At 70.9% G+C, this 52218-nt stretch carries 48 protein-coding genes and 1 pseudogene (1 of these 49 running past the window's edge); 30 read left to right on the forward strand and 19 right to left on the reverse strand.

What is annotated here, in order from left to right:
- Window positions 1-980: the 5' portion of an MFS transporter gene (locus tag A4R44_RS18310; RefSeq protein WP_067581720.1), read on the reverse strand. The gene continues 355 nt to the left of window position 1, outside the view; only the first 980 of its 1335 coding nucleotides appear in the window; the start codon lies at window positions 978-980; its stop codon lies off the left edge, out of view.
- Between the two features lie 16 nt (window positions 981-996).
- Window positions 997-2262 carry a hydroxyacid-oxoacid transhydrogenase gene (locus A4R44_RS18315; protein ID WP_067582330.1) on the reverse strand — a complete coding sequence of 422 codons (1266 nt, stop codon included), beginning with the start codon at window positions 2260-2262 and terminating at the stop codon, window positions 997-999.
- Window positions 2263-2391: 129 nt separating this feature from the next.
- Here A4R44_RS18315 and A4R44_RS18320 point away from each other — a divergent pair, with 129 nt between their 5' ends.
- Complete coding sequence (locus tag A4R44_RS18320; RefSeq protein ID WP_067581723.1) at window positions 2392-5256, forward strand: FAD-binding and (Fe-S)-binding domain-containing protein; 2865 nt, start codon at window positions 2392-2394, stop codon at window positions 5254-5256.
- Window positions 5257-5265: 9 nt separating this feature from the next.
- Here A4R44_RS18320 and A4R44_RS18325 read toward each other — a convergent pair whose 3' ends face one another.
- From A4R44_RS18325 to A4R44_RS18340, 4 genes are all read right to left on the reverse strand, one after another.
- Entirely contained in the window at window positions 5266-6057 is a 792-nt protein-coding gene (locus tag A4R44_RS18325) for an IclR family transcriptional regulator (RefSeq protein ID WP_095213425.1), read from the reverse strand.
- Between the two features lie 188 nt (window positions 6058-6245).
- On the reverse strand, window positions 6246-6752 hold the full coding sequence (locus A4R44_RS18330) for a GNAT family N-acetyltransferase (protein WP_067581726.1): 507 nt from the start codon (window positions 6750-6752) through the stop codon (window positions 6246-6248).
- The gene (locus A4R44_RS18335; RefSeq protein ID WP_369805906.1) at window positions 6749-7249 is read right to left on the reverse strand and encodes a DUF5994 family protein; all 501 of its coding nucleotides are present in this window, start codon (window positions 7247-7249) and stop codon (window positions 6749-6751) included. Before A4R44_RS18335 ends, A4R44_RS18330 begins: the two co-directional genes overlap by 4 nt.
- Before the next feature lie 715 nt (window positions 7250-7964).
- On the reverse strand, window positions 7965-9116 hold the full coding sequence (locus tag A4R44_RS18340; protein WP_067581732.1) for a N(5)-(carboxyethyl)ornithine synthase: 1152 nt from the start codon (window positions 9114-9116) through the stop codon (window positions 7965-7967).
- Between the two features lie 309 nt (window positions 9117-9425).
- On the opposite strand from A4R44_RS18340, the gene A4R44_RS48015 reads away from it, so the two are divergent.
- Entirely contained in the window at window positions 9426-9944 is a 519-nt protein-coding gene (locus tag A4R44_RS48015) for a MarR family winged helix-turn-helix transcriptional regulator (protein ID WP_067581735.1), read from the forward strand.
- Here A4R44_RS48015 and A4R44_RS18350 read toward each other — a convergent pair.
- Both A4R44_RS18350 and A4R44_RS18355 read right to left on the reverse strand, forming a co-directional pair.
- Window positions 9893-10718, reverse strand: a pseudogene (locus A4R44_RS18350) (SDR family oxidoreductase). The gene A4R44_RS48015 and the pseudogene A4R44_RS18350 sit on opposite strands and share 52 nt — an antisense overlap.
- Before the next feature lie 777 nt (window positions 10719-11495).
- Entirely contained in the window at window positions 11496-12251 is a 756-nt protein-coding gene (locus A4R44_RS18355; protein WP_067581738.1) for an SDR family NAD(P)-dependent oxidoreductase, read from the reverse strand.
- Window positions 12252-12426: 175 nt separating this feature from the next.
- On the opposite strand from A4R44_RS18355, the gene A4R44_RS18360 reads away from it, so the two are divergent.
- Entirely contained in the window at window positions 12427-13167 is a 741-nt protein-coding gene (locus tag A4R44_RS18360) for an SDR family NAD(P)-dependent oxidoreductase (protein ID WP_067581741.1), read from the forward strand.
- A 35-nt stretch (window positions 13168-13202) separates the two neighbouring features.
- Here A4R44_RS18360 and A4R44_RS18365 read toward each other — a convergent pair whose 3' ends face one another.
- The 4 genes from A4R44_RS18365 to A4R44_RS18380 form a co-directional block, all read right to left on the reverse strand.
- Window positions 13203-14033, reverse strand: a complete 831-nt coding sequence (locus A4R44_RS18365; protein ID WP_067581744.1) for an IclR family transcriptional regulator — start codon at window positions 14031-14033, stop codon at window positions 13203-13205.
- A gap of 154 nt (window positions 14034-14187) precedes the next feature.
- Window positions 14188-14451 (reverse strand): ferredoxin, encoded by a 264-nt coding sequence (locus tag A4R44_RS18370; protein WP_198545340.1) that lies wholly within the window; start codon window positions 14449-14451, stop codon window positions 14188-14190.
- Window positions 14448-15593: a Rieske 2Fe-2S domain-containing protein gene (locus A4R44_RS18375; RefSeq protein WP_067581748.1), complete on the reverse strand. Its 1146-nt coding sequence runs from the start codon at window positions 15591-15593 to the stop codon at window positions 14448-14450. Before A4R44_RS18375 ends, A4R44_RS18370 begins: the two co-directional genes overlap by 4 nt.
- Window positions 15594-15682: 89 nt before the next feature.
- Window positions 15683-16069 carry a nuclear transport factor 2 family protein gene (locus A4R44_RS18380; protein ID WP_067581751.1) on the reverse strand — a complete coding sequence of 129 codons (387 nt, stop codon included), beginning with the start codon at window positions 16067-16069 and terminating at the stop codon, window positions 15683-15685.
- A gap of 150 nt (window positions 16070-16219) precedes the next feature.
- Here A4R44_RS18380 and A4R44_RS18385 point away from each other — a divergent pair, with 150 nt between their 5' ends.
- The 8 genes from A4R44_RS18385 (at window position 16220) to A4R44_RS18420 (ending at window position 26640) form a co-directional block, all read left to right on the forward strand.
- Window positions 16220-17260 (forward strand): ferredoxin--NADP reductase, encoded by a 1041-nt coding sequence (locus A4R44_RS18385; RefSeq protein ID WP_067581754.1) that lies wholly within the window; start codon window positions 16220-16222, stop codon window positions 17258-17260.
- Between the two features lie 88 nt (window positions 17261-17348).
- The gene (locus A4R44_RS18390; RefSeq protein WP_067581757.1) at window positions 17349-18533 is read left to right on the forward strand and encodes an acyl-CoA dehydrogenase family protein; all 1185 of its coding nucleotides are present in this window, start codon (window positions 17349-17351) and stop codon (window positions 18531-18533) included.
- Window positions 18534-18547: 14 nt separating this feature from the next.
- Entirely contained in the window at window positions 18548-19483 is a 936-nt protein-coding gene (locus A4R44_RS18395) for a VOC family protein (protein ID WP_067582340.1), read from the forward strand.
- Window positions 19476-21989 carry an alpha/beta hydrolase fold domain-containing protein gene (locus A4R44_RS52430; RefSeq protein ID WP_067581760.1) on the forward strand — a complete coding sequence of 838 codons (2514 nt, stop codon included), beginning with the start codon at window positions 19476-19478 and terminating at the stop codon, window positions 21987-21989. The genes A4R44_RS18395 and A4R44_RS52430 overlap by 8 nt, the downstream gene beginning before the upstream one ends.
- A 13-nt stretch (window positions 21990-22002) precedes the next feature.
- Window positions 22003-23475: an FAD-dependent oxidoreductase gene (locus A4R44_RS18405; protein ID WP_067581763.1), complete on the forward strand. Its 1473-nt coding sequence runs from the start codon at window positions 22003-22005 to the stop codon at window positions 23473-23475.
- A complete protein-coding gene (locus tag A4R44_RS18410; protein ID WP_067581766.1) occupies window positions 23472-23966 on the forward strand; it encodes a flavin reductase family protein in 495 nt (164 codons plus the stop codon). The genes A4R44_RS18405 and A4R44_RS18410 overlap by 4 nt, the downstream gene beginning before the upstream one ends.
- A 48-nt stretch (window positions 23967-24014) precedes the next feature.
- A complete protein-coding gene (locus A4R44_RS18415) occupies window positions 24015-24854 on the forward strand; it encodes an alpha/beta fold hydrolase (protein WP_067581769.1) in 840 nt (279 codons plus the stop codon).
- 94 nt (window positions 24855-24948) lie between these two features.
- A complete protein-coding gene (locus A4R44_RS18420; RefSeq protein ID WP_067581772.1) occupies window positions 24949-26640 on the forward strand; it encodes a 3-ketosteroid-delta-1-dehydrogenase in 1692 nt (563 codons plus the stop codon).
- Between the two features lie 80 nt (window positions 26641-26720).
- Here A4R44_RS18420 and A4R44_RS18425 read toward each other — a convergent pair whose 3' ends face one another.
- The gene (locus A4R44_RS18425) at window positions 26721-27344 is read right to left on the reverse strand and encodes a TetR/AcrR family transcriptional regulator (protein WP_067581775.1); all 624 of its coding nucleotides are present in this window, start codon (window positions 27342-27344) and stop codon (window positions 26721-26723) included.
- Window positions 27345-27625: 281 nt separating this feature from the next.
- On the opposite strand from A4R44_RS18425, the gene A4R44_RS50455 reads away from it, so the two are divergent.
- From A4R44_RS50455 to A4R44_RS18435, 3 genes are all read left to right on the forward strand, one after another.
- Complete coding sequence (locus tag A4R44_RS50455; protein WP_232791654.1) at window positions 27626-27874, forward strand: hypothetical protein; 249 nt, start codon at window positions 27626-27628, stop codon at window positions 27872-27874.
- A gap of 707 nt (window positions 27875-28581) precedes the next feature.
- Window positions 28582-29049, forward strand: coding sequence for an STAS domain-containing protein (locus tag A4R44_RS18430; RefSeq protein WP_067581779.1), 468 nt, complete (start codon window positions 28582-28584; stop codon window positions 29047-29049).
- 75 nt (window positions 29050-29124) lie between these two features.
- Window positions 29125-29940, forward strand: a complete 816-nt coding sequence (locus A4R44_RS18435) for a DUF1206 domain-containing protein (protein ID WP_067581782.1) — start codon at window positions 29125-29127, stop codon at window positions 29938-29940.
- 4 nt (window positions 29941-29944) lie between these two features.
- On the opposite strand, the gene A4R44_RS18440 is transcribed toward A4R44_RS18435, so the two are convergent.
- Window positions 29945-31024, reverse strand: coding sequence for a glutamate--cysteine ligase (locus A4R44_RS18440; protein ID WP_067581786.1), 1080 nt, complete (start codon window positions 31022-31024; stop codon window positions 29945-29947).
- Between the two features lie 366 nt (window positions 31025-31390).
- On the opposite strand from A4R44_RS18440, the gene A4R44_RS18445 reads away from it, so the two are divergent.
- From A4R44_RS18445 to A4R44_RS18470, 6 genes are read left to right on the forward strand one after another with little or no spacing between them, the layout of a single operon-like run.
- Window positions 31391-32566, forward strand: a complete 1176-nt coding sequence (locus A4R44_RS18445; RefSeq protein WP_067581789.1) for a radical SAM protein — start codon at window positions 31391-31393, stop codon at window positions 32564-32566.
- 5 nt (window positions 32567-32571) lie between these two features.
- On the forward strand, window positions 32572-32823 hold the full coding sequence (locus A4R44_RS18450; protein ID WP_095213446.1) for an acyl carrier protein: 252 nt from the start codon (window positions 32572-32574) through the stop codon (window positions 32821-32823).
- Window positions 32820-34037 carry a hypothetical protein gene (locus A4R44_RS18455; RefSeq protein ID WP_067581797.1) on the forward strand — a complete coding sequence of 406 codons (1218 nt, stop codon included), beginning with the start codon at window positions 32820-32822 and terminating at the stop codon, window positions 34035-34037. The genes A4R44_RS18450 and A4R44_RS18455 overlap by 4 nt, the downstream gene beginning before the upstream one ends.
- Entirely contained in the window at window positions 34034-34948 is a 915-nt protein-coding gene (locus A4R44_RS18460; protein WP_095213427.1) for a phosphotransferase family protein, read from the forward strand. Before A4R44_RS18455 ends, A4R44_RS18460 begins: the two co-directional genes overlap by 4 nt.
- Entirely contained in the window at window positions 34945-35985 is a 1041-nt protein-coding gene (locus A4R44_RS18465; RefSeq protein ID WP_067581800.1) for a hypothetical protein, read from the forward strand. Before A4R44_RS18460 ends, A4R44_RS18465 begins: the two co-directional genes overlap by 4 nt.
- On the forward strand, window positions 35982-37181 hold the full coding sequence (locus A4R44_RS18470) for a condensation domain-containing protein (protein WP_067581803.1): 1200 nt from the start codon (window positions 35982-35984) through the stop codon (window positions 37179-37181). The genes A4R44_RS18465 and A4R44_RS18470 overlap by 4 nt, the downstream gene beginning before the upstream one ends.
- Here A4R44_RS18470 and A4R44_RS18475 read toward each other — a convergent pair.
- Window positions 37174-38043 carry a serine hydrolase gene (locus A4R44_RS18475; RefSeq protein WP_067581806.1) on the reverse strand — a complete coding sequence of 290 codons (870 nt, stop codon included), beginning with the start codon at window positions 38041-38043 and terminating at the stop codon, window positions 37174-37176. The genes A4R44_RS18470 and A4R44_RS18475 overlap by 8 nt on opposite strands.
- A gap of 311 nt (window positions 38044-38354) precedes the next feature.
- Window positions 38355-38528 (reverse strand): hypothetical protein, encoded by a 174-nt coding sequence (locus tag A4R44_RS48020; RefSeq protein WP_157904914.1) that lies wholly within the window; start codon window positions 38526-38528, stop codon window positions 38355-38357.
- A gap of 752 nt (window positions 38529-39280) precedes the next feature.
- Here A4R44_RS48020 and A4R44_RS18480 point away from each other — a divergent pair.
- Entirely contained in the window at window positions 39281-39943 is a 663-nt protein-coding gene (locus A4R44_RS18480) for a hypothetical protein (protein WP_067581809.1), read from the forward strand.
- On the opposite strand, the gene A4R44_RS18485 is transcribed toward A4R44_RS18480, so the two are convergent.
- Window positions 39937-40929, reverse strand: a complete 993-nt coding sequence (locus A4R44_RS18485; RefSeq protein WP_067581812.1) for an ester cyclase — start codon at window positions 40927-40929, stop codon at window positions 39937-39939. The genes A4R44_RS18480 and A4R44_RS18485 overlap by 7 nt on opposite strands.
- Window positions 40930-41151: 222 nt before the next feature.
- Here A4R44_RS18485 and A4R44_RS18490 point away from each other — a divergent pair, with 222 nt between their 5' ends.
- Window positions 41152-42489, forward strand: a complete 1338-nt coding sequence (locus tag A4R44_RS18490) for an MFS transporter (protein ID WP_067581815.1) — start codon at window positions 41152-41154, stop codon at window positions 42487-42489.
- Between the two features lie 12 nt (window positions 42490-42501).
- Here the strand turns inward: A4R44_RS18490 and A4R44_RS18495 are convergent, their stop codons facing one another.
- Window positions 42502-43452, reverse strand: coding sequence for a LysR family transcriptional regulator (locus A4R44_RS18495; RefSeq protein ID WP_067581819.1), 951 nt, complete (start codon window positions 43450-43452; stop codon window positions 42502-42504).
- A 72-nt stretch (window positions 43453-43524) separates the two neighbouring features.
- Here A4R44_RS18495 and hisD (A4R44_RS18500) point away from each other — a divergent pair, with 72 nt between their 5' ends.
- A complete protein-coding gene (gene hisD / locus A4R44_RS18500; RefSeq protein WP_067581823.1) occupies window positions 43525-44853 on the forward strand; it encodes a histidinol dehydrogenase in 1329 nt (442 codons plus the stop codon).
- Window positions 44854-44855: 2 nt separating this feature from the next.
- On the forward strand, window positions 44856-45755 hold the full coding sequence (locus A4R44_RS18505; RefSeq protein WP_067581826.1) for a carbon-nitrogen hydrolase family protein: 900 nt from the start codon (window positions 44856-44858) through the stop codon (window positions 45753-45755).
- Here the strand turns inward: A4R44_RS18505 and A4R44_RS18510 are convergent.
- Window positions 45712-46710 (reverse strand): LacI family DNA-binding transcriptional regulator, encoded by a 999-nt coding sequence (locus A4R44_RS18510; RefSeq protein ID WP_067581830.1) that lies wholly within the window; start codon window positions 46708-46710, stop codon window positions 45712-45714. The two genes, A4R44_RS18505 and A4R44_RS18510, sit on opposite strands and share 44 nt — an antisense overlap.
- Window positions 46711-46874: 164 nt before the next feature.
- Between A4R44_RS18510 and A4R44_RS18515 the strand changes: the two genes are divergently transcribed.
- From A4R44_RS18515 to A4R44_RS49085, 6 genes are all read left to right on the forward strand, one after another.
- Window positions 46875-48017 carry a cupin domain-containing protein gene (locus A4R44_RS18515; protein WP_067581835.1) on the forward strand — a complete coding sequence of 381 codons (1143 nt, stop codon included), beginning with the start codon at window positions 46875-46877 and terminating at the stop codon, window positions 48015-48017.
- 11 nt (window positions 48018-48028) lie between these two features.
- The gene (locus A4R44_RS18520; RefSeq protein ID WP_198545341.1) at window positions 48029-48715 is read left to right on the forward strand and encodes an alpha/beta fold hydrolase; all 687 of its coding nucleotides are present in this window, start codon (window positions 48029-48031) and stop codon (window positions 48713-48715) included.
- Window positions 48716-50017: a histidinol dehydrogenase gene (hisD, locus tag A4R44_RS18525; protein WP_067581839.1), complete on the forward strand. Its 1302-nt coding sequence runs from the start codon at window positions 48716-48718 to the stop codon at window positions 50015-50017.
- Window positions 50002-50778 (forward strand): SDR family NAD(P)-dependent oxidoreductase, encoded by a 777-nt coding sequence (locus A4R44_RS18530; RefSeq protein WP_067581841.1) that lies wholly within the window; start codon window positions 50002-50004, stop codon window positions 50776-50778. Before hisD (A4R44_RS18525) ends, A4R44_RS18530 begins: the two co-directional genes overlap by 16 nt.
- On the forward strand, window positions 50775-51524 hold the full coding sequence (locus A4R44_RS18535) for an HpcH/HpaI aldolase/citrate lyase family protein (RefSeq protein WP_067581844.1): 750 nt from the start codon (window positions 50775-50777) through the stop codon (window positions 51522-51524). The genes A4R44_RS18530 and A4R44_RS18535 overlap by 4 nt, the downstream gene beginning before the upstream one ends.
- A 356-nt stretch (window positions 51525-51880) precedes the next feature.
- On the forward strand, window positions 51881-52218 hold a 338-nt coding region (locus tag A4R44_RS49085), incomplete at its 3' end, for a 3-hydroxyacyl-CoA dehydrogenase family protein (protein WP_232791655.1).

A 52218-nucleotide genomic window follows, 5' to 3' on the forward strand; every position in this document is an offset into this window, starting at 1 on the left:
GCCGCCAGCGCCGGGATCGCCAGCACCAGGGTTGTCACGGCTCCGGTCGTGAAGGTCCGCCGCCGGCCCAGCCGGTCGGACACTCTGCCGAACACCGGGATGAACACCACCATCACCGCGGCCGCGATCATCACGCCGACCAGCAGCGGCTGCCGGTCCAGTTTCAGCGTTCCGCTGCCGTAGGAGATCACGAAGACCGCCCACGCGTTGAAGGCCACGCCCTCGGTGAACCGGCTGCCCATGCCGAGCAGCAGGTGCCGCCGGGAGAGCCGGTCGCGGACCAGTTCGACGGCGGGGACGGTCGCGGTGCCCTCCTCGGCCGCCATGGTGCGGAAGGCCGGGGTTTCCATCACCTTGACCCGGATCAGCAGGCCCGCCACCACCAGCACGGCCGAGAGCAGGAAGCCGATCCGCCAGCCCCACAACAGGAACGCCTCGTCGCTGGTGACCGCGTTCAGCAGCGCCAGCACGCCGGTGCCCAGCGTGAGCCCGATGGCCAGCCCGATCTGCGGGAAACTGCCGTAGAGACCGCGTTTCCCGGCCGGGGCGTATTCGGTGGCCATCAGCACCGCGCCGCCCCATTCGCCGCCGACGGCGACGCCTTGGGCCAGGCGGAGGACGACGAGGATGATCGGGGCGGCCGGGCCGATCATCCGGTAGTCGGGCAGCAGCCCGATGAGACAGGTCGCGGTGCCCATGATGAGCATGGTCGCCACGAGGATCTTCTTGCGCCCGACCCGGTCGCCGAGGTGGCCGAAGACGAACCCGCCGATCGGGCGGGCGAGGAAGCCGAGCGCGAAGGTCGCGAAGGCCAGCACGGTGCCGACCAGGGGATCGGAGCCGGGGAAATACAGTTTGTTGAACACGAGTCCCGCGGCGGTGCCGTAGAGGAAGAAGTCGTACCACTCGACGGTCGTGCCGAACACGCTCGACGCGACCACCAGACGGACGTCGGTGCTCTTTTCCGGAGTTGTCGCCATTGATAACTCCTGGTGGTCAAAGCGATCGGCGGAAGATGTCTTCGAGCGCGGTCCGGGTGACCGGACGGGGCACGACAGCCAGCTGACGGGTCTGCTTGAGGGTGCCCTCGACCAGGGTGTCGATGTCTTCGTCGCGGTAACCGAACGCGTGCAGTCCCTTCGGCATCTGGATGTCGGCCATCAGCTCGGTGAGCACGTGCGGGAGCGCGTCGGCGCCGTCCGCGGCGGTGAAGGTCTGCCCGCCGGACAGCAGGTGCGCGGCGTGCAGATGCCGTTCGGGCGCCGAGGGATAGGTCCAGCGGAACACCTCGGCGGCGGTCGCGGACACGGCCTGGCCGTGCGGGACCATCGGCATTTCCGGGTAGCCCTCGGCGCGGTACTGCTTCACCGCACCGGCGATCGGGTACGCGTTCGCGTGCGGCAGGTGGGTGCCGGCGTTGCCGAAACCGGTTCCGGCGTAGGTCGACGCGAGCGCCATCTGGGTGCGCGCGGTCAGGTCGCGGCCATTGAGGACAGCGGCGCGCAAATGCTTGCCCACCAACGTCAGCGCCATCTCGCACCAGACGTCGCTGATCGGGTTGGAGCCGCAGAACGCCGGTCGTTTCATCGGGTCTTCCGGCGCGGGCTTCGCGTCGAACGCGACGCTGGTGTAGCTCTCCAGCGCGTGTGACAGGACGTCCATGCCGCTGGCCGCGGTGACCGCCGAGGGCAGGCTGACCGTCGTGCGCGGGTCGACGACCGCCAGCGCCGGGCGCAGCGACGGGTGGCTCACCCCGGCCTTGAGATGCAGGCCGAGCAGGTCGACGACGCAGATCGTGGTCGATTCGGATCCGGTGCCCGCGGTGGTCGGGACGGCGATCAGCGGCTTCAGCGGCAGCCACGGCGCCTTGCCGGCGCCGATCGGCGGGGTCACGAAGTCGAGCAGCTCGCCGGGGTGGGTGGTCAGCAGGTTGACGGCCTTGGCGGTGTCGATCGCCGAGCCGCCGCCGATCGCGACGAAACAGTCCCATTCCTGCTGGCGGGCGTAGGCGACGGCCTCGTCGATGCTGGCGTCGGTCGGTTCGACGCCGACGCCGTCGAAGATCTCGCTTTTCACCCCGGCCGCGCGGATCGAGTCGAGCGCCCGGTCCGGGATGCCGGTGCCGCGGACACCGGGGTCGGTGAGGATCAGGCAGGACCTGGCCTGCCGGGCGGCCACCTCGGCGCCCAGCTCGTCGAGCGCGCCGGCACCGAACTTCAGCGGGGGCGCCGCCCAGGTGAAGACGCTTTCGTTGCGGGGCATGTCGGTCAAGGAGACCACTCCTCACGGCGAAGTTGACAACATGTGGAAGCTATATCCACTATGTGGCGAGCCTTCACGGTAGCCCGGCGACCGCGGCGCTGTGAACCCCCGATTTCCCAGGAGACGCCCATGCCGGCCCGAGCCCGTTCGCATTCGGCACTGCAGGAAGCACTCGCGCGGGCGGTGTCCGGCGAAGTCGCCGGCGACCCGGCCACGCTCGCCACCCACTCCACCGACGCGTCGAACTACCGGCACATCCCGCTGCTCGTGGTGCGGCCGCGCAGCGCCGACGACGTGGTGGCGGCGCTGCGGGTGTGCGCGGAACACGGCGCGCCCGTCCTCCCGCGCGGCGCGGCGACCAGCATCGGCGGGCAGGCCGCGAACCGCGCGGTGATCCTGGACTTCACCCGCCAGCTGAACCGCGTGCTGGACCTCGACCCCGCCGCCCGCACCGCGCGCGTCGAACCCGGTCTGGTGCTGGACCGGCTGCGCGAACGGGCCGCCGGGCACGGGCTCACCTTCGGCCCGGACCCGTCGACGCACAGCCGGTGCACGATCGGCGGCATGATCGGCAACAACGCCTGCGGTTCGCATTCGGTGGCCTGGGGCAAGACGGTCGACAACGTCCGCGCGCTGGAAATCGCCCTCCTCGACGGAACCCGGCTCGAGGTCGGCCCGACCTCCCCGGCGGAGCTGGAGGAATTCTGCGCCCGCGAGGATCCGGTCGGCGCGCTCTACCGCCGCCTGCGGGACCTGCGCGACGAATACCTGGCCGACATCCGGCTCGGCTACCCGAAACTGCCGCGGCGAGTCTCCGGGTACAACCTCGAATACCTGTTGCCGGAGAACGGTTTCGACGTCGCCAAGGCCCTCGTCGGCTCCGAGGGCACCTGCGCGACCATGCTGAGCGCGGTCCTCGACCTGGCCCCGGTCCCGGCGACGCGCGCGCTCGCCGTGCTGGGCTTCGAGAACAGCATCGCCGCCGCCGACGCCGTCCCGTCGCTGCTCGACCTCCCGGTGCTGACCATGGAAGGCATCGAGGCCGGTTTGGTCGCCGCTCTCGACGCCCGGAAACCCGGCGACCGCAGCACCCTGCCGGACGGAACGGCGTGGCTGTACCTGGAAACCGGCGGCGGCGACGCGGCGGAGGCGTTGGCCGTGGCCCACCAGGTCGCCGCCCGCGCGCCGCAGGTCGGCGCTTCCTCGCTCGTCGTGCAGGATCCCGTCGCCCAGCGGAAACTTTGGCGGATCCGGGAAGAAGGCGCAGGTCTCGCGACCCGGCTGGCCGACGGATCCGAGGCGTGGTCGGGCTGGGAAGACTCCGCGGTCCCGCCGGACCGGCTCGGCGCGTACCTGCGCGAATTCGACCTGCTGCTGGACAAGCACGGCCGGAAAGGCGTGGTCTACGGCCACTTCGGCGACGGCTGTCTCCACGTGCGGATCGATTTCCCGATGGCCGCACCGGAAGCGAAGGAAGCGTACCGCTCGTTCATGGTCGAGGCCGCGGAACTCGTCGTGTCCCACGGCGGCTCGCTGTCCGGTGAACACGGCGACGGCCAAGCGCGAGCCGAACTCCTGCCGCTGATGTTCTCGCCCCGGCTGATGCGGGCCTTCGCCGGCTTCAAGGCCGCCTTCGACCCAGCGAACGGCATGAACCCCGGCCGGGTCGTCGATCCCGCGCCGCTGGACGCCGATCTGCGCACGGTCATCGCCCCGCCGGTCCTGCCGACCCGGGCCCGGCTCGCCCTGCACGCCGACGACGGCGACCTGGCCGCGGCGTCCCGGCGCTGCGTGGGCGTGGGCAAATGCGTCTCCGCGTCCGGCGGGATGATGTGCCCGAGCTACCGCGCGACCGGCAAGGAGGAACACTCGACCCGCGGCCGCGCGCGCCTGCTGTTCGAAATGCTGGCCGGGGATGTCATCGAGGACGGCTGGCGCTCGCCGGAGGTCCGCGACGCGCTCGACCTGTGCCTCGGTTGCAAGGCGTGCAAATCCGACTGCCCGGTCGGCGTCGACATGGCCTCCTACCGGACCGAATTCCTCAGCCGCCATTACGAGCGGCGGATTCGCCCGATGTCGCACTACACGATGGGCGCGCTGCCGCGATGGCTCCGGCTGGGCGCCCCGTTCGCCCGCGCGGTCAACGCCGTGGCCGGGGGCCCGCTCCGGCCGGTGCTGAACCGCATGGGCGGGATCGCCGCCGAGCGCGAGTTGCCGCAGCTCGCGGCGCCGACCTTCGCCTCGTGGTTCCGCCGCCGGGAACGGGTGGCTTCCTCGTCGAAGGTCGTGCTGTGGCCGGACACTTTCACGAACTTCTTCGACCCCCGGGTCGGCCGGGACGCGGTCGCGGTGCTGGAAGCCCTCGGCCACGAGGTGGTCATCCCGGAGCGGACCGTCTGTTGTGGACTGACCTGGCACAGCACCGGTCAGCTGGGCACGGCGCGCCGGGTCCTGCGCCGGTCGCTGGACGCGCTGGACCCGTGGCTGCGGAAGGGAATTCCGGTGATCGGCCTGGAGCCGAGCTGCACCGCGACCCTGCGCGAGGACGGATCGGAGCTGCTGCCCGAGGATGCGCGGACGGCCTTGCTGAAGCGCGGCGTCCGGACGTTCGCGGAGCATGTCGGGGAGAGCGAGCTTCCCGCGTTGGCGAAGTCCTCGGCTCCGGTGCTCACTCAGGTGCATTGTCACCAGCACGCGGACCTCGGCTACGACGCGGACTCGCGGCTGCTCGGCCGGTTGTCCGAGCACTCGCAGGTGCTGCGCGAGGGCTGCTGCGGATTGGCGGGGAACTTCGGGTTCCAGCGAGGGCATTACGACGTTTCGGTCGCCGTCGCGGAGCACCAGCTGATGCCTGCCCTGCGCGCGGCGCCGGAGGGGACGGTGGTGCACGCGGACGGGTTCAGCTGCCGGACGCAGATTCGGCAGCTGTCCGAGCATCGGCCCGAGCATCTCGCCTCACTGACCGCGCGCGCCTTGGGAGTCAGCAGCGACTGAGGCGTACCGTCAGTAGCGAGTGAGCCGGTCCGGCGGCAGGAACGGCGCGATCTCCTTGGCCGCATCGATCGCCAGAGCGCCCAGCTGGGGAATCCGGTCCTCGGGCAGCCGGACGGTCGGCACCTGGATGACCACCGCCGCCCGGGCCAGCCCCCGTTCGTCCAGAACGCCGGCGCCGACGCACCGCACACCGGCGACGTTTTCCTCGTTGTCGATGCTGTACCCGCGATCGCGCGTCTCGGCCAGCTCCGCGGCGAGGTCGTCGCGGGTGGCGAGGGTGTGCGGCGTCAGCGCGGGCAGCTGCTCCGGGAGGCCCGCGAGGTAGGACTCCGCGTCGAGGGAGCCGGCGAGCATCGCCTTGCCGGAAGCCGTGGCGTACAACGGGAAACGCGCGCCGGGATGCTGCTCGAACCGCAGCGGGAGCGTCGACTGCGCGCGCAGCAGCACCACGGACTCGTTGCCCTCGCGGATCGTGATGTTGACCGACTCGCCGGTGTCGGCGTTGATCCGCTGGATGACCGGCAGCGCGAGCTGAAGGCCGTGCACCCGCTGGGCGGCCTGGCCGAGCAGGATCGAGCCGGGGCCGAGGTGGTAGCTGTCGGTGCGGGGGTTGTGCGCGACGAGCCCGTCGGCGCTCAGCGCGCGCACGACGCGGTGCGTCGTGCCCGGCGTGAGGTCCAGTTTGCGGGCGATCGCGGACAGGGTGAGTTCCCCGTCCTCGTCCATGAGCAGCGCCAGGATGCCGAGCGCTCGGCGGATGGCCTGCGTTCCGGCTGGCGGCTGTGCTCCGGTCTGGTTCACCTGGGTTCCGTGGTTCTCGCGCGGTCGGTTCAGGCCAGGTTAACGTGTGCCGCGGCCCGCGCGGCGCGGCGCACCCGGATACGGGGAACCGGGGCGCCTCGGCCAGGCCGCCGCGGGACGAAGAAAGGAGCGGGCGGCGTGGATCAGCCGGCTCGGGACCGACGGTCTCGAACTCGGCGCGCCCGCGGTCACGGGCGCGCCGGAACAGTTCTCCGCCGAGGGGGTTCCCGCCGCGCCCGGAACGGGATGCCCAGAGCGGCGAACACGCCGAGCATCGCCGAGTCCTCCGCACCGGTGTCGGCGACGAACGTCCGCACGCCCTCGTGCTCGGCGGAGGGGACGAGCTGCGCCAGCAGCAGTGCCGCGACGCCGAGCGCCGGGGTGCGGCGGTCGACGACGAGGGAGATCTCCGCCTCGGCCGGGTCGTCGGCGATCTCGTACCGTGCGACGCCGACCAGCCGGGCGCGCCGGAAACATCCGGCCGCGGCCGGTCCGGCTCCTGGGCGGGCCGAGAGCTGCCCGGCGAGCGGGGCCAGTCCCGCGCCGCCCAGTCCGAAGAACCGGCGGCGGTCGCGGCCGGACAGCCGGGCCCGCAGCGCGTCGAGTTCCGTGATGTCGCCGGAGTCCAGTTCGCGAACCCACACGGACTCGCCGTCGGCGAGGAGCGCTTTCACCGGCGGGGTGGTCGCGGTCATGGCCGGCAGCCGCCGATCGGCATGCCGGTTGCGCCCGCCGTCCTCCTCGGCGCTGGAGCCGCCAGGATGCCGCTGCAGCGGCCGGTGGCGCCGCGGCGGGACGCGAGTGTCAGCGCCGCGCGGTGCCCGGCGGTGTCCGACGCGTCCGGCGGCACGAAGAGGAGCGTGCCTCGGTGCGGTTCCGGGCCGGTGCGGGACCAGACCTGCCCGCCGAGGCCGGGCGGACCGTCGAGCCGGACGGGCTGCCCGCCGATCTCGGCCCGCCGTGGCGCGCTGTCCCGGCCGGACACCGGGTGCGCCGCCGTGGTCAGGCAGTCCAGGCGGGCTGTGCGCGCCTCGCCCGGTCCCGGCAGTTCGGCCGGCACCTCGCGGGGCCGCGGCCGCCTGCCGTCGTCGACGTGACCGGCGGATCCGGGTTCCGATCTCGGTGCGGGAGGCGCGCCGGGGCACGGCTGCGCGAGGGAGGTGCTGGTTCTGGGGTGCGGTTTCGGCATCATGCCGCCGTCCCGTCCCGATCGCGGGGACCGATGTGGGGGAGCCGAGGACGGCGCCTGCTCCGCTGCCGGCGCGCGAGATGCTCTCGGTGCCTTTCATGCTACGCCCGCGGCCGTCTTCGCCTGGGCTGGCGGCCGGACGTCCTGGTATTCGGGGACGCCCGGCCTGTCCGCACCAGCGGCGGTGGCCGCGCTGCCGCGGACGCTCCGGCGGGCCGCAGACGCGCCGGAGATCGGTGCGCGACAGCTTGCGGGTGGCCTCTTTCGCGGGGGAGGGAGGAAAGAGGCCACCCCTTCCGCGGGCCGGACGGGCAAGCCCTCCGGCGGGCCGCGGGTTTCGCCGGAATTGTCGCGGTGCGCGGGATCAGGCTGCTGCGCGAAGCAGGGTCTCGACCGCCCACGCCCGAGATGCTTTCGGATACCACCGACACTACACCTCGTCCGAGGGAGCCGTGCGGCGCGAAATCTCGCTGGTGGTGCAGAAGGTACTGAAGGAAAACGGCGCCGGCGGCGTGCCCGAAGCACGACAGAAAATCCGCGCTGGCACACCGGACCGGAATTTTCGGCGACCCTGCCGGACCGGCCGCGATTTCCGGAAGAATCCGGTGCCCTCAGCGGGGGAACGGTCCGGAAGAATCACCGGCCGCCCTCGGGAACCGGCGCCGGAAAGGACCCCGCTCACAGCCTTTTTTCGCGCCCGTCGCCGGACCGGCCGCGGTCAAGCCGTGCGGTGCGGGTAGTCCGCGGAGCGCCGCTGAAAAGCGAGAATCGCCGGGTTCGCGATGACGCCGTCGCGGATTTCGACGGCGCGCCCGACCACGTCCTCGGCGTCCCACGCGGAGGGTCCGCCGAGCACCGGCCGCAGCAGGGGGAGCAGCGCCTCGCTGATTTCCCAGGTGGCCGAACTCCACAGATAGGACGGGCTGTGGTCGACGGCGTAGTAGGTGATCCCGTCGCCGATCGGGAAGACCGGGTCGGCGAAGGTCGTGGGCCGGGCCCAGCTGAAACCCATGCCCTCGTCGCACGAGACGTCCACGATGAGGCTGCCGGGCGCGAAGGCGGCCAGGTCGGCTTCGACGAGGAAGGTCAGGGGTTCGGCGGGGTCCTGCAGCACGCAGTTGACGACGATGTCGTGCTCGGCGAGGAATCCGGCGAGGGGGACTCGTCCGCGGTCGGTGAGTGCGTGGCTGCGGCGGGGGTCGCCGGGGCTGTTCGCGTCGTGCTGGAAGTGGATCATCGTCGCGGAGTGGATCGGCGAGCCGACCGCGGTGACGCCGCGGCCGGTGAGGACGCGCACGTCGTGCACGCCGTGGGCGTTGAGCGCGGTGACCGCGCCGCGCGCGGTCGCCCCGAACCCGATCACCGCTGCCCGGAGGCGGCGTCCGTAGTCGCCGGTCGAACCGGTCAGCTGCAGGGCGTGCAGCACCGAGCAGTACCCGGCCAGCTCGTTGTTCTTGTGGAAGACGTGCAGCCCGAAGGAGCCGTCGCGGGTCCAGTGGTTCATCGCCTCGAACGCGATCAGCGTCAGCCTGCGGTCGACGGCCAGCTGGGTGAGTTCCCGGTCCTGGACGCAGTGCGGCCAGCCCCACAGCACCTGGTGCGGCCGCAGTTCGGCGAGGTCGGCCTGCAGCGGCTTGGCGAGCAGGACGACGTCGCATCCGGCGATGAGTTCTTCCCGGGTGCGCATCCCGGCGACCGCGCCCTTCAGCTGCTCGTCGGGCACGCCGAAGTCCTCGCCGTAGCCGTGTTCGAGATAAATGCGCTCGCGCAGGTCGGCGTCGATCCGCTCGACGTGGCCGGGATGGATGGGCAACCGGCGCTCGTCCGGTTTCCGCGAGCGCGCGACGACGCCGAGAGTCAGCTGATGCAACGGTTTCCTTTGCTGGAGGGCGTTCCGGCGAGCCGCGCGCCCATCGCGGCGACCGGCAACGGAATCCGGAGACGGGGACGTCAGAAGCCCGGCGTGCCGCGATCGTCGCCACGTGGCGCGCGAGAACCAGGCGGAATCCGGAGACGGCGCGGGCTCGATCGCCCGCGCGCGGGACGTTCCCGGACCCCTCGACACTACACGTGTCCGGGTCCCGGCAGGTCACGGTCGCGAGGCGAAACGAACGGGCGCCGTGCCCGGGCCAGTATCATCGGGAATCATACGGTCCGCTCACGATGGGCAGGGGAAACGATGTCAGGTCCGCTGGTGCCGGGCGGGATCGGGGAGCACACCAGCTGTCTCCTGGTCAAGCTCGGCCAGGTCGTGTTCCGGCTCGCCGAGGACCGGCTGCACGCGCTGGGCCTGCGGGTGCGGCACTACAGCGTCCTCCAGGCGCTGGCCGACAACGGCCCGATGTCGCAGCTGTCGCTGGGCGCGTACCTGCGCATCGACCCGGCGACCATGGTCAGCAGCCTGGACGACCTGGAGACCCTCGGGCTCGCCGCCCGCGCCCGCGACCCCGAAGACCGGCGGCGTTACGTCGTCGACCTCAGCGACGCGGGACGGAAGACGCTGCGCAAGGCGAACGAACTGCTGGCCGATCTCGACCAGTATGTGCTCAGCGACCTTCCGCGGCGCTCTCACGATTCCCTGCACAAGCTGCTGGCCAAAATGAACGAAGGCGAGACGCTGCCCGGGGAGTTCGACCGGATGCGGGATCAGGCCGGGTCGACGAAAATGTCCAGCGCCAGTTCGCCTTCGCCGCGCTGATAGCCGGACAGGTCTGTGACGCCTTCGGCGGCGAGCACCTCGTCGTCGATGAACAGGTTCCCGGTGCATTCGCGCGACGGCCGGGCGAGGATCGCGTACGCGGCATCGGCGATGATCTCCGGGGTGCGCGCTTGGCTTGCGCCGCCGATGATGTTGCGCACCGCCGCGGTGTCGATGAGAGTGCGCGGCCACAGTGAATTCGCGGCGATTCCGTCTGCTTTCAGTTCCTCCGCGAGGCCCACTGTGCACAGGCTCATGCCGTACTTGGAGAGCGTGTAGCCCAGGTGTGCGCCGACCCACACGGGGGAGAGGTTCAGCGGCGGCGACAGCGTCAGGATGTGCGGGTTCGCGGCCTTGCGCAGCTGCGGGATCGCCGCCTTGCTGAGCAGGAACGTGCCTCGGGTGTTGATGTCCTGCATGAGGTCGTAGCGCTTCATCGAGAGTTCTTCGGTGCCGGACCGGTCGAGCGCGCTGGCGTTGTTCACGACGATGTCGATGCCGCCGAACTGCGTCGCCGCCGCTTCGGCCGCGGCGAGCACGTCGTCCTCGGACCGCACGTCGCCGACGATCGGCAGCGCCTGGCCGCCGGCGGTTTCGATCTCCTTCGCGGCGGTGTAGACGGTGCCTTCCAGNGCCTTCCAGCTTCGGATGCGGTTCGGCGGTTTTCGCCAGCAGGACGACGTTCGCCCCCTCCCGCGCCGCGCGGGTCGCGATGGCCAGGCCGATGCCGCGGCTGCCGCCGGACATCAGGACGGTCTTTCCGGCGAGAGTCATGGCCGGGTCCTTTCGGGTGGGCGGACGTGGTCAGCCTGCCGCCCAGGGGCGGCCATGAGCGCAACATACCATTAGTGATGCGTATGATTTAAGAGGAAAATTGTCACGCTGGACCGCTGCCCGCGATCAGCCCCGGAGCGCGGACGCGAAGATGCCGGGCAGCTTCGTCCGGTCACGCGGGCCGGGCAGGTGATGGCGAACCGCGGCGCGCGGGGCGAGATCGCGAATTGCCCGGTGTACGCCGGGGAGGAACGGGTCCGTGCACGACGGCCCGCTTGCGTGGTCGAGAAGCAGCGCGTTGTGCGCGACGCCGATGCCGCGCCGGACGTCGGTGGCCGGGGAACGCGCCCTACGAGGCGCGGGCGGACGTTGACCGCGGTCGTGCCGTACCGCGGGCGCGTGATCTCTTTGGTGAACCCGCTGCCTAGACGCCGCTTCGTCCGCGGGCGGAGCATGATCTTCCCGGTCGGCCTTTCGATCGCGAAGTCGACGGCGCGGTCGAGGAACTGCTGCGGGTTTCCGGGGAGGTGCGCGACCGCCAGCAGGCAGCAGGGAGTGCGCTTCCGTGCCGCGGCATCCGTTTTTCGCCGCGCCGCGAGGAAAGTGTCCTTACCCATTGTTGTGCAGCTTCTGCCTGTCCAGCCGGAACGACCGGCGGTCCGCCCGGCCCGGACACGAGACCTTCTCAATTCACACCGGGTGTCCAGCGGCGGGCGGGAGAAAGCGACATCGCTTCGCCCGCGTTGTCCGGCCAGGAGAACCAGGCGCTTGAGCACATCAGGCGCCGTATCCGCCGTCGACGTCGAGCTTCTGCCCGCTGATGAACCCGGCGCGGTCCGAGGCCAGGAAGCACACCGCTTCCGCGATGTCCTGTGCGTCGCCGAAGGTGCGCAACGGGATGGCGCGCCGGGCCGCGTCGAGGGCGCGGTCGTCGAGGTCGCCGCTGGCCGTCAGGTCCGCGGCCATCCCGTCGGTCAGCATTCCGGGCCCGACGCAGTTGACCCGGACGCCGAACCGGCCTTCCTCGGCCGCGAACGCCCGTGCGGTCGCTTCCACCGCGCCCTTGGGCCCGGCGGAAAGGCCGTCGCGGGCGGGGTACCGCTTGGTCGCCGCGGTGGTGACCGCGACGACCGAGCCCTTGCTGGCACGCAGGGCGGGCAGCGCCGGGTGGACGAGATTGAAGAACGCGGCGGCTTCCGCGGTGAGGTGCCTGCCGAAGTCAGCGGGATCCACTGTGGACAGATGCTGTTGCGGGACGAGCGGTCCGGCGGCGTGGACGAGGGTGTGGATCGCTCCGAAGCGCTCGACCACGCGGTCGAGGTACGCCTTGGTCTGCTGGGCGTCGGTGAGGTCCAGGGGATCTGCGGTCGCTTCGAGTTCGGCGGCTAGCCGCTTTGCTGCTTCGTGATCGCTGCGGTAGGCGAAGGCGATCGCGGAGCCGCGTTCGGCGAGGGTCCGGCAGATCGCGGCGCCCAGCCCTCCGGTCCCGCCGGTCACGACCGCGACGCCCGGCTTGCCGTGGAAATCCTTCAAGGGCAGCCTTCTCCCATCGGCACAAAGCAAGCGCTTGGTGCGAGCTTACGGTCCCGCACGGCACTGGTCAAACGGGGAAAGCAGGTGTCCGCTGAGCCGACGCATGCCCTCCGCTCGCCGTTCGCGCGAAGGTACCTTCGGGCGACTGAGCGCTCCGAGCCGAAGGAAGTGGAACGTGACCGAACAACTCGTGGAGCTGCGGGACAAAATCGTGTTCGTCACCGGTGCCGCGCAAGGGCAGGGCGCCGAGCACGCGAGGACCACCGCGCGGTTGGGCGCGCGCGTCGTCCTGGCGGACCTGGACGAAAGCGCCGTCGCCGCGGTCGCGGACGAGATCGACGGCGAGACGCTCGCCGTCGGACTGGACGTGCGCAGCAAGGAAAACTGGACCGCCGCCATGGAACGCGCCCGCGCCGGGTTCGGCCGGGTCGACGTGCTCGTCAACAACGCCGGTTTCTACCGCAAGGCGCCCCTGGAGAGCTTCGAGGAAGACCACCTCACGCACACCTTGGGCGTCAATCTGATCGGCCCGGTCCTCGGGATGCAGGCCGTGCTGCCGTTGATGCGCGAACGCGGCGGTTCGATCGTCAACGTCGCTTCGACCGCGGCGCTGACCGGCTTCGCGGGCGGGCTGGGGTACGGCGCGTCGAAATGGGGGCTGCGCGGGGCGAGCAAATCCGCGGCGAAGGAGCTCGGCGAGTTCGGCATCCGGGTCAACTGCGTCTGCCCGGGCGCGATCGACACGCAGATGATCTCCGAGACGACCCGCGCGGGCGGCGGTGCGGTGGCGGGGCAGCCGATCCGCCGCCCCGGCAAGACCGGCGAGGTGGCGGCACTGGTGGCGTTCCTCGCCAGTGACGCGAGCAGTTACTGCACCGGGCAGGATTTCGTGATCGACGGTGGCCAGACCGCGTGACGCACCGCTGGCCGGCCCTCCGCGGCGAGGGCCGGTCAGCCGGAAGCGGGCCGTCCGTCGGCGAGCTGGAGTTCGGCCCCCGAAGAGGGCAGGTCCGGCACCGCCCGCGGCCGCAGCGTGGGCACCCCGTTGGCGACCCGCCACACCGTAGCCGCGGCATTGCGCACCTCGGCGGTCGTGGCGACCAGATCGAGCGCCCGCGTCGGCCCGCACACCGACAGCGCGAAGTGCCCGTCGTCGTCCATGGTGGTGATCGGCGCGGCCACCACGGTCACGCCGTGATGAGTGCCCTGCGCGTCCACCGCCACGCCGCCGCGGTCGCGGACCCGGGCGAGGTCGCGCATGAGCTGGCTGCGCGACTGGATGGAGTACTGGGTCGGCGCGTAATCGAAATGCAGCTCTGGCCAGCGGTCGGGGGAGAGGGTGGCGAGCAGCGCGCGGCCCGGTGCGGTGAGCGTGACCGGCTGACGGGCGCCCGCGCTCCATTGCCCGGAGGCGGACGGCCACGAGCCGATCCGTTCGAGGTGCATGATCTCGGCGCCGACCAGCATGCTCAGGTACACCGTCAGCCCGCTGCGGCGGTGCAGTCCGGCCATCACCGTGACGGCGGCGCGGGGGACGGTGCGCCGCCGGGTGAACTGCGAGCCGAGTTCGAACATGCGCACCCCCAGCGTGTAGGTGAATTCCTTGCGCTCCACCCAGCCGAGTTCGACCAGCCGCTGCAGGATCCGGTGCGCCGAGGACCGCGGCACGTGGGAGCGGCGGGCGAGTTCGGCCAGGGTCAGCGGCCGTTCGCCCACGAAGGACTCCAGCAGCGACGCGACGCGGTCGATCATCGCCGCGGGGGCCTCCTCGATGTGCGCCATTGCAACACCACCTCCAGACTGCGTATGTCAGATTGAGACTACCTGTCAGAATCTGACACATTGGAGTGTAGGCACACCGGTGCTCGGCTGTAAACCGCCTGCGGACAGCGAGATGCGCCGTGCCCGGGGAACCGGGCACGGCGCATCCGTGCGGTCATACGGTCTGGACTATCCGCAGCCCTCCGGCGGCGACTTCGGCTTCGAGGGACTCCTTGAGCCGCGAACATCCCGCCAGCGCGGGACCCGGCATCGGCGCCGCGCCGAGTTCCGCGCAGGCTTCGACGGCGTCGGCGTTCCACTGCAAGCTCGTCTGGTGCACCGTGCTCTTGCGCACCAGCAGACGCGCCGCGCAGTGCTGGCACCGCAACGGCTGCATCGGCACGTCGTCGAGCCGGTTGTCGGTCCTGGATTCGCTCACGGCGCGGTCTCCGTCGGCTTCGCCTGGCGGGCGATGTTGGCGGCCACCTCGTCGTGCCACGCCCGCGTCGGCCGGGTGAGATCCAGTTCGTACTCGAACCGGTCGACCATTTCCGGGCGGACGTCGGCGACGTCGACGTAGAACTGCTCGTACCAGCGGCGCAGCTGGTACACTGGCCCGTCCTCCTCGCACAGCAGCGGATTGTCGATCCGGGCCTTGTTCTTCCAGATCTCGACGTCCTGCTCGAAGCCGGCCTTGATGTAGTCGCCGAGCGCGATCGCCGAGCGCATCGCCGCGTCCTCGGGCAGCGTGGCCGATTTCTTGACGATGATCCCGTACTGCAGCACGAACGAATCCGCCGTGATCGGGTAGTGGCAGTTGAGCAGAACCGTGTGGTGATCGCCGAATTCGTAGTGGTAGGTCAGGTCGTCGATCATGAACGACGGGCCGTAGTACGACGCGACGGAGGTGCTGCCGAGCATTTTCGGCTGCCCCTCCGGCGCGGGATAGTCGTCGCGGGAGTCGCCGTTCATGTACTGGGTCGCGACGTGGCCTTCGAAGACGTTCTTGAAGTAGGTCGGCAGCGATCCGTGCACGTAAAAGAAATGCGCCATGTCCACGACGTTGTCGATGATCTCGCGGCAGTTGGTGTCGACGACGGTGGTGTACCAGTGCCAGTCGGTCCACTCGTCGCTTTCCGCGCCCTCGATGCGGGGGATGGCCACCTCGCCGGTCGGCTTCCCGCCTTCCGGGTCGTGCCAGACGAACAGCAAACCGTCCTGCTGCGAGGTCGTCCACGCCCGCGTGCGCGCGAGCATCGGGACGCGTTTGCTGTACGGGATCCGCTTGCACCGGCCGTCGCCGCCCCAGCGCCAGTCGTGGAACGGGCAGGCGATCTCGTCGTCCTTCACCTCGCCCTGGGACAGGTCGCCGCCGAGGTGGCGGCAGTAGGAATCGAGGATATTGATCTTTCCGTTCGCCCCGCGGAACACCACGAGTTTCGTGCCGAAGGCGTGCACGGTATGCGGTTTGCCGTCGGCGAAATCGCGGACGAGGCCGAGGCAATGCCAGCCGCGGGCGAAGCGGGCGGGTGCCGAATCCGCTTCGATCAGGCGGATTTCGTCCGGTTGCAGAGAAGTCATCGCGCTCTCCTGGAAAGGGTAGGCGGGCAGCTGTCAGTCCGGTGCGTTCCGGTTCTAACAAGCGCCGGGGCGGTGAATCCGGGCGCAGTTCACTGACTGGAACGTCGCTGGTGCACGACGTCGGCCGGGCTCCAGATCGCGCGCATGCTCGTGATCCGGCCGCGCTCGTCGAACGTCATGACGTCGATCGGCTCGATCGAGCTGACGAACTCGCCGGTCGTGGTGATCACGCGCAGGTGGAAGGCGGCAGTGTCGCCGGAGGCCCGGACAGTCAGCAGTTCGGCGGTGAGGGCGAGGCCTTCGAGTTCGCTGTAGAACGCGGCGATGGCTGCCCGGCCCTTGCGGACGGCGCTGCCCGCGGGGTCCTCGACGGTGGCGTCTTCGGCGTAAAGAGCGGCGATCTGCGTCGAGTCGCCTGCTTCGAGCCTGCGCGCGTACTCCGCGACGGTGTGGGCGATCTTGTCGGTAGTCAGCATGCGAGGGATGCAAGCACAGCGAAGAGCGGGAAAAAGCCCGAGCAACCGCTTGGTGGGAAGGTCGTCTCCCGGTCAGCGAAACGACCGCGCTCCGCCGGCCGGGCGCGGCCGTACGGTTCCGCGATCAGGCGACGACGACCAGGAGGGTGGATGTCCACCGAAACGAGCACCGGCGGCGAGGCCGCGCCGGATTCGCGCGGGAAACGGGTCCGGGTGACCGCCGTCGTGGAGGAGACCGCCGACGCGCGCTCGTTCGTCGTGGAGCCGGTCGAGGGACCCGCCTTCGGCTACCGGGCCGGGCAGTTCCTGACCGTGCGGGTCCCGGACGCCGGAACGGGTTCCGCCCGCTGCTATTCGCTGTCGAGTTCGCCGCACTGCGATCAGGCGATGAAGTTCACCGTCAAGCGCGTGCGGGGCGGGCACGGGTCCAGCTGGCTGTGCGACACCGTGACCGCGGGCGCCGAGCTGGACGTGCTCCCGCCTGCCGGAACCTTCACGCCCGCGTCGCTGGACCAGTCCGCGGTACTGGTCGCGGGAGGCAGCGGGATCACGCCGGTGATCGCCATCGCGAAGTCGATCCTGTTCGGCGGCAGCGGGAACGTCGTGCTGCTCTACGCGAACCGCGACGAGGCGTCGGTGATCTTCGCCGCCGAACTGGCCGCGCTCGAAAGCAAGTTTCCCGATCGCTTCACGGTGCTCCACCTGCTGGAATCGCTCCAGGGCTATCCCAGCCGGAACCTGCTGACCGTGGTGCTGCGTCCGTTCGCCGACCGCGACGTCTACCTCTGCGGGCCGGAGCCGTTGATGGATCTGGCGGCGGAGGTCTGCGCGAGCGTCGGAATAACCGGGGTGCACTCGGAACGATTCCTTTCCCTGCGGCAAGATCCTTTTGCGCCAGCGGAATCCGGGACCGGCGAGGTCGCGTGCACCGTGCGGGTCTCGCTCGAAGGCGAGGACCACGTCGTCCCGTGGAAAGCCGGGGAGAAACTCCTCGACGCGCTGCTGGCCGCGGGCGTCGACGCACCGTACTCGTGCCGCGAAGGTGCCTGCAGCGCGTGCGTGTGCGCGGTGACCGAAGGAAAAGTGCACCTGGCGCGCAACGAGATTCTCGCCGAGGACGACCTCGCCGAGGGGTACGTCCTGGCGTGCCAGGCGGAACCGGTCAGCGCCGAGATCGCGATCGAGTACTGAAACCGCTGTTCCACTCATCAGGAGACCGGGGCCGATCCGGCTTCCCGGTTGGCAAGCTCGACCCATCGCCCGCACACGAGGAGCCTTCATGCCGAATCCAGCAATCGACAACATCGAGGCGATCGCCGAGGAACTCCGCGCCGGCGCCGAGGAAGGCGAGTCGCTCGGCCGGTTGCCGGACGACATGGCGAAGCGGCTCAAGCAGGCGGGCATCATTCGCTTGCTGCAGCGCAAGAAGTACAACGGCTACGAAGCGCACCCGCGCGAGTTCGCCGAGACGGTGATGAAGACCGCGAGCATCTACGGGTCGGCGGGCTGGGTGGGCGGCATCGTCGGCGTGCACCCGTGGCAGCTCGCCTTCGCCGATCCTCAGGTGCAGGAAGAGATCCTGGGGGAGGACACCGACACCTGGCAGGCGTCGCCGTACATGCCCGCTGGCGTCGCTGTTCCGGCCGACGGCGGCTTCGTGCTGAACGGCCGCTGGCAGTTCTCGTCGGGGACCGACCACTGCGACTGGATCTTCCTCGGTGCGCTGCTCGGCGGCCAGGACGGTCAGCCGCTGATGCCGCCGCACAGCATGCACGTGATCCTGCCGCGTTCGGATTACGAGATCATCGGCGGTTCCTGGGACGTCGTCGGCCTGCGCGGCACCGGCAGCAAGGACATCGTGGTCAAGGACGCGTTCGTCCCGGCTTACCGGGTGATGGACGCGGACAAGGTCATCGACGGTTCGGCGGCGAGGGAGTACGGCGTCACCGAGACGCTGTACAAAATGCCGTGGTCGACGATCTTCCCGCTCGGCATCACCTCGGCGACCATCGGCATCTGCGAGGGCGTGCTGGCCGCCGGGATCGGCTACCAGCGCAACCGCGTCGGCGCGACCGGCACGCTCGTCAAGGACGACCCGTACGTGCTGCACGCGCTCAGCGATTCGGCCTCGGAGATCGACGCCGCCCGCCAGCAGCTGCTGTCCAATGTGGACCGGGTGTGGGACAAGGTCGACCGCGGCGAGGAGATCGACTTCGCCACGCGTGCCCGGATCCGCCGGGATCAAGCCCGCGCGGCGTGGCGAGCGGTGCGCGCCGCCGACGAGATCTTCGACCGCGCCGGAGGGAACGCGTTGCGGATGGACAACCCGTTGCAGCGCTTCTGGCGCGACGCGCACGCCGGTCTGCACCACGCCATCCACGTCACCAGCACCACTTACCACGCCGCCGCGCTGGCGTCGTTGAACGTCGAAGTCCCGCAGGGCCCGCTGCGCGTGATGATCTGAGAAAGGACCCCATGATGAGCGAAATCAAGGGACTCGGCTACGTCCGGGTCATCGCCACCGACCTGGCGCGCTGGCGCGAACTCGGCTTCGACGTGCTCGGTTTCGCGCCGGGCTTCGGCGACGAGAAGGACGCGCTGCACTTCCGGATGGACGAGCGGCCGTCCCGGATCACCGTCGAGCACGGCGACGCCGACCGCGTGACGGCGGTCGGCTGGGAAGTGCGGGACGCACCCGCGCTGCGCCGGCTGCGGGCGGCTCTCGAAGAGTCCGGGGTGGAATGCACGCCGATGTCGCAGGAACTCGCGGACCGGCGCAAGGTCGAGGCCGGCTTCTCCGCCGAGGACCCGGGCGGGACGCCGCTCGAGTTCTTCCACGGGCCGGTGCTCGAACACAGCCCGGTGCTCACCAAATACGCCCACAAGTTCGTCACCGGCGCACAGGGCCTCGGGCACGTGGTCATGCCGACCACCAGCTTCGACGAGTCCTTCGAGTTCTACACCGGAACGCTCGGCTTCCTGTCCCGCGGCGCGTTCCGGATGCCCGGCCCGCCCGAAGCCGGTCCGCTGCGGATCCGGTTCCTCGGGATCAACCAGCGCCACCACAGCCTGGCGATCATGCCGAGCCTGGAAGGCCGCGACCCGGGCCTGATCCACGTCATGGTGGAGGTCGATTCGCTCGACGCGGTCGGCCGCGCCTACGACCAGGTCCTCGCGCGCGATTTCCCGGTGTCCTCCACGCTGGGGCGGCACACCAACGACAAGATGATCTCGTTCTACGTGCGCGTCCCCGGCGGCTGGGACATCGAGTACGGCTACGGCGGCCAGCTCGTCGACGAGAGCTATTACACCGCCGAGGAAATCACTGCGGACAGCTACTGGGGCCACGAATGGCTCTGGATGAAGGAGATGAAACAAGCGCAGCAGGCCGCCGAGTCCACTGTGGATGTCTGACGTGGAAGACTGTTTCGACGCAGTCGTCGTCGGGGCCGGGATCGCCGGTCTGTACGCGGTGCACGAACTCCGCGCGCGCGGCCTGCGGGTGCGCGGCTTCGAGAGCGCGGCCGGGGTGGGCGGCACGTGGTACCACAACCGGTACCCCGGTGCGCGGTGCGACGTCGAAAGCATCGACTATTCCTACTCGTTCGACGAAGAACTGCAGCAGGACTGGACGTGGAGCGAACGGTTCGCGACCCAGGAAGAGATTCTGCGGTATCTCGACCACGTGGCGGACCGGCACGATCTGCGTCCGGCGTACGAGTTGTCGACCCGGGTGACCGCGGCGGAGTACGACGAACGGTCCGGGCGGTGGACGGTTCGCACCGACACCGCCCGGACCGTCAGCGCGCGTTTTCTCGTGCTGGCTACCGGTGTCTTGTCCGCCACCACCATGCCGGAGATTCCCGGGCGGGACAGTTTCGCGGGCGAGCTGTACCACACCGGTTCCTGGCCGCAGCACGCCGTGGCATTCGAGGGCAAGCGGGTCGGCGTGATCGGGACCGGGTCGTCCGGGATCCAGACGATCCCGGTCGTCGCCGAAACCGCCGCGCAGGTCACGGTTTTCCAGCGGAGCCCCAACTATTCGATCCCCGCCCGGAACCACCCGCTGACCCCGGAGTACGTCGCGGAAATCAAGGCCGGCTATGCCGAACGCCGGCGGCTGTCGCGGATCAGCGGCGGCGGCACGCCCACCAGCCCGCACCCGCGCGGCGCGCTCGAGGTCGACGCCGCCGAGCGGACCCGGATTTACGACCAGTGGTGGGAGCGCGGGGGATACCTGTTCGCCAAGGCATTCCCGGACCAGACCACGAACCTCGCCGCCAACGACACCGCCCGCGAGTACGTCGAGGCGAAGATCCGCGAACTCGTGCACGATCCGGAGATCGCCGAGCAGCTCATCCCGGACGACCATCCGATCGGCACGAAACGCATCGTCACCGACAGCGGCTATTTCGAGACCTACAACCGCGATAACGTCAAGCTGGTCAACCTGAGGCGCACACCGATCAGCGAGATCACGCCGGAGGGAGTCCGCACGTCGGACGCGTTCCACGAACTCGACCTGCTGATCTTCGCCACCGGCTTCGACGCCATGACGGGTTCGCTGTCCCGGATCGACATCCGCGGCCGGGACGGGCGCGCGCTGCGCGACGAATGGTCGGCGGGACCGCGCACCTACCTCGGGCTGGCGGTCGCCGGATTCCCCAACATGTTCGTCGTTTCCGGGCCCGGCAGCCCGAGCGTCCTGGCGAACATGGTGCTGACCGCGGAACAGCACGTGGACTGGATCGCGTCCTGTGTGGACTATCTCGGGGAAAACCGGGTTTCGACCATCGAGGCGACCGAGGACGCCGTGACGCACTGGGTGGCCGAGTGCAACGCCAACGCGGCGGCGACGTTGTTCCCGGCCGCCAGCTCCTGGTACCTCGGCGCGAACATCCCCGGCAAGCCGCGGGTGTTCATGCCCTACCTCGGCGGGCTCGGCAAATACCGGGCGATCTGCGACGATGTCGCGGCCGCCGGATACCGGGGGTTCGTCCTCGGCGATCCCGCGGGCACCGAGGTGAAGGCGATGCTGGCCGGGCTGGCCGGCTTCCCGGACGTGACCCAGCACGATCCCGCCGAGCTGCGGGCGATCATCCGGTCCCGCCGGGCACCGCTGACGCGCCAGCCCGCGATGCGGATCGCGGAGGACCGCGTCATCGAAGGCCCCGGCGGCGACCTGCCGCTGCGGATCTACGCGCCACACCACGACGGGCCGCTTCCGGCGGTCGTCTTCGCGCACGGCGGCGGTTTCGTGTTCTGCGACCTCGACAGCCACGACGAGTTCTGCCGCTCCATGGCCGCCGCGGTGGGAGCTGTCGTGATCGCGGTCGGCTACCGGCTGGCCCCGGACCATCCCGGACCCGCGGCGATGGAGGACATGTACACGGCGCTGGTCTGGGCGGCTCAGCACGCCGCCGAGTACGGGGGAGACCCGGCCAGGATCGGCGTGGCCGGCGACAGCGCCGGGGGCAACCTGGCCGCCACGGTGTGCCTCGCGGCCCGAGACCGCGGCGGCCCGCGCATCGCCGGGCAAGTCCTGCTGTACCCGGTGATCGACGACGATTTCTCCACCGAGTCCTACCGGCGCTACGGCGAGGGCTACTACAACACCGAGACCGCGATGCGGTGGTACTGGGCGCAATACGCGCCGGACGGAACCGACAGCCCCTACCTGGTGCCCACGCGGGCCGAGTCGCTGGCAGACCTTCCGCCCGCAGTGGTCGCGACCGCCGAGCTGGACCCGCTCTGCGCCTCCGGCGACGACTACGCGCAGCGGCTGCGGGCAGCCGGGGCACCAGTCACCGCGCACCGGTTCGAGGGCCTGTTCCACGGCTTCCTGACGATCCCGGCGTTGTCCCTGACCGGACCCGCGCGCGAGAAGCTCTGGCAGATGATGCGGGACCTCCTGGCCTAGGAAGGGCTGATCCATGACGACCGACAAACTGCGTCCCGTCCCGGCCGCCGTGATCACCGACTGGCACGAGACCGCGGATGTGGTGATCGCCGGGTACGGCATCGCGGGCGTGTCCGCGGCGATCGAGGCGGCGAGGTCCGGCGCGCAAGTGCTGATCCTGGAACGCACGAGCGGCTGGGGCGGCGCGGCGGCGCTGGCGGGCGGTTTCGTGTACCTCGGCGGCGGCACTCCGCTCCAGCGCGCCCTCGGTTTCGAGGACAGCGTGGAGAACATGGAGAAGTTCCTGCTCGCAGCTGTCGGCCCAGGCGCGGACGAAGCCAAGATCGCCGACTACTGCCGCGGCAGCCTGGAACACTACGACTGGCTGGTCGGCAACGGCGTGCCCTTCCGCGAGGCACTCTGGGACGAACCCGGCTGGGAACCGCCGCACGACGAAGGCCTGGCGTACTCCGGCGGCGAGAACGCGGTGCCGTTCAACGCCGTCGCCAGTCCCGCGCCGCGCGGACACGTGCCGAAAATGAGCAACAAACGCACCGGTGAGCAAGGCGGCGGCTACATGCTGATGAAGCCGCTCGCGGAGACCGCCGAAGCGCTCGGCGTACGCGTTTCCTACGACGTCCGCCTGAGCCGTCTCATCGTGGACGGCGAGCGAGTCGTCGGAGTGCTCGCGCGGCGCTACGGCCGCGAGATCGCCGTACGGGCCGAACTCGGTGTCGTCCTGGCCACCGGCGGATTCGCCTACTCCGAGCAGATGGTCGCCGACCACGCGCCGCAGTTGATCGGCCGCCCGGGAGCCGCCATCGAGGAACACGACGGCGTCGGCATCCTGGCCGCCACCGCGTTCGGTGCGGCGACGGCGCATATGGACGCCACCGAGGTCGCGTTCTTCGGCGACCCGCAGATGATGGCGCGCGGCATTCTCGTCAACGGACAAGGCCAGCGTTACGTCACCGAGGACACCTACCCGGGGAGGATCGGCCAGGCGACGCTGTTCCACCAGGACAACCAGGCGTACCTGGTGATCGACGAACAGGCACACGAGGAAGCGCTCGCCACCGAGACCGCGACCCCGAACTTCCGCGTGCCGCCGACCTGGGCCGCGGAGACTGTCGCCGAACTGGAAGCCGACATGGGCCTGGCGAAACTGTCACTGCAAACCACGGTCGATCTCTACAACACCTATGCGGCGCGAGGCGAGGACCCGCTGTTCGGCAAGAAACCGGAATGGCTGCGCCCGCTCGCCGGCGCGGTCGCCGCCTTCGACCTGCGGGGCGCCACCGCCGGCTTCCCGCTCGGCGGCCTGCGGACCGACCTGGACGCTCGGGTGCTGCACGTGTCCGGGGCACCGATCCCGGGCTTGTTCGCGGCTGGCCGCTGCACGGCGGGAATCTGCACCGGCGGTTACGTCAGCGGCGCTTCGCTGGGCGACGGCAGTTTCTACGGACGCCGCGCCGGACGCGCCGCGGCGAAGGGAGACGTTCAATGACCGAACCGTCGGACCCCATCCGGATGCGAACCGTGCTGGGACATTTCGCGACCGGCGTGGTGGCGATCACCGGCATCGACGAGGAAACCGGCTCACCGGCCGGGCTGGCGGCGAACTCGTTCACGTCGGTGTCGCTCGATCCGCCGCTGGTCGCGTTCTGCGTGGCGGCGACCAGCACCTCGTGGCCGCGGGTGCGCTCGGCGGGCTGTTACGCGATCAGCATCCTGTCTGAATCGCAGGAAGCGGTGTGCCGTCAGCTGGCGGCTCGCGGGGTCGGCAAGTTCGCCGGGATCGAGTGGACGCCGTCGCCTTCGGGCGCGCCCGTGGTAGCCGGTTCGCTGGCGTGGATCGAGGCGGAACTCGATACCGAGCACGGGGCAGGCGATCACGCGATCGTGGTTTCGCGGGTGCGGCATCTGTCCTCGTCGGATCTTGAGCCGCTGGTCTTCTTCCGGGGCCGCTACGGACGGATCAGCGCGGGCGTCCGCTGATCGGGAAGGCTGGCCGAACGGCCCCGGTACCGCTGGCAAGGTCGCCCCATGACCCCCGATCTGGTTGAACTCCCCACCGAACACGGCGTGCTGCGCTACCGCGAAAGCGGCGACGGTCCGCCCTTGGTGCTGCTGCACGGTTCCGGACCCGGCGTCACCGGATGGCGCAACTTCGGCGCCAACGTGGCGACCTTCGCCCAGCACTACCGGACGATCGTCCTGGAGTTCCCGGGCTTCGGGGTCAGCGACGATTTCGGCTCCGTACACCCGATGCGGTCCGCCGGGACCGCCGTGCGCGCGCTGCTCGACGGTCTTTCCCTGGACCGCGTGCGCATGGTCGGCAACTCGATGGGCGGGTTCGTAGCGACGGACTTCGCGCTGTCGGCCCCCGAACGTGTCGAGCGGCTGGTCACGATCGGCGGCATCGGAACCCCGATTTTCAGCGCCCAGCCCGGGGAGGGGATCGTCCGGCTCAGCGAGTTCGTCGAAAACCCGGCCCGCGACGCGCTCGTGGCCTGGCTGCGTTCGATGGTCTACGACCAGGCGCTGGTCACCGAGGAGATGATCGAGGAACGCTGGCTCCAGGCGACGGACCCCGCGACCCTGGAGAACTCGCGCCGGATGTACGGCGCGGCAGCACTGGCCGGGATGGCGGCAGCCGCACGCAGCGCGGAAACCCCGGCCTGGGCGCAGTTGCGCCGCCTCGACGTCCCGACGCTGGTCACCTGGGGCCGCGACGACCGCGTCAGCCCGGTCGACATGGCTTTGCTCCCGATGCGCGCCCTTCCGCGGGGCGAGGTGCACATCTTCCCGAACTGCGGGCATTGGGTCATGATCGAACAGAAGGCCGCCTGGGAAGCCGCTGTCCTGGCGTTCCTCGGCCGCTGATGTTCCGCTGACTGGACTCGGCCGGGGGACCGGCGCGCCCGGCGAAATACGGTGGCCCGGCCTCCCGCCGAGAACGAAGTGGAGTTCGAAGGACATGAAGAAGAAAATGCCCGCGCTCGTGCCGGCCAGGGACACGACCGTCGATCTCCTCGTCGTCGGCTCGGGAACCGGCATGGCCGCCGCGCTCGCGGCCCACGAACGCGGACTGTCCGCTTTGGTCGTCGAGAAGACCGGCTACGTCGGCGGATCGACCGCGCGTTCCGGCGGCGCCTTCTGGATTCCCGGGAACGCGGTGCTCTCGGACACCGGTCCTCAAGCCGTCGCCGACGCGGGTGCCTACCTGGACGCGGTAGTCGGCGATTCGGCCCCGGCCGAACGCGGCCGCGCCTACCTCGAACACGGTGCCGCCGCTGTCGACATGTTGCGCCGCACCACTCCCATGCGGTTCTTCTGGGCCAAGGGCTACTCCGACTACCACCCCGAGGAACCCGGCGGCCGTCCCGAGGGCCGGACGTGCGAATGCCGCCCGTTCAACGCTTCCGTGCTCGGCGGCGAGCGCCCCCGGCTGCGTCCCGGCGTGATGGAGGCCCCGGTCCCGATGCCCGTCACCGGGGCGGACTACAAGTGGATGAACCTGGTGGCGCGCAAGCCGCTCAAGGCCCTGCCGCGGATCTTCGCCCGAGCCGCGCTGGGCATCGGCGGCATGCTGATCGGCCGCGACTACCTGGCGGGCGGGCAAGCGCTCGCGGCCGGGATGTTCGCGGGCGTGCTGCGCGCGGGCATTCCCGTGTGGACAGAGACCGCCCTCGCCCGCCTGCTTCACGACGACGGCCGGGTCACCGGAGCCGTTCTGCGGCAAGGCGACCGCGAAGTCACCGTGCGGGCCCGCCGCGGCGTCGTCCTGGCCGCGGGCGGCTTCGACCACGACATCGAGGCACGGCACAAGTTCCAGTCGCCGCGACTCGGCGAGTACAGCCTGGGTTCGGAAGGCAACACCGGCGACGGCATCCTCGCCGGCCAGGAACTCGGCGCGGGCACCGCTTTGCTGGACCAGGCCTGGTGGTTCCCGGCCTTCGCCCCGGTGCCCGGCGGCGCCCCGGCGGTGCTGCTCGCCGAACGTTCGCTGCCGGGTTCGTTCATCGTCGACCGGACCGGGAAGCGGTTCCTCAACGAGGCGACCGACTACATGTCGTTCGGCCAGGAAATCCTGGCGCGGGAACGGGCCGGGACGCCGGTCGAGGAGATGTGGCTGGTTTTCGACCAGCGCTACCGGGACAGCTACATCCTCGCCGGCCGCTGCTTCCCGCGGCAGCCGCTCCCGGAATCGTGGTACCGGGCCGGAATCGCCCACAAGTCGGACGACCTCGGCGCGCTGGCACAGGCGATGGGCGTTCCGGCCGATTCCTTCCAGGACACTTTCCAGCAGTTCAACGATTGCGCCGCCGCCGGACGCGACACAGCCTTCGGCCGCGGCGACAGTGCCTACGACCGCTACTACGGCGACCCCACGATCGGCCCCAACCCGAACCTGGCCCCGCTGCGCCGCGCCCCGTACTACGCGGTCAAGGTGGTCCTCAGCGACCTCGGCACCTGCGGCGGATTGGTCGCCGACGAACACGCCCGGGTCCTGCGCGAGGACGGCGCGGTGGTGGAAGGACTGTACGCGATCGGGAACACCGCGGCGAACGCCTTCGGCACCTCGTACCCGGGCGCTGGTGCGACGATCGGGCAGGGCGTGGTGTACGGGTATATTGCCGCGCTGCACGCGGCGGGCGCGTCTTCGTAACCTTGGCGGAATGTGCGTGAGGGGAACCCTGAGGGAATCAGATTCTCTCAGGGTTCCCCGCACGGCCCGCTGAGAAAAGCTTACTGGGGCAGCCGAGCCAGGCCGCTCAACGCCAACCGCAACCCTCGCGCGTCCCACCGCTCGATGTCCCCGAAATCATCCGACCCCCCGCTGCGCACCCACCGGATCAGCGCGTGCCGCATCGTCTGGATCACCAGCAGCGCCGGAAGCTCGCGCAGGAACGGATCCGCGTCAAGCTCGTAATACCGGGCCAGGAACCGGGTCACCGCCTCGCTCAGCCCCTCGCACCNCTCGCACCATTCCACGAACCGGAGCCGGTACTGCGGCGTGTTGACGATCAGCGTCATGATCTGGTGGTCGTACTCCGGCACCTGCCGCCGGTTCAGCTCCGTGGTGAGCGCGGCCGTCAGGACCTCGACCGGGTCCGCGTCGTCCGGCGCGTCCTCGAGCCCCTGGAGGATGACGCGTTCGCTGCGGCGCAGCAGCGGCATCAGGACGTCCTCCTTGACCGGGAAGTGCCGGTGGAACGTCCGCGGGTTGATCCCGACGATCTCGCAGATCCGCTCGACAGTGACCGCGGTGTGGCCCTCGGCGACGAACAGGTCGCGCGCGGTGAGCGCGATGTTCATCCGCAGCTCCTCGGCCCGGCGTTCGGTGAGAGTCTGCCGTTTCGGGTCCGTCACCAGGACTCCCTCCCTGTCGCGTGCATGGACCGTAGCCGCCCGGACGCGCCTGGTGATGCCCGCTGACCGCTCTGCGGAACAACGCGCCGTCCGGCCACGGGTGTCAGAATATGACATGTCGCGGCGCGGCCCGCGCCGATCCTGCTCGGCTCGTCGTGCCGAGCGGCTGCTCGACCAGATCGGAGGTTCCGTTCGCCCAAGGTGCGTGCTGACGCACCCTTTCCCCGCGAACGAGAATCCTCGTCTTCCATCCTGGGCGCGCGTGCGACAGTTCGCCGTGGATGATCGAGTCAGCGGGCGCGCGGCCAGCCCTGCCGCGGGCCTGCGTCATCGCCGGCACTTCCGGCTCGGTGAGCGACGCCGAACTGGGCAGCGCGATCCTCGAAATCACCGCGATCGTCCGCGCGATCTGCTCTCGGTGCTGTCGTGCGATGCCGCCGCGTACGTCGCGCAGTTGTGCCGAGACGAGGGAATTCCGTTGCTGGGCGGCGGAGGGACGGATTTGTGGCCCGGCTTCGCCGAAGCGCTGAAGGGCAGCTCTCGACCGGACGCGATCGTGTCGTTGACCGACGGCCAAACCCCTTGGCCGGACACGAAACCGCCGTGCCGGACAGCGGCGGGCCTGTTCCGGCGGGAACATCCAGTGAACGAAGACAATCCCGGCTGTCGGCCGGAGGCCCCGCCTGAGTGGGTTTGGGTGGTCGTGGCGGGGTGGGCTGGTGTTGGCTTTTGCCTGGCCTGAGTGGGTTTGGGTGGTCGTGGCGGGGNCCTGAGTGGGTTTGGGTGGTCGTGGCGGGGGGGGCTGGTGTTGGCTTTTGCCTGGCCTGAGTGGGTTTGGGTGGTCGTGGCGGGGTGGGCTGGTGTCGGTATTTGCCTGGCCTGAGCGGGTTCGGGTGGTCACGGCCGGGTGAGCTGCTGTCGGTCTTTGCCCGGCCCGGACGCCTTGCCGGGTGCCCGGCCGCCGCGGCGCACGCGTCGTGTTCTCGGGCGTGTCCTGCCGAATTCCGCTGACCAGCCACCGGATTCCCCCTCGGCGAGCGCGCGGCGCCGGGTACCCATACCGCCGGCCGGGTGAAGCGGGGTTGCGCAAAACGGGTGCCCCGGAGGTATCTTGGCGGCATCGCCGGTCAGGCCTTCGCCGCACCTGACCAGTCGGCGAGGGGGACTTCCGGCAGCCCGGCCGGTGCCGCCCGTTCCCGGTCCCCGCCCCGCTTTTCGCGAGGAGGGAACGAAAATCATGCACAGCAACGCCCCGCCGTTGAGCTTGACCGTCGTATGCCCGCTCGGCCGTCCCGTGACGACGCTCACCCGCACCGCGAAGTCGACTGTGGTCTCCCTCGCCGGGGACCTCGACGCCGCCGACGTTCGCCGGCTCCGCCGGATCGTGTCCGGCGAACTCGGGCTGCGGCCGCCGGCCCTGCTCGTGGATCTGACCGACGTGCCGTTCTGCTCGGCCCGGGTCCTGAAATTCCTCGCCGAACAGGCCGACGACGCCCGCGCCGTCGGCGTGCGATTCGCGGTGGTCGCGCAGCAGCGGGCTGTGCTGCGCCCGCTGGCGTTGCTGGGCCTCGACCGCGTGCTGCCCGTCGTGGGCAGCCTCGACGAAGCCGTTCTGAACGCGCGCACGCGACGCAGAACAGCGCAGCCGATCGCGCCGCCGCCCTGGCTCAAGCGAACACGTCCTCTGTGGACTAACCCTCCGTGAACCTAGGCTCACCAAGGTGGCGGATTGCGCCACCTGGCCCAGTGGCAGGGCGGCCACAGCGGGTATCCCCACCGCATGAACCGGATCGCCGCCAAAGTCGCCCGAGGAGAAAAGACCGGCACCGCCCAGCTGCTCGGCCGGGCGGGAATGGCCTGTTACGCGCTCGTGCACCTCGTCCTCGCCTACCTCGCCGTGCGGGTCGCCTTCGGCGGCGGCGGGCAGCCCGACCAGAAGGGCGCGCTGCAAGAGGTCGGGTCGACGGCGTTCGGCCAGGTCCTGCTGTGGGTGCTCGCGGCAGGCCTGGTCGCGTTCGGGCTGTGGCAGTTCCTGATGGCCGCGACCGGATACACCTGGACCAGCGGCGGGAAACGGACGCGCAAACGGTTCGGCGCCGCCGCGCGAGGAATCGTCGTGCTCGCGCTGGGCGGCACCGCCTTCCGCCTGGCCGCGGGCGACGGCGGCGGCGGTTCGAGCGATCAGGCTCAGCAGGAGTTCACCGCGAAGCTGCTCCAGCTGCCCGCCGGTCCGGCGCTCGTGGTGGCCGCGGCCGCGATTGTGCTCGGCGTAGCGGTCGCGGCGGGGGTCAAAGGCGTGAAGCGGAGTTTCCTCGAAGACCTCGACCCCACCGGGTTGCCCGGCAAGACCCGTCGTTGGGTCGGGTGGCTGGGCAGCACCGGGTATCTGGCGAAGGCGGTCGTTTTCGCGGTGACCGCGTTCCTGCTGGGCTACGCCGGTTTCCGCGCCGACGCGAAGCAGGCCGGCGGGCTGGATGCCAGCCTGAAGACCCTCGCCGCCCAGCCGTTCGGCACGGTGCTGCTGACGGTGGTGGCGTTCGGTCTGGCGGCGTTCGGCGGTTATTGCCTGGCCGCGGCGTGGGCGCATCGCCGCTGACGGACTAGGGGGTACCGGCGAGCAGGTCCACGACGTCCTCGCCACGCCCCCGTTCGGCGAACCGACGCCGTTGCCGGTCCGCGCCGCTGCCTTCGGCGCACAGCTGCGCCGTCGCCTCCTGAGCGAACTCCAGATCCCCGGCTGCTTCCAACGCGGACGAGGTCAGCTCGATCAGATCGGCGAGCACCGCCTTGGCCGGCGCCAGGTCACCGCCGCGCGGGTGCGGACAGCAGCCGCTGACGCCGTCCCGCGACGCGCGCCAGAGGTGGGCGCGCAGGACTTCGTTCGGCAGGTCCGGCGGGGGACCGTCGTCCGCGAGCGCGGTGGCGACCAGGCCTCGCGCGAGTACGCCGAGCAAGACCGCTTCCTCCGGCGTCGCGGCGACGTCGGCGATGCGGAACTCGATCGTCGGCTGGTTCTCCGAGAGCCGGACGTCCCAGTAGACCATCCCGCGGTCGAGGATCGCGCCCGAGCGCAGCCACGCGTCGACCACGCTTTCGTACTCGTCGAGCGACGCGAACCGCGGCGGCGGCCCGGCTGAGGGCCAGCGGCTCCACTGCTGGTAGCGCCAGCTGCGGTAACCGGTGTCGTAACCGTCGGCGATCGCGGAATTCGTCGTCACGGTCAGCAGCGCGGGCAGCCACGGCCGGATCCGCCCGAGCACCTGGACGCCGGTCTCCTTGTCCGGGATCGCGACGTGCACGTGACAGCCGCAGGTCGGCGACGTTCGCGCGATGGCGCCGAAATGCTCGCCGATCCGTTCGTAGCGCGGACTCGGGGTGACGCCCGGCAGGCCCGTTTCCGGCACCGGCGGCGAGGCCGACGGCAGCAACCGGCAGTGCTGCCGCCGAGCGGCCGCGGCCAGGTCCGCGCGCAGTTCGCGCAGCCGCTGCAGCGCCTCGTCCCGGGTCCGGCAGACGTCGGTGGCGATCTCGGCCTGCGACTGGATCAGTTCGTGCTGCAGTTCGCCGTTGTCGCCGCCCGTTTTCGCGGCGCGGTCGACCACGTCGTCTGCCTGCGCCAGCCGGCCGTCGCGGTCGACGACGAAGAACTCCTCCTCGATGCCGAAAGTCAGCTCGTTCACCGATGTTCTCCTGGGGTCGGGGGCATCGGAATACCCGGGCGGCTCCGCGCGCAAACGACGCCCGGACCGCGGGCGGCGGGGCCGATCGGGAATAGCGCCGCATTTTCGGCATCGATCACCGAAGAAGAGATCTTCTGCCCGGCGGCGAAAGAAGCCGCGCCGGGCCGAGGCAGTCGCGGGAATGGGGGCAGCGGATGATGAGGCGCGGAAGGATCCGCTGAAACTGCGGAGCGTCTGGAAACCCGTGCCCGGCTGGCGGCGATTGTCCCGTTTCCGCGGTCTTCCCCTGCCGCCCGGCCTAGGGGTGTCGCCGCCCTCTCGGCGTTCCTAACCTCGGAACGAGCCGCAACCGGAAGGGGACGATCAATGCGTCCGCTGACCACGAGAACGTTGACTGCCAAGGAATTCGCGGACCTCAAGCACACCGTGGCGCTCCGTTCGTCGGCACGCCGGGCCGTCGCGGAGGACCCGGCCTACGCCACGCCGCTGCCGAGGGAACTGTGCCTGCAGCTGACGTATCGCTGCAATCTGCGCTGCAGCCATTGCTACCAGTGGAGCGAACAGGGTTTCTTCCGCGACTTCGGCCCCGCCAAGCAACGGACCGAGCTTGCCGTGGATATCGTGGCGAAACTGCTGGATGCCACGGAATCCGTGCGTTCGAAGGTATTCGTCTGGGGCGGCGAGCCGTTGCTGCACAGCCGGTTCGGCGACATCGCCGAGCTGTTGCGCCGTTCGCCGCGCACGATCACCGTCTGCACCAACGGGTTGCTCTTCAAGCGCAATCTCGACCATCTGCTGGCGCTCGGCGAGCATCTCAACCTGCTGGTGAGCCTCGACGGCCTCGGCACCGACCACGAGGAGCTGCGCGGCCGCGGCACTTTCGCCCGGACCACGAAGAACATCGAGCTGATGCTCGGCCTCAAGCGCGAAGGCGTTTTCGCGGGCGAGGTTTCGGTGAACTGCATGGTGTCGCACCGGACCGTGCACACGATGTACGAATTCATGGAGTGGGCGGAAAACCTCGGCGTCAACACGGTCTACTTCCAGTTCCCGTGGTACATCAGCCCGGAGGTGGCCGAGGCCATGGACCGGGTCTACGCCGAGTCGTTCGCCTGGCTGGCTCCGCGGACCGGCACCGCGCGGCCGACCTGGCATTCCTACACCTACCGGCTGCCTCCGGAATGCCTGCCGCGGCTGCGCGAATCGATGGCGCGGCTGGCGTCCCGGCGGTGGCGCGTGCGGATCCGCTACCAGCCGCAGCTCGAACCGGACGAGGTCGAGGACTTCGTGCTCGGCACGCCGAAACCGGCGCAGCACCGCAGCCGGTGTCTCGCGGTGTCGAACCGGATGGAGGTGCACGCCGACGGCAACGTCAGCTCGTGCAAGTTCTTCCCCGAGTTCGTGGTCGGCAACCTGTACGAGACGGACCCGGTGCGGTTGTGGCACAACGAATCTTTCCGCGAGGTCCGCCGCATCCTCGGCGCGAACGGGATGATGCCCGTCTGCTCGCGGTGTGTCCTCCTCTACCTCAACGGAGTGTGAGTTCCGTGGCAGACCTCGAACGCAGGGTCGCCGACGTGCTGGTCGCCGTGCTGGACAACGGAACCGCGGCCGGGGAGATCGGCCAGGACGCCGACCTCGTCGACGACTACGGGCTGGACTCGCTGCAGATGATCTCCTTCCTGCTCGGCGTCGAGGACGAACTCGGCGTGCAGCTGGACTACGAGCACCTCGAACTCGACGACCTGCGCGTGTTCGGCCGGTTCACCGGGTTCCTGCGGACGCTCGCGACGCCATGACCGCGACGGCGCGCTTCGGCACCTTCGACGCCGAACGCTGGTGGCGGCCCGCGGATCTGGCCACGCTGCCGGCCGCTCCCGGCGGCGCCGCGGCCGACGACCTGGACGAACTCCTCGCCGCGGGGTGTTCGCCGGGAGACCTGCTGCTCACCCGCCGCGCCCCGGCCCGGGAGATCCGTGCGTCGCTGGCCGAGTGCGGCATCGAGTTCGACCACCACGCGGTTCCGGCGCCGCCGGGTAGCCCGATCGAGCGAGCTGTCGACGCGGAGACGCTGGCCGGACGGCCGGAGATGGCTCCCTATGCAGTGCTGCGGGACACTGTCGCACTGGCCGCGCGGCTCGGTCGCGCTGACCGGCTTCCGGCCGCGGAAACCGTGGCGGAGGTCAATTCCAAGACCTGGTCGCACGCACTGGTGCGGTCGCTCGGCCTGCCCGGTGCGGGCGTCGTCGTCCGGTCCGCGGCCGAACTCGCCGCGGCGGTCGGCACCCGGCCGAGCGTGGTGAAAGACCCGTACGGAGTCTCGGGCCGCGCGACCCTGGAAGTGACCACGCCCGGCGTGCTGCGCGCGGTCACCCGCACGCTGGAGGCGCAGAAAGCACGCGTCGAACTCCTGGTCCAGCCCCGGTTCGACCGGCGCACGGACTTTTCGGCGCACCTGCGCATCGACGCCGGCGGGCGCTGGGAAACCCTTGGCGTGCAAGTGATGCACAACCGCGGCTTCCGGCACGCCGGATCGGGACCCGCCCCGGACGCGCTCCTCGCCGAGCTGGCCGCGACCGGATACGGCGAAACCCTCGCCGCGGTAGCCGAAGCCCTGTCCGCGGCGGGCTACCGGGGGCCGGCGGGCGTGGACGCGATGGTGCTCGCGGACGGGACGCTCGTGCCGGTGCTGGAGATCAACGCGCGTCAGTCCCCGGGACTGTTGTCGCTGCTGCTGGATCGCCGCGTCCGGCCGCACGGCCTGCGCTGCCACCTGTGGCGGTTCGACCTGAAAGTCCCGCCGGGCAAGGGGATCGGCGACCTCTTCGCCGCGCTGCACCGGCTCCGCTATCGAGGCGGCACAGCCCCCGGAGTCGCCGTGGTCGGCGGCAGCGGCCTCGCCGCACCAGGCGGCCGGATCTACTGCGCGCTGATGGCCCGCCCCGGCGAGAGCGCGACCCTGCGAGCCGGTCTGCTCGACGCGCTCTCGGCAGCCGGAATGGAGGCCAGATGATCGCCGAGGTGCTCGCCGCGGCCGGGGTGCGGCAGGCGGAATGGTCGCCGCTGCCCGGGGCGACCTTCAACACCGCCTACCGGGTCCGCCCGCCCGGCCTGGTCGTCAAGGTCTCCCCGCCGCCGGACGCACCCGCGCTGACCTACGAACGCGGCCTGCTGCGCACCGAAGCGCTGTTCTGCGAAACAGCCGCAGCCGCCGTGCCGGTTCCGCGCGTGGTGCACACCGACTTCTCCGGACGCCTGGTCGACGGCGACGTCCTGGTCATGACCGAACTTCCCGGTGACAGCTGGGCCGCCCGCCGCGTGCCGCCCGCGGAACGCCCCGCGCTGCGGACCGAACTCGGCGGCCTCGTGGCCCGCCTGCACCGCATCACCGGCGCCGGATTCGGCTATCCACGCAAGCTCTCGCCAAGCTGGCGCGCAGCGTTCACCGCGATGCTGGACGCAGTGCTGGCCGACGCCGAACGGTTCGCCGCCGCATTGCCGGCTCCGCTCGACCACATCCGCACGACGCTCATGGCGCGCACCGGCGTGCTGTCCGAGGTGCGGACCCCGGTGCTGGTCCACTTCGATCTGTGGCCCGGCAACATCCTGCTGGGCGACTCCGGGATCACCGGCTTCGTCGACGGCGAACGCGCGTTCTGGGGAGACCCGCTCGCCGACCTGGTGTCGACGGCCCTCTTCGGCGACGTCGAACGCGACGCCGGCTTCGTGCGCGGCTACCGCGAAGCGGGCGGCGAGCTGGTCTTCGACGACGCGGCTCGCGTCCGGCTCGCGCTGTACCGCAGCTACCTGTACCTGATCATGCTGGTCGAGACGGTGCCGCGCGGAGGCGGCGCACCCGCGACGATCCAGCTGGCCGCCGCGCATCTGCGCCGGGCCTTGACGTTCCTCGGGAGGCCGTCGTGATCGAAGTTCTCACTTCCGGCGTGGCACTGGGTGTGCACGTGCCGGGTCTGCTGCTGGCCAGGCGACTGCGCGAACGCGGCGCGGCCGCCGACGTCAGCGTGCTCGAACGGCTGCTGCCACCGCGGAAACTGGCCATCACCGCGGAGATGAAATGGGCCTTCCACCGCGACTTCCGCCTCGCCAAGGCCGGGCACCGCCTCGCGACCGACCCGGCGGCGGTGACCGATCCGGCCGCCGAAGCGGAACTCTTCGCCCGCTGGGACGCCGAGCAGGTCGAGACCTTCGTGCTCTTCTCCGGGTTCTGGCTGCCGATCGTCGAGCGCTACCTCGCGCGCGGCCGCACCGTGCGCGTGGTGCTGTGCCACATCGATGCCGTCGCCTCGCCGTCTTTTCGGAAGGCGGCCGGATGGCAGATGCCGCACGAAGACGTCTTCCTGGTGGACGGGGCGTCGATGACGGTCCCGCGCAGCGTGCCGGTGAGCGCGCGCCCGCCGCTGTCGTGGGCGGAGCGCGAGCCCCGGCTGTACCTGCACGGCGGCGGCTGGGGGATGGGCACCTACCGCGCGCACGTCGCCGAACTGGCCGGCGCCGGGTTCGCCCTCGACGTCCTCGCGTATCGGGAGTCCGATGTGGACTCCCGCCCCGGGATCCGGCACTTCATGCTCGACCCCGAGTGGCATCCCTGGCACGACAACGGTTTCCCGCCGCTCCGGCCCGAACGCAGCGGGACCTACACCCGCGGCGAGGCGCACCCGGACTCGTTCGAACTGGTCCGCTCGGCACGGGCGACGGTCAGCAAACCCGGCGGCGGGACCTGCCTGGACTCGCTGTGGGCCGCGACCCCGTTGCTGCTGCTGGAACCCCTGGGAGCAGCCGAAAAGCGCAACGCCGAGGTGTGGCAGAAGCTCGGTTTCGGCCTCCCGTACGCAACGTGGCGGGACAGCGGCTTCTCCGTCGGCTTGCTCGCCGAAATGCACGAGAACCTGCGGCGAGCGCTGCCGGGGATCGCCGACTACTCGGCGGAGCTGGCCGCGTGAACACCCGCCCGCTTTCGGTGTTCCAACGGGCGATGCTCGACTGCGGCCCGGACTTCACCGGGCAGTGGTTCACCATGAACGCCGTCCTCCGGCTGAGCGCGCCGCTCGACCCGGACGTGCTGTCCGCCGCCTTGACGAACCTGATCGCCCGGCACGAGATACTCCGCACCCGGGTGACTGACGAGGCCCAGGTGGTGTCCCCGCCCGGTCCGCCGGTTTTCGAGGTGCACCAAGGCAGCGACCCGGCCGACTGGCTGCACGCGCCGGTCCCGCCGGAGTCCGGACCGCTGGTGGTCCGCCTGGTGCGCGGCGATCCCGGCCTGCTCGCCGTGCATCTGCACCATCTGGTCGCCGATCCCGGCACGGTCTGGGCCGTCTGCCGGGAGCTCGCCGCGCTGTACTCCGCCGAACTGGGCGGCCCTGCGCCGCCGATGCCCGCCGCTCAGTACGGCGACTACGCTGCGGCCGAAGCCCGCCAGCGCCGGACAACGGAAGCCGGAGACCGGGCGTGGTGGGAAACCGCGATGGCCCGGGACTTCGTGTCAGTTCGGAAAGACGAGAACGGTCCGCCCTACGCCGAGCGCGCGACGCTGCTGCCGAAGGCCGGGCTGGCAGCGGTCCACCGATTCGCGCGGACGCATCGCACCACTCCGGCCACGACGTTGTTCGCCGCGCTCGCCTGCGCGATGCGGCCCTGCACCGGACCGGGGCCGCGGGTGTTCACCACTGTCTTCGGCCTGCGGGACCGTCCGGAGTGGCGCCGGATGCTGGGCCCCTGCCTGCTCACCGCGTATGTCCCGCTCCCGGCCCCGCCGTCGAGGCTGACCCCGGAGTACGCCGTCGAGGTCCGCGACGTCCTGCGCGACTGCCGCCGCCACTGCCGGTTCCCGATGCCGGAAGTCCGGGCGTTCCGCGAGACTCCGGACGCGGTGCCGTTCTACGAGTACGTTCCCGACGACTGGCCCGAACCGTATGACTTCGGCCCGGTCACCGCCCAGGTCGTCGCGGCTGCCGGGCCCAAGGACACGCGCGCTCCCACGACCCTCGCGATCCGTTCCCGTTCGACCGCCGAGGGCACGGTGACCGCGCACGTTTCCTCCGACGGCCGGGGCTGGTCGCGTGACCGTGTCCGCTCGCTGTGGCCGGCGGTCGCCGGGCAGGTCGGGGCCGGGGCCGCACCGGACTCGCTCAGGTGAGTTCGCCGGCAGCGACGAGCGAGTTCTTCAGCGCCCCCGTGGCCGTGGTGAGCGCCTTGGTCGCAGTGGCGACATCGATGCTGTCGTCCCACGTGCTCATCACCGCGACCGCGAACGTCCGCGACTCCGTCCGGACCAGGCCGGTCGTGTTCAGCACCCGCCGGCCCTCCGACGTGCCCCAGCCCTGTTTGATCGCCCATGCCGCACCGGGGAAGGCGCGCGGAATCCCGAAATGCTGGTCGAACCCGTCGGCAGCGGTGAGCGGGGCGCTTTCCAGCGCCTCGGTGAGGAAGTCGCGTTCCTCGTCCGGCCGGCCCGAGGTGATGTGCCGATAGACCGCGACGACGTCCTCGGGCGACATTTTCGTCGACCCCCACTGGCCAGGATCGCCGGGCGGCGAAGTGTGCGAGAGCCCCAGCTTCCCCGCCTGCCGCCGGACGATCGCCGGTCCGCCGAGTTGCTGCCAGAACCGGCTGGCGACGCGGTCGTCGCTGGCCGCGAGCATGGCGTGGACGGCGTCGGCCTCGCTGCCTTCGGGGACTCCGGACCGGTCGAGGAGGTCGAGCGCGATGAGCAGTTTCACCACCGACGCGGTCGCCTGCGGCTGATCGGCTTTCCAGCCGACCTCCACCGCGCACGTGTCGAGGTCGACGACCTCGATCTCGAGCCGGGGGTCGTTCCCGTTGCTGAGCAAAGCTTTCCGGGCTTCGGCGACGGCTGCGGGGTGCTTGCCCGCTGCCGGAGCGGGGGCCGTTCTGCACGCGGCTCGCCAGTCAGTGCCGCCGGAACCGGCGGTCAGGCAGATCGCGGCGGCCAAACCTCCCGCGACGGCGAGGGCGGCGAGCCCCACGAGCATCTTCATCGATGCGAACTCCTTCGGCGACGGTCCGCTTCCGCGGGAAGCGGGAGCGCTCCGAAGGTAGGGAGACCGGGGGAAGGACAGGATCGTCCGAAAAGTCCGTCCATTCAGGCCAGTCGGCGGGCAACCCTGTCCGGGCATCGGCCATCTGGCCGACCCGAGGCGTGCTGACCTGCGACGACGCGACGGCCGGCGACGGTGCGGCGAGGGCGGCCGAGGGCCCGCACCCGGCGACGGCGGCGAGAGCCGGAGGACGATCAGGCAACTCCGCCTGCCCGATCATCCCTTTCGCCGTCGTCGGGTCCGGGGTTCGGTCAATCGGTTTCCGGCTGCTGCCACGCTCTTCCGGCCCGCTGGGCGGCCAGCCGGATCTCGTCGCCTGCCTCCTGCCAGTTCTGGTCCGTCGGGTCGTGGTCGCCGATCCACGTGCGCCGCGGCGTCGCGAGCGAGCCGCCGGCCTGCTGCGGTTCCTGGGTCATCTGAGCCATGATTCCTCCGTCTCCGGGCGAAGGCCAGCGGGGACTGCCCCTTCCGGGGCCCCTGAAACGGGTGCGCGGTCGAGATCGGCCCGGCGAGGCGCCTGCCGGTCATTGCCGTGCACCAGTGCTTGCGGCGACTGTGGGCTCGACCGCGGCGGCCGCTGCCGGGGTTAGGGGCCGGTCGGTCGTCCCGGCCTGCGGCAGTTCGCTGCCGGTCAAGCCGGCGATGTCGCCGGTCGCGGGCCCGCGCGCGTGCGGCTGAGGTCCGGCTGGATTCGCCGGGCAAGCTCGGCAAGGTTGTCCCGCGGACGGAGTGACCGGCGGCGGGCGAGTGTTTCCGATCGCGCCATTGCGAGCCGCCGCCCGTCGAACGCCGGGTTGGGCACCAGCGGGGCTCAACCCGGCGGCGAGGATTTCCGCGGGTCTTTCTCGGCGTCGGGCGATGCGCGAGCCGGGGAGCTTCGGGCAATCGGCTTCGCCTGCCGCGCCGACCAGGAAACCGCGACCCGGATCAGCGTCAGCGTGATCCGCCATGCCGAGGTTTCGTCCGCGGTGCCCACCTCGAATCACTTGCCAGTCTCCGGGGCGGGGGCTTTCCTGCCCGTGACCTGGCGAACGGACCCCGCGCTGAGGGCCCCGTCCGAGGTGGGCGGTCCGGCCGCGCCCGCCGTCCCACCTGATCGTGTCAACGCCTCCTGGCACACCGCAGCAGATGCTTCTGGTCGCCGGGGATCAGGCAGGCCGTCACCTGCCTCGGTGCTGTGTACTTCGCCGATGCCGGGACCGCGCACCCCGGGCTGGGCCGAAACACCGTGCTGGCCGCAGGCATCGCGGGCGGCCGGTGCTGGTCCCTCGGCGCCGTGATCGGCGCGATGGCCTCCGGCCGGGTCGGCCGCCGCCCGATCCTTCTGGCGGCGACTGGGGCCGCTGTCGTCCCGGTTCCGCAGTCGGCGTCCGGCATGGGGTACCTGGCGCTGCTGTGCGCGACGACGCTCGTCGCAGGCTGGGAAATCGGTTCGATCACCGTGATGCTGTCCGAGATTTTCGAGGCCCGGTACCGATGCACGGCTTCCGCGTTCGCCGGCAACGTCGGCCTGGTGACCGGCGGAGCCGTGCCGCCGCTCGGGGCGGGCGCGAGCACCGCCGCTTACGGTGCCGTCGTCTTCGGTGCTTTCCCGGCGGTCTGGTGCTCGCTGAGCGCGATCGCCCACCCGGGACCGGGACCTGCTGGACGTGCGAGCGGTGCGGCGCTGGCGCGGCCTCGTGTCTTGGCCTCCGGTGAGCCGCGCCGGTGGCGGGCAGAAGGCGAAAACAGGCGTCCAGCCCCTTGCGGACGCCGGAGCGAGCCCGACGTCCGGGGAGCGCGCCTGGACGAAGGCGCGCTCCCCGAGGGCACTGCCCGGTCGTTGCGGGATGCTCAGTAGATGTTGGTGTCGGCGAACGAGTTTTCGTGGCTGTTGATCTGCGCGCGCAGCGCGATCTGGTCGAACACCCGGACTTCCCGCACGATCCGCCCGTTCTGGATCAGGAACTGCGAGACGCCGAGCAGGTCGACGGGCTGACCGGTCAGCGGGCCGAAGTCGGCCGCGCCGCGGTAGCCGCCGCGCATGACCCAGGCGACCGCGACGCGCAGCCCGGCGTAGCGTTCGGCGTAGTTCGCCTGGACGTCCCGGATCTCGAAACGCGCGTCCGGGAACGGCGCGATCTGGGCCAGCAGGTCCCGCTGGTAGCCGTCGGGCCGGAGCACCGTCCGGTCGCCGACGGTGTGCAGGAAGAGGTCCCGGTGCATGAATTCGGCGACCTTGTGCAGCCGGCGGGCGTTCCAGACCTCTTCGACGAACTCCAGCACCATTTCGCATTCCGGCCGGTATTCGTCCGGGCGCGGGCCGCTGTCGCCCGCGGTCAGCACGTCGGCGGGCGCGGGTTTGGTCATCGAACCCTCGTAGCCGCGGAAGCGCAGCTCGCGCGCCGCCTCGGCGGGGTCGATGCCGCGCTGCAGGCAGTCGGCGAGTTCGTCGCGGACGACCCACTCCTCGACCATCCGGCCCCGCCGGTAGAGGCAGTTCGCGATGGTGCGCTTGCGGATCGGTGCCGGGACGCCGCGCACGAGGTGGGTGTCGCTGGAGAAAACGAGATGGGAACTCAGGAACGCGTCGCCGCCGCGGGCTTCCCAGACGACGTCCTCGGCCTGGCCCACGTGCTGGGGCACCTCGGCGATCCGCATCAGGCTGCCTTCGATGACGCCGTCCCGCCCGGCGACGGTGCCGAGCCCGCCGTGCACGATCGAGTCGGGCTCGTAGTTGTCGACGATGTAGGAGATGTCGCGCTGTACCCAGATCCGGTCGGTCACCTCGCGGATGAAATCGTCCGGGTCCTCGTAGGGCTGGTAGGCGACCGGGTCGAGCGGCATGGTCTTTCCCTTCACGGCTGCGGATGGCTTGCCCGGCACTGTATCCGTATGCATTGGCCGGGACAAGACGAAGTCCGGATTGCTTCCGGTGCCGGACTTTGGCTCATGATCGCAGTAAATGCCCGCTCGGTGCACCTTGACCGCGGCCGGGTCGCCACTTATGTTCCTTCGTCATACGTATGCAGGCGGCTCCGGCCGTTGTGACCCCGTCATGGAGGTGTCATGTCCACCGTCGCGCCGAGCACCGCCGCGTCCGCTGAGGCGACCGGACGTCGAAGGGTGATCCGCCGGGCGATCCTCGCCGGCAGCATCGGGAACTTCGTCGAACAGTTCGACTACGGTTTGTACGGCTACATGGCACCCGTGCTGGCGGCCTCGTTCTTCCCGGCAGGCGACCGCACCGCGAGCGTGCTGAGCGCGTACGCGGTGATCGCGATCGCGTGCCTCGTCCGCCCGTTCGGCGGCACCGTTCTCGGCCGGTGGGGCGACCGGTTCGGGCGCAAGCGCGTGCTGTTGTGGACAGTGGTGCTCATGGGCGTGTCGACGGCCGCGATCGGCGTGCTGCCGACCTACAGCCAGATCGGGCTCGCCGCCCCGCTGATCCTCCTGGTGCTGCGAGTGTTCCAGGGCATGGTGGCCGGCGGCGAGTACGTCGGCGCGGTCGCGTTCGTCGTCGAGTGGGCCGAGCCGCGCCGGCGCGGGTACTACACCTCGTTCGCGTCGAACAGCTGCTTCCTGGGCATTCTCGCCGGGGCCGGGACCGCCGCGCTGATGAGTGCCGTGTTCAGCGACGAAACGCTGCAGAGCTGGGGCTGGCGGATCCCGTTCCTGGCGGTGCTGCCGCTGTGCGCGGTCGGGATGTGGCTGCGCAGCCGGATCGAAGAGAGCCCGGAGTTCATGGCGGCCACCGACCACGGGACGAACGTGGTGGCGGCGCCGCTGCGCGAGGCGCTGCGGTCGCAGTGGCGGCCGATCCTCGTGTTCTGCGGGGCGTCGATCATGCTGGCGATCCTGTCCTACACCTGGGTCACGTTCTATCCGGAGTACCTGTCCGACACCCTGCACCTGCCGAAGTCCGCGGCCTGGCTGTCGAACATGATCTCGGTCGCGGTGCTGATCCCGCTGCTGCCGCTGGCCGGCGCGCTGTCGGACCGGATCGGGCGGAAACCGATGCTGATCACCGGGGCGGTGTGCTGCATCGTCCTGGTGCCGGTGGCGTTCCGGGTCGGCCAGCTCGGGACCTTCGGCGGCGCGGTGGCGAGCCAGCTGATCTATCTGATCCCGGAGTTCTTCCTGACCGGCATCGTCACGGTGTGCGCGGCGGAGCTGTTCGCCACCCGGACCCGGTTCAGCGCCAGCTCGATCGCCTACAACAGCTCGTTCTCGATCTTCATGGGGATCACGCCGTTCGTCGCGACGCTGCTGGTTTCGGAGTTCGGCACGATCTACGCGGTGTGGGCCTACCTCGCGGCGGCCGCGGTGCTGGCGCTGGCGGTGATCACGCTCTTCATGAAGGAGACCTACCGCAGCGAGCTTTCCGCGGACAAGTACGCCCGCTGAGGCGAATTCCGTTCAGGACACCGGCGGCCCCTGCGCGCGCAGGGGCCGCCGGTGTTCGAGCGTCGGGTTGCGCAGCAACAGATCCACCGCCAGCCGGGCGAGTTCCTCGGTCGCCGGGGACAGCCGCGCGTGCGCGCGCCGGACGAGTGCGAACGTGTTGTGCAGCGGCGGGTCGAAGGTCGTGGTGTGCAGGCGCAAGCCCTCGGTGCGGATGAGCCGTTCGGCCACCGCGCGCGACAGGAACGTGTCGCCGACGCCGCGGGAAACCAGGTGCAGGGCGGCCGGTGCCTGTTCGACCTCCACGAACGGCTCCAGCCGGACACCCGCGAGCTGCGCGCGTTCGGCGAGCTGCAGCCGGTCCGGGTCCGCGTTGCCCGCGTGTGCGTCGTAGAAGACAAGCCTGCGCTCGGCCAGCGCGGCGATGTCGACCGGGGCGGCGGTGTGCGCCGGATCCGCGGACACGTAAAGGACTTCGTCGCGGGCGAGGGGAGTGGTCTCCAGCCCGGCAGGCGTCACCGGGAGCACCACGATGCCCGCTTCGAGGTCACCGGCGGCGACGGCGTCGGCGACGAGGGCGGCATTGACGCCCACCAGGCGGATCCGCACATTCGGGTAAGCGGTCGCGAACCGTTCGCCGAGTTCGGCCAGCAAGTAGTAGTCGGCGTTGCGGAACAGGCCGAACGACGCGACCCCGCCGGTGAGGCCGCGCACCTCCTTCATCGCGTTTTCCGCGTTCACGGCCGCGTTCACGGTTTGCTGCGCGTGCGGCAGCAGCTGCTCTCCGGCGACCGTGAGGGCCAGCCGCCGCGCGCCGCGGTGGAACAGCTGCAGGCCGCATTCCTCTTCGAGCCGCCGGACCAGTTCCGAGATGGCCGCCTGGCTGTACCCGAGCGCGGTGCCGGCGGCGGTGAAGGAGCCGAGCTGCGCGGTGGCGACCAGTGCCCGGAGCTGAGTCAGTGTCACAAGGAAATCCTATCGATGACCCAATGCAAGACAAGGTTGTCCCGTGGCATGCGAGAAACTAGTTTTCCGGCCATGTACTTCACCGAAGCCACCCAACGTCGTTTCGCGGGCCGGTTCACCGTGGTCAAGCAGCCTGCCGCCGGGGGAGCGCCGGCCCAGCGCGACCCGAGGGTCGTCGAGACGGTGACCCGCATGCTCGGGCAGATCCGCGCCGGCGGGCTCGACGCGGTCACCCGGTACGCCGCCGAACTCGACGGCTACGACGGACGGCCGCTGGAGATCTCCCGGGACGAGATGCGCCGCGGCGGCGCCAAGCTGCCCGGCGAACTCCGCGCCGCGATCGAACTAGGGGCCGAGCGCACCGCTGCGTTCGCGAAAGCCTCCCGCGCCGCCCTCAAGGACCTTGAGGTCGAACTCGAACCGGGTCTCGTCGCCGGGTACCGCTACGTCCCGGTGCCGCGGGTCGGCGCGTACCTGCCCGCCGGCCGCTTCCCGTTGACCGCCAGCGCGTTCATGACGGTGAACGTCGCCAAGGCGGCCGGGGTCCCGTCAGTGGTCGCGTGCACGCCGCCGCAGCCGGACGGCGGGCCCCACCCGGCGGTGCTGTACGCGGCGTATGTGTCCGGGGCGGACCGGGTGTTCCTGCTCGGCGGGGTGCAGGCGCTGGCGGCGATGGCCTACGGGCTGGTCGGCGACGCGCCGGCGGACATGCTGGTGGGCGCGGGCAACGCGTTCGTCGCCGAGGCCAAGCGGCAGCTTTTCGGCGCCGTCGCGATCGATTTGCCCGCCGGTCCGTCCGAGGTCGCGGTGCTCGCCGACGAGACGGCCGATCCCGAACTCGTCGCGGCGGATCTGCTCGGCCAGGCCGAGCACGGCCCGGATTCGCCCGCCGCGCTCGTCACGACGAGCGCCGGACTGGCGGAGCGCGTCGCGGCGGAGGTCGACCGGCAGCTCAGCGGGCTGGCGACGGCGCCGATCGCGGGCCCGGCCTGGCGCGACCACGGTTCGATCACCGTCGCCGCGGACCGGAGCACGGCCGCGGCGCTGATGGACGACCTCGCCCCGGAACACTTGGAGGTCCAGACCGCCGACGACGAGTGGTACCACGAGCACCTGACCGCGTACGGGTCGTTGTTCCTCGGCCCGTGGAGCACGGTCGCCTACTCCGACAAGGGCATGGCCGGGACGAACCACGTGCTGCCGACCGCGGGCGGCGCGCGGCACAGCGCCGGACTGTCCGTGTCGCGCTTCCTGCGGCCGTTGACCTACCAGCGGGTCGGCCGGGACGCGACGCCCGCGCTCGCCGGGGCCGTGGAGACGATCTCCGCCTCCGAGGGCATGGCCGCCCACCGCGCCACGGCGGCGCTGCGCACGGGCAGGCTGTCCCGGCAGGAGGTGTGAGCGTGCGGCCGCTTTCGCTGGCGCTGGCCCAGGTTCCCGGCCGCGGTGCCGGGGATCTCGGCGGGTTCGCCGCGCACGCCGACGCGACCGCCGCCCGGTTCCCCGGGACGACCCTGCTCGCTTACCCGGAACTGCATCTGACTGCCGAGTCCGATGTGGCCGCGGCGGAACCGGTCGAGGACGGTCCGCGGCATCGGTGCTTCGCCGAACTCGCCGGGGATCTCGGGCTGTGGCTGTGCCCGGGCAGCGTCGCCGAACTAGGCGGCGACGGGCACGTGTACGACACCGCGGTGGTCTATTCGCCCGAGGGAAAACTGGCTGCCGCGTACCGGAAGATGTTCCCTTGGCGGCCATGGGAACCGTTCAAGCCGGGCCGGGAGTTCGTGGTGTTCGGCGTGCCCGGGATCGGCCGGGTCGGGCTTTCGGTGTGCTTCGACGCGTGGTTTCCCGAGACGACCCGCCACCTCGCCTGGCTCGGCGCCGACCTGGTGCTCAACGTGGTCCGCACCGACACCGCCGACCGGGCGCAGGAGGTCGTGCTCGCCCGCGCGAACGCGACGGTCAACCAGGTGTTCGTGGCCAGCGTGAACGCGGGCGGCCCGACCGGTGCCGGGCATTCGGTGCTCGCCGGGCCCGAGGGACAGCTCCTCGCCGAACTGCCGGGGTCCGGCTCCGGTGTGCTCACCGCCGTGGTGGATCTGGACGCGGTGACCACGGTGCGCCAGTACGGCAGTTTCGGCGTCACGCGGGTGTGGGAGCAGCTGCGGGAGGACGACGACCCGATTCCGATGCCGCTTTACGGCGGCCGGATCACCCCGTCCGCGTGGGCGGAGACCGGCCGCAGGCAGCGCGCGCCGGTCACCGGGCCGCGTGCGTTCCCCTCGGCACGAGAGCCGGAGTGAACACCGTCCGCCGCGACGCGAGATCCGGCGCGGTTCCGGAGAGGCGTTCGACCAGCAGGTCCGCCGCCGCCTTGGCCATGCCGTCGAGGTCGTGGCGCACGGTGGTGAGGTCGAAGGTCTCCCAGGAGGCCATCGGCAGGTCGTCGAAGCCGATGACGGTCAGCTCGCCGGGGATGTCCAGGCCGAGGCGCCGGGCCGCGTTCATCGCGCCGATCGCGATCACGTCGTTCCCGCAGAAGACCGCGGTGGGCCGCGGGCCGTCGGACCACAGGTCGAGCAGCCCGGCGTACCCGGTGTCGTAGTCGAAGGGGCCCTGCCGGACGCGGCGGCGCGGCAGGCCGACGCCCGCCTCGGACAGCCCGACCCGGAAGCCGAGTTCCCGGTCGCGTCCGGTGGTCGTGTCCGCCGGGCCGCCGATCAGCGCGATGTCGGCATGGCCCAGCCGCAGCAGTTCCTCGGCGACCAGCCGCCCGCCCGCCTCGTTGTCGACCACCGCCGCGTCGGCGTGGTTCGTGCCGGTTTCCCGGTTCAGGAACACGAACGGGACGCCGCGGCGGACGAGTTCGGCGGGCAGCGCGGAGCCGACCACCGCGGTGGTGAGCACGACCCCGTCGATCGAGCGGTCCAGCAGCCGTTCGGTCTCCAGCGCGGCCTCGCTGCGCTCGGCGAAGAGCATCATCCGGTAGCCGTGCTGTTCGAGCGTGTCGTGCAGCGGGCCGATCAGGTGCGGGTAGAACGGGTTGGTCAGGTCGGTGACCACCACTCCGACGCAGTGGGTCGACCGGGTGGCCAGGCTGCGCCCGGCTTCGCTCGGGACGTAGCCGAGCGCGTCCGCCGCCTCCCGCACCCGCGTGCGGGTGGCCTCCGAAACGCGGTGGTCGCCGCGCAGCGCCCGGGAGACGGTCGGCTGCGAAACCCCGGCGAGCCGGGCCACGTCATGGCTCGTGATCGACATCGACTCCTCTTCCCGTGCCACCGCTTGTGCATACGAATCCTAGCGGAAGCGCCCAGCGCTCCGGCGGCGGTTCCTGGACCGTTCCGGCGCAGCCCGGTCTTGACAGGCGGCCGGTGCCGGTGGTCGTATGCATACGTATAAACACATTAGTTCGGAGGGGTTGCATGCACACCGACGAAAAGCGGGCGACGGCGGCCGAGCTGGCCCGCCGCACGATCCGGCGGGCCGATTTCGTGTCGTGCGACCAGGCGTTCATCGACTGCCGGACGCCCGGGTCGGACCGCAAGGAGAACTACTCGATGATCGGCCCGGGCGTGACGCAGAACCCGGACCAGGTCGTGAACCTGCGCGAGCCGCACGGGTTCAACATCGGCGCGGCGGCGATGCCGCACGGCATCACGAACAACCTGCACCTGCACTTCACCGCGGAAGTGTTCCTGTGCTTTCGCGGCGAGTTCCTGCTCCGCTGGGGCGCGGACGGCGAAGAGGGCGAACTGGTCCTGCGCGAGGGCGACATCGCCTCGATCCCGACCTGGATCTTCCGCGGGTTCACCAACATCGGCCCGGACGACGGCTGGCTGTTCACCGTGCTCGGCCACGACGACACCGGAGGCATCATCTGGGGCCCTTCGGTGCTGCGGGAGGCGCAGGGGCACGGCCTCCACCTGGCCGCGGACAACCGGCTGATCGACACGCTCGCCGGCGACGAGGTCCCGGACCCGGAGGAGCTGGTGTCCCCGATGGCGCCGGCCGACATCGCCGCTCTGCCGTCCTACGACGCCGCGAAGCTGCGGCGGCGGGTGGCTGCCGCGGAGGACCTGGAGTGGTCTGCCCTCGGCTTGCTCGGCAGTGCCGTGCCCGGGGGAGGCGCCGAACTGGCTCCGGTCATCGGCTTCGGCATGACCGAGGACCGTGACCAGGAGCCGCGCATCTACAACCCGCACGGGCACAACGTCGCGTGGCTGCGTGCCGAGCCGGGCGAGGGCGTCCCGCTGCACCGGCACGACGAAACGCAGGTGCTGCTGGTGAAGGACGGCGAGTGGGAGGTCACGCTCAACCGGCACGACGAGGTGAGCGTGCGCCTCGGCCCGTGGGACATGGTCTCCGTGCCGCGCGGGGTGTGGCGGCGCGTCCGCAACGTCTCCGGCGAGCGGGCGACCATGCTCGTCGTCAACGGCGGCGACGGCCGGGTGCGCCTGGAATGGGACGAGGAGGTCGTCAAGGCGGCCGCCGACGCTGGCGTGGGCGTGGACCACAACGGTTACCTCGCGCCTTATCACCTGCTGCCCCGGCCGGTCGGCCAGTGACCGTGCCGCCGGTGGTCCTCGTCCCCGGAATGCTCTGCGACGCCGAGGTCTGGGCCGACGTGCGGCTCCCGGGGCCGGTAGTCCACGCGGAGATCACCGCGCCGGACCTCGGCGGCATGGCCGAGCAGATCCTGTCCGCCGTCGACGGGCCGTTCGTGCTCGCCGGGCTGAGCCTCGGCGCGATCGCCGGGTTCGAGGTCGCCCGCCGGGCACCGGACCGGCTCGCCGGGTTCTGCGCGGTCTCGACCAACGCCGGCGCGCCCACCCCGGAACAGCTCGCCGCCTGGGCGGAGTTCGACCGCCGCACGCGCGCGGGCGGTTTCGGCTCTGTCGTGGCGGAGCAGATCCTGCCCACGATGTTCGCCGACCCGAATTCCGTGCTGCGCCGGCGTTTCCTCGACATGGCGCGGCGAGTCGGGCCGGAAACGTTCCGTGCCCAGCTCGCCGCACAGGCCACTCGGCGCGACGCCCACGACGCGGTCGCGGGCTTGTCCTGTCCGGTGCTGGTCCTGTGCGGCGAACGCGATGCCTTGTGCCCACCCGGGTTTCACCGCGCGATCGCCGCCCGAGCGGGCCGCGCCGACGTGCGAGTGCTCCCGGAAGCGGGACACCTGCTGACGGTCGAGGCGCCCCGTGCCGCGGCCGCCGCGCTGCACGACTGGTTGTGCAGCACCGTTTCTCTCGTGAAGGAGTCCTGAATGCCGAAGACCCTCAAATCCGCTGTCCCGGTCGAGCAGGTGAGCGCCGCCCGCGACGACGTGCGCGACCGCGTCGGGGCGATCATCGCCGACATCCGCGAGCGCGGGGACGCCGCGGTCCGCGACTGCTCGGCGAAGTTCGACTCGTGGTCGCCCGAATCGTTCCGGCTCTCCGCCGCCGAGATCGAGCGGATCGTCGCGCGGGTGCCCGGCCAGGTGCTCGACGACATCCGGTTCGTCCAGGACCAGGTGCGCGCCTTCGCGCAGCGGCAGCGGGAATCGTTGCGGGAGTTCGAGATGGAGACCCTGCCGGGTGTCCAGCTGGGACAGAAGCACGTTCCGGTCGCCGCCGCGGGCGCGTACGTGCCCGGCGGCCGGTACCCGCTGACCGCGTCCGCGCACATGACGATCGTGACCGCGAAAGTCGCCGGGGTGCCCCGCGTGGCCGCGTGCACGCCGCCGATCCGCGGGGAGATCCCGGAGGCGACCGTCGCGGCCATGCATCTGGCGGGCGCGGACGAGATCTATCTGCTCGGCGGGGTGCAGGCGGTGGCCGCGCTCGCGGTCGGCACCGAGACGGTCGGCCGGGTGGACCTCATCGCGGGGCCGGGCAACGCCTACGTCGCCGAGGCCAAGCGGCAGCTGTTCGGCGAGGTGGGGATCGACCTGTTCGCCGGTCCGACCGAGGTGCTGATCGTCGCCGACCACACCGCCGATCCGTTCGTCGTCGCGGTGGACCTGCTGTCCCAGGCCGAGCACGGGCCGGATTCCCCGGCGGTGCTGATCACCACCGCCGAGGACGTCGCGCGGGAGGTGCTCGACCACGTCGAGGCGCTGCTGCCCGGGATGCCGACCCGCGATTTCGCCGCCCCGGCGTGGCGCGACCACGGGGAAATCCACGTCGTCGACGACCTCGACGAGGCGTTCGCCCTGGCCGACAGCTACGCGTTCGAGCACGTGCAAGTGCTCACCGAGGAACCGCGCCAGGCACTGGATAAGATGCGCGACTACGGCGCGCTTTTCCTCGGTCCGGGCACCTGTGTCTCCTACGGCGACAAGGTGATCGGCACCAACCACGTGCTGCCGACCCGCGGCGCCGCCCGGTACACCGGCGGGCTGTGGGTGGGCAAGTACCTGAAGACGGTCACCTATCAGGAGGTCACGAGCAGCGAGTCGAGCGTGCGGCTCGGCGAGGTCTGCGGACGCGCGGCGCGGGTCGAGCTGTTCGAGGGCCACGCCCGCTCCGGCGACGTGCGCGCGGCCGAGTTCCGGCGGGGAGAACTCTCGTGGAACCCGGCGTGACGGCCGAGCTGGCCGGCCGCACCGCGCTCGTCACCGGCGGCGGCAACGGCCTGGGCCGTGCGATCGCGGCCGCCCTGTCCGGAGCCGGGGCGCGCGTCGTGGTGGCCGGGCGGCGGAAGGCCGCCCTCGACGAGACGGTGGCCGCGCTGCCCGGTCCGGGCCGGGCAGCGCGGTGCGACGTGGCCGATCCGGAGTCGGTGGCCGCGCTGGCGGCCGAACTCGCGGGCGAGGAGATCTCGGTGCTCGTCAACAACGCCGGTGTCGCGGGGCCGGTCAAGCCGCTGGTGGAGGTCGAACCGGCGGAATGGGACGAGGTGTTCGCGGTGAACGTGCGCGGCGTGTACCTCGTGTGCCGGGCTTTCCTGCCGGCGATGACGGCGCGGGGCAGCGGAGACGTCGTCAACATCGCGTCGGTGAGCGGGAAACGGCCGCTGCTGCGCCGTACTCCCTACTGTGCGTCCAAAATGGCCGTTCTCGGGTTGACGGCCACGCTCGCGGGGGAGGCCGGGCCGTTCGGGGTCGCGGTGAACTCGCTCTCGCCGGGCCCGGTGGAGGGCCCGCGGATGGAGCGCAACTTCCGGCTGGAAGCCGAGCGCACCGGGGCCAGCTACGCCGAGGCAGAGCGGGCGTTCACCAGCCGCGCGGCACTGGGCCGCATGGTCACCGAGACCGAGGTGGCGGCCGCGGTGCTGGCGATGCTGCGGATGCCGGGGCTGTGCGCGGCCGACATCGACCTGTCCGCCGGGATGGTGGCGCGGTGACGACGCTGAAACACCGGCTGGGCAAGGGAAACCGGCTCCTCGGCGGGCTGCTGCGGATGCCGTCCGAGACGCTGGTCGAGACGGCCGGGGTGGCGGGGCTGGACTTCGTCGTGCTCGACTGCGAACACGGGCCCGCGGACCTGGTGCCGTTGCAGCAGCACGTCGTGGCCGCGCAGGCGCACGGGCTCGGCGTGCTGGTCCGGGTCGGTGCCGCGGAACCCGCGCTGGTGCTGCGCGTGCTCGACCTGGGCGCGGACGGCGTGATCGTGCCGCACGTCGATACCCCGGAACAGGCTCGCGCCGCGGTCGCCGCCGCGCACTATCCGCCGCTCGGAGAGCGAGGCTTCGCGACCTACAGCCGAGCCGGCCGCTTCGGCGCCCGGGGCGTCGAGGAGCACCTGGCCCGCTCCGCGGAGACCACGCTCGTCGTGCCCATGCTCGAAACCCCGGCGGCGTGCGCGGCGGCGGCGGAGATCCTCGCGGTCCCCGGCGTCGATTCGGTCCTGGTCGGCCCGGCCGACCTGTCAGTGGCGCTCGGCCTGATCGGCGGCGGGGCGGAACCCGCTGTCGCGCAAGCTATCGACGATGTCGCGGCCGCGGCGGCGGTCGCGGGCAAGCCGATGACCAGCATCGTGGGAACCACGGAACAGGCCCGGAACGCCCCGCCCGGGCCAGTGGTTTACAACCTCGCGCAGGTCCTGCTCGCCACGTTCGCGGGTCTCGCCGCGGCGCGCGACCCGGGGTGAGGGCCGGGGACCCGGGCAGGCGCGTGTCCGACCGGCGTCCCGGTTCCGGCCGGGGCTGTTCTGCTTCACGGCCCGCCGTCGAGCACGTCGCCAGCCACTTGTCCGCGACCCCGGCGGCCTCGCCGCGACCAAGCGGACCGGGTTTCCGCCAGCTGCGTTCCCGACCTTCTTCGTCGAGAGCTGCCGCCTGCTCGGCAGCCACGACGCGCGCACCTGCACCGCGCGGCACGTACCCACGAGGTCCGGGCTTGCGGGCAGGACGAGAGGGGACGGCGCGCGCGTCTCTGGCCGCGCCCGCTCACCGAAAGCCTCCACGGGCCGGGCCCGCCGGCCTCTCGCGTTCGATCCACCTGCGGATGACGTCGACGACGTACGAGGTGTGGAGGTTCATCATCGCCGAGGTGATGGCGACGACCGACGCGGATCCGGTCGTCGTCGACACGTTTCTCGCCTTCGCCGCCGGGATCGGGATGGTCCCGATCCGGAAGGAGAAGCCGGGCGGGCTGCTGGTCTCTGTCCTCGGGCCGTCCCTCTGCGCCGTGCAGGACCTTGCTTTCGGCGGCTCTGCGGAGCTGGAGGCCATCGACGAGGTCCGGCGTCTCGGCACCGGCTTGCCGAGGGGGCCTGTCGAGATCTTCGGCGTCGTCGGGCTGAGCGCGCCGTGCCGCATCGCGTGGCACGGCGACGAGGATCA

The organism is Amycolatopsis sp. M39 (assembly GCF_001651785.1).
Lineage (GTDB): Bacteria > Actinomycetota > Actinomycetes > Mycobacteriales > Pseudonocardiaceae > Amycolatopsis > Amycolatopsis rubida.

Coding starts and splice junctions, on each gene's coding strand:
- A4R44_RS18330 (WP_067581726.1), bottom strand. CDS start 6,752: ATGACCGCGACCACCCCGCCGGTGAAAGCGCTCCTCGCCGACGGCGAG.
- A4R44_RS18375 (WP_067581748.1), bottom strand. CDS start 15,593: ATGACTTCTCTGCAACCGGACGAAATCCGCCTGATCGAAGCGGATTCG.
- A4R44_RS18430 (WP_067581779.1), top strand. CDS start 28,582: ATGCACAGCAACGCCCCGCCGTTGAGCTTGACCGTCGTATGCCCGCTC.
- hisD (WP_067581823.1), top strand. CDS start 43,525: ATGTACTTCACCGAAGCCACCCAACGTCGTTTCGCGGGCCGGTTCACC.
- A4R44_RS18385 (WP_067581754.1), top strand. CDS start 16,220: ATGTCCACCGAAACGAGCACCGGCGGCGAGGCCGCGCCGGATTCGCGC.
- A4R44_RS18320 (WP_067581723.1), top strand. CDS start 2,392: ATGCCGGCCCGAGCCCGTTCGCATTCGGCACTGCAGGAAGCACTCGCG.
- A4R44_RS18435 (WP_067581782.1), top strand. CDS start 29,125: ATGAACCGGATCGCCGCCAAAGTCGCCCGAGGAGAAAAGACCGGCACC.
- A4R44_RS18485 (WP_067581812.1), bottom strand. CDS start 40,929: ATGCCGCTCGACCCGGTCGCCTACCAGCCCTACGAGGACCCGGACGAT.
- A4R44_RS18365 (WP_067581744.1), bottom strand. CDS start 14,033: ATGGCGCACATCGAGGAGGCCCCCGCGGCGATGATCGACCGCGTCGCG.
- hisD (WP_067581839.1), top strand. CDS start 48,716: ATGCCGAAGACCCTCAAATCCGCTGTCCCGGTCGAGCAGGTGAGCGCC.
- A4R44_RS18380 (WP_067581751.1), bottom strand. CDS start 16,069: ATGCTGACTACCGACAAGATCGCCCACACCGTCGCGGAGTACGCGCGC.
- A4R44_RS18490 (WP_067581815.1), top strand. CDS start 41,152: ATGTCCACCGTCGCGCCGAGCACCGCCGCGTCCGCTGAGGCGACCGGA.
- A4R44_RS18315 (WP_067582330.1), bottom strand. CDS start 2,262: ATGCCCCGCAACGAAAGCGTCTTCACCTGGGCGGCGCCCCCGCTGAAG.
- A4R44_RS18510 (WP_067581830.1), bottom strand. CDS start 46,710: ATGTCGATCACGAGCCATGACGTGGCCCGGCTCGCCGGGGTTTCGCAG.
- A4R44_RS18415 (WP_067581769.1), top strand. CDS start 24,015: ATGACCCCCGATCTGGTTGAACTCCCCACCGAACACGGCGTGCTGCGC.
- A4R44_RS18410 (WP_067581766.1), top strand. CDS start 23,472: ATGACCGAACCGTCGGACCCCATCCGGATGCGAACCGTGCTGGGACAT.
- A4R44_RS18475 (WP_067581806.1), bottom strand. CDS start 38,043: ATGAAGATGCTCGTGGGGCTCGCCGCCCTCGCCGTCGCGGGAGGTTTG.
- A4R44_RS52430 (WP_067581760.1), top strand. CDS start 19,476: ATGTCTGACGTGGAAGACTGTTTCGACGCAGTCGTCGTCGGGGCCGGG.
- A4R44_RS18460 (WP_095213427.1), top strand. CDS start 34,034: ATGATCGCCGAGGTGCTCGCCGCGGCCGGGGTGCGGCAGGCGGAATGG.
- A4R44_RS18335 (WP_369805906.1), bottom strand. CDS start 7,249: ATGATGCCGAAACCGCACCCCAGAACCAGCACCTCCCTCGCGCAGCCG.
- A4R44_RS18395 (WP_067582340.1), top strand. CDS start 18,548: ATGAGCGAAATCAAGGGACTCGGCTACGTCCGGGTCATCGCCACCGAC.
- A4R44_RS50455 (WP_232791654.1), top strand. CDS start 27,626: ATGATCGAGTCAGCGGGCGCGCGGCCAGCCCTGCCGCGGGCCTGCGTC.
- A4R44_RS18455 (WP_067581797.1), top strand. CDS start 32,820: ATGACCGCGACGGCGCGCTTCGGCACCTTCGACGCCGAACGCTGGTGG.
- A4R44_RS48020 (WP_157904914.1), bottom strand. CDS start 38,528: ATGGCTCAGATGACCCAGGAACCGCAGCAGGCCGGCGGCTCGCTCGCG.
- A4R44_RS18420 (WP_067581772.1), top strand. CDS start 24,949: ATGAAGAAGAAAATGCCCGCGCTCGTGCCGGCCAGGGACACGACCGTC.
- A4R44_RS48015 (WP_067581735.1), top strand. CDS start 9,426: ATGTCAGGTCCGCTGGTGCCGGGCGGGATCGGGGAGCACACCAGCTGT.
- A4R44_RS18445 (WP_067581789.1), top strand. CDS start 31,391: ATGCGTCCGCTGACCACGAGAACGTTGACTGCCAAGGAATTCGCGGAC.
- A4R44_RS18405 (WP_067581763.1), top strand. CDS start 22,003: ATGACGACCGACAAACTGCGTCCCGTCCCGGCCGCCGTGATCACCGAC.
- A4R44_RS18390 (WP_067581757.1), top strand. CDS start 17,349: ATGCCGAATCCAGCAATCGACAACATCGAGGCGATCGCCGAGGAACTC.
- A4R44_RS18515 (WP_067581835.1), top strand. CDS start 46,875: ATGCACACCGACGAAAAGCGGGCGACGGCGGCCGAGCTGGCCCGCCGC.